The organism is Nocardioides sp. ChNu-99 (genome assembly GCF_029493445.1).
Classification (GTDB): Bacteria; Actinomycetota; Actinomycetes; order Propionibacteriales; family Nocardioidaceae; genus Nocardioides.
On record NZ_JAHWBL010000003.1, the window covers coordinates 56,341 to 114,011 of the forward strand.

General features: G+C 75.4%; 46 protein-coding genes (2 of these 46 only partly in view). 22 read left to right on the forward strand and 24 right to left on the reverse strand.

Features of this window, described 5'->3' with window-relative positions; all coding sequences use genetic code 11:
• The 4 genes from KK617_RS02100 to mgrA form a co-directional block, all read right to left on the reverse strand.
• Positions 1-103 carry the 5' portion of an SDR family oxidoreductase gene (locus KK617_RS02100; protein ID WP_277497746.1) on the reverse strand. 692 nt of this gene lie to the left of the window's left edge, so the window shows 103 of its 795 coding nt (coding positions 1-103); its start codon is at positions 101-103; its stop codon lies off the left edge, out of view.
• Positions 104-377: 274 nt separating this feature from the next.
• Positions 378-3,038 (reverse strand): DUF4153 domain-containing protein, encoded by a 2,661-nt coding sequence (locus tag KK617_RS02105; RefSeq protein WP_277497748.1) that lies wholly within the window; start codon positions 3,036-3,038, stop codon positions 378-380.
• Positions 3,035-3,724 (reverse strand): response regulator transcription factor, encoded by a 690-nt coding sequence (locus tag KK617_RS02110; protein ID WP_277497749.1) that lies wholly within the window; start codon positions 3,722-3,724, stop codon positions 3,035-3,037. Before KK617_RS02110 ends, KK617_RS02105 begins: the two co-directional genes overlap by 4 nt.
• Positions 3,725-3,814: 90 nt before the next feature.
• Entirely contained in the window at positions 3,815-4,867 is a 1,053-nt protein-coding gene (gene mgrA, locus KK617_RS02115) for an L-glyceraldehyde 3-phosphate reductase (protein WP_277497750.1), read from the reverse strand.
• Positions 4,868-5,063: 196 nt separating this feature from the next.
• Here mgrA and KK617_RS02120 point away from each other — a divergent pair, with 196 nt between their 5' ends.
• The 5 genes from KK617_RS02120 to KK617_RS02140 all read left to right on the forward strand — a co-directional run bounded on the left by KK617_RS02120 (position 5,064) and on the right by KK617_RS02140 (position 9,163).
• Positions 5,064-5,705 (forward strand): response regulator transcription factor, encoded by a 642-nt coding sequence (locus KK617_RS02120; RefSeq protein WP_277497751.1) that lies wholly within the window; start codon positions 5,064-5,066, stop codon positions 5,703-5,705.
• A 134-nt stretch (positions 5,706-5,839) separates the two neighbouring features.
• Positions 5,840-6,196, forward strand: a complete 357-nt coding sequence (locus tag KK617_RS02125; RefSeq protein WP_277497752.1) for a hypothetical protein — start codon at positions 5,840-5,842, stop codon at positions 6,194-6,196.
• Positions 6,197-6,298: 102 nt separating this feature from the next.
• A complete protein-coding gene (locus tag KK617_RS02130) occupies positions 6,299-7,858 on the forward strand; it encodes a malate:quinone oxidoreductase (protein WP_277497805.1) in 1,560 nt (519 codons plus the stop codon).
• A 121-nt stretch (positions 7,859-7,979) separates the two neighbouring features.
• Positions 7,980-8,807: a 1,4-dihydroxy-2-naphthoyl-CoA synthase gene (menB, locus tag KK617_RS02135; RefSeq protein ID WP_277497753.1), complete on the forward strand. Its 828-nt coding sequence runs from the start codon at positions 7,980-7,982 to the stop codon at positions 8,805-8,807.
• A 152-nt stretch (positions 8,808-8,959) separates the two neighbouring features.
• The gene (locus tag KK617_RS02140; RefSeq protein WP_277497754.1) at positions 8,960-9,163 is read left to right on the forward strand and encodes a hypothetical protein; all 204 of its coding nucleotides are present in this window, start codon (positions 8,960-8,962) and stop codon (positions 9,161-9,163) included.
• Positions 9,164-9,232: 69 nt separating this feature from the next.
• On the opposite strand, the gene KK617_RS02145 is transcribed toward KK617_RS02140, so the two are convergent.
• From KK617_RS02145 to ppc, 4 genes are all read right to left on the reverse strand, one after another.
• Entirely contained in the window at positions 9,233-9,946 is a 714-nt protein-coding gene (locus tag KK617_RS02145) for an enoyl-CoA hydratase (protein ID WP_277497755.1), read from the reverse strand.
• 70 nt (positions 9,947-10,016) lie between these two features.
• Positions 10,017-10,976, reverse strand: coding sequence for an L-histidine N(alpha)-methyltransferase (gene egtD, locus KK617_RS02150; RefSeq protein ID WP_277497756.1), 960 nt, complete (start codon positions 10,974-10,976; stop codon positions 10,017-10,019).
• Complete coding sequence (egtB, locus tag KK617_RS02155; RefSeq protein WP_277497757.1) at positions 10,973-12,337, reverse strand: ergothioneine biosynthesis protein EgtB; 1,365 nt, start codon at positions 12,335-12,337, stop codon at positions 10,973-10,975. Before egtB ends, egtD begins: the two co-directional genes overlap by 4 nt.
• 102 nt (positions 12,338-12,439) lie before the next feature.
• Complete coding sequence (gene ppc / locus KK617_RS02160) at positions 12,440-15,235, reverse strand: phosphoenolpyruvate carboxylase (protein WP_277497758.1); 2,796 nt, start codon at positions 15,233-15,235, stop codon at positions 12,440-12,442.
• A gap of 147 nt (positions 15,236-15,382) precedes the next feature.
• Between ppc and KK617_RS02165 the strand changes: the two genes are divergently transcribed.
• Positions 15,383-17,125, forward strand: coding sequence for a pilus assembly protein TadG-related protein (locus KK617_RS02165; RefSeq protein WP_277497759.1), 1,743 nt, complete (start codon positions 15,383-15,385; stop codon positions 17,123-17,125).
• Between the two features lie 80 nt (positions 17,126-17,205).
• Here the strand turns inward: KK617_RS02165 and KK617_RS02170 are convergent, their stop codons facing one another.
• Positions 17,206-19,041, reverse strand: coding sequence for a phosphoenolpyruvate carboxykinase (GTP) (locus tag KK617_RS02170; RefSeq protein ID WP_277497760.1), 1,836 nt, complete (start codon positions 19,039-19,041; stop codon positions 17,206-17,208).
• Between the two features lie 157 nt (positions 19,042-19,198).
• Here KK617_RS02170 and KK617_RS02175 point away from each other — a divergent pair, with 157 nt between their 5' ends.
• Positions 19,199-19,807 carry a YitT family protein gene (locus KK617_RS02175; protein ID WP_277497761.1) on the forward strand — a complete coding sequence of 203 codons (609 nt, stop codon included), beginning with the start codon at positions 19,199-19,201 and terminating at the stop codon, positions 19,805-19,807.
• Between the two features lie 27 nt (positions 19,808-19,834).
• On the opposite strand, the gene KK617_RS02180 is transcribed toward KK617_RS02175, so the two are convergent.
• Positions 19,835-20,377, reverse strand: a complete 543-nt coding sequence (locus KK617_RS02180; RefSeq protein ID WP_277497762.1) for a thermonuclease family protein — start codon at positions 20,375-20,377, stop codon at positions 19,835-19,837.
• Positions 20,378-20,482: 105 nt separating this feature from the next.
• The gene (locus tag KK617_RS02185; protein ID WP_277497763.1) at positions 20,483-21,127 is read right to left on the reverse strand and encodes a C40 family peptidase; all 645 of its coding nucleotides are present in this window, start codon (positions 21,125-21,127) and stop codon (positions 20,483-20,485) included.
• Positions 21,128-21,523: 396 nt separating this feature from the next.
• Between KK617_RS02185 and KK617_RS02190 the strand changes: the two genes are divergently transcribed.
• The gene (locus tag KK617_RS02190) at positions 21,524-22,132 is read left to right on the forward strand and encodes a TetR/AcrR family transcriptional regulator (protein WP_277497764.1); all 609 of its coding nucleotides are present in this window, start codon (positions 21,524-21,526) and stop codon (positions 22,130-22,132) included.
• 6 nt (positions 22,133-22,138) lie between these two features.
• Here KK617_RS02190 and KK617_RS02195 read toward each other — a convergent pair whose 3' ends face one another.
• Together KK617_RS02195 and KK617_RS02200 are read right to left on the reverse strand one after the other, a co-directional pair.
• Positions 22,139-22,894 carry an SDR family NAD(P)-dependent oxidoreductase gene (locus KK617_RS02195; protein ID WP_277497765.1) on the reverse strand — a complete coding sequence of 252 codons (756 nt, stop codon included), beginning with the start codon at positions 22,892-22,894 and terminating at the stop codon, positions 22,139-22,141.
• Between the two features lie 71 nt (positions 22,895-22,965).
• On the reverse strand, positions 22,966-24,135 hold the full coding sequence (locus KK617_RS02200; protein ID WP_277497766.1) for an acyl-CoA dehydrogenase family protein: 1,170 nt from the start codon (positions 24,133-24,135) through the stop codon (positions 22,966-22,968).
• Between the two features lie 121 nt (positions 24,136-24,256).
• Here KK617_RS02200 and KK617_RS02205 point away from each other — a divergent pair, with 121 nt between their 5' ends.
• Positions 24,257-24,838, forward strand: a complete 582-nt coding sequence (locus KK617_RS02205) for a TetR/AcrR family transcriptional regulator (protein WP_277497767.1) — start codon at positions 24,257-24,259, stop codon at positions 24,836-24,838.
• Positions 24,839-24,884: 46 nt separating this feature from the next.
• On the opposite strand, the gene KK617_RS02210 is transcribed toward KK617_RS02205, so the two are convergent.
• A complete protein-coding gene (locus KK617_RS02210) occupies positions 24,885-25,175 on the reverse strand; it encodes a chorismate mutase (protein WP_301800871.1) in 291 nt (96 codons plus the stop codon).
• 44 nt (positions 25,176-25,219) lie between these two features.
• Positions 25,220-26,914, reverse strand: coding sequence for a glycoside hydrolase family 30 beta sandwich domain-containing protein (locus KK617_RS02215; protein ID WP_277497769.1), 1,695 nt, complete (start codon positions 26,912-26,914; stop codon positions 25,220-25,222).
• 306 nt (positions 26,915-27,220) lie between these two features.
• On the opposite strand from KK617_RS02215, the gene KK617_RS02220 reads away from it, so the two are divergent.
• Together KK617_RS02220 and KK617_RS02225 are read left to right on the forward strand one after the other, a co-directional pair.
• Complete coding sequence (locus KK617_RS02220; RefSeq protein ID WP_277497770.1) at positions 27,221-28,702, forward strand: MDR family MFS transporter; 1,482 nt, start codon at positions 27,221-27,223, stop codon at positions 28,700-28,702.
• 93 nt (positions 28,703-28,795) lie between these two features.
• Positions 28,796-29,233, forward strand: coding sequence for a hypothetical protein (locus KK617_RS02225; RefSeq protein WP_277497771.1), 438 nt, complete (start codon positions 28,796-28,798; stop codon positions 29,231-29,233).
• Between the two features lie 182 nt (positions 29,234-29,415).
• On the opposite strand, the gene KK617_RS02230 is transcribed toward KK617_RS02225, so the two are convergent.
• Positions 29,416-29,976: a TetR/AcrR family transcriptional regulator gene (locus KK617_RS02230; protein WP_277497772.1), complete on the reverse strand. Its 561-nt coding sequence runs from the start codon at positions 29,974-29,976 to the stop codon at positions 29,416-29,418.
• An 85-nt stretch (positions 29,977-30,061) separates the two neighbouring features.
• Between KK617_RS02230 and KK617_RS02235 the strand changes: the two genes are divergently transcribed.
• The 4 genes from KK617_RS02235 (at position 30,062) to recD (ending at position 39,870) form a co-directional block, all read left to right on the forward strand.
• Positions 30,062-30,781 carry an SDR family oxidoreductase gene (locus tag KK617_RS02235; RefSeq protein WP_277497773.1) on the forward strand — a complete coding sequence of 240 codons (720 nt, stop codon included), beginning with the start codon at positions 30,062-30,064 and terminating at the stop codon, positions 30,779-30,781.
• 100 nt (positions 30,782-30,881) lie between these two features.
• Positions 30,882-34,331, forward strand: coding sequence for an exodeoxyribonuclease V subunit gamma (recC, locus tag KK617_RS02240; RefSeq protein WP_277497774.1), 3,450 nt, complete (start codon positions 30,882-30,884; stop codon positions 34,329-34,331).
• Positions 34,328-37,891 (forward strand): UvrD-helicase domain-containing protein, encoded by a 3,564-nt coding sequence (locus KK617_RS02245; RefSeq protein WP_277497775.1) that lies wholly within the window; start codon positions 34,328-34,330, stop codon positions 37,889-37,891. The genes recC and KK617_RS02245 overlap by 4 nt, the downstream gene beginning before the upstream one ends.
• Entirely contained in the window at positions 37,888-39,870 is a 1,983-nt protein-coding gene (recD, locus tag KK617_RS02250; RefSeq protein ID WP_277497776.1) for an exodeoxyribonuclease V subunit alpha, read from the forward strand. Before KK617_RS02245 ends, recD begins: the two co-directional genes overlap by 4 nt.
• 27 nt (positions 39,871-39,897) lie before the next feature.
• Here recD and KK617_RS02255 read toward each other — a convergent pair whose 3' ends face one another.
• Positions 39,898-41,445, reverse strand: a complete 1,548-nt coding sequence (locus tag KK617_RS02255; RefSeq protein ID WP_277497777.1) for a polysaccharide deacetylase family protein — start codon at positions 41,443-41,445, stop codon at positions 39,898-39,900.
• Positions 41,446-41,605: 160 nt separating this feature from the next.
• On the opposite strand from KK617_RS02255, the gene KK617_RS02260 reads away from it, so the two are divergent.
• From KK617_RS02260 to KK617_RS02275, 4 genes are all read left to right on the forward strand, one after another.
• On the forward strand, positions 41,606-42,232 hold the full coding sequence (locus KK617_RS02260; RefSeq protein WP_277497778.1) for an ACT domain-containing protein: 627 nt from the start codon (positions 41,606-41,608) through the stop codon (positions 42,230-42,232).
• 53 nt (positions 42,233-42,285) lie between these two features.
• A complete protein-coding gene (locus KK617_RS02265) occupies positions 42,286-42,975 on the forward strand; it encodes an NAD-dependent deacylase (protein ID WP_277497779.1) in 690 nt (229 codons plus the stop codon).
• Entirely contained in the window at positions 42,972-43,808 is an 837-nt protein-coding gene (locus tag KK617_RS02270) for a hypothetical protein (RefSeq protein ID WP_277497781.1), read from the forward strand. The genes KK617_RS02265 and KK617_RS02270 overlap by 4 nt, the downstream gene beginning before the upstream one ends.
• A gap of 102 nt (positions 43,809-43,910) precedes the next feature.
• A complete protein-coding gene (locus tag KK617_RS02275; protein WP_277497782.1) occupies positions 43,911-44,849 on the forward strand; it encodes a hypothetical protein in 939 nt (312 codons plus the stop codon).
• Positions 44,850-44,911: 62 nt separating this feature from the next.
• Here KK617_RS02275 and KK617_RS02280 read toward each other — a convergent pair whose 3' ends face one another.
• The 4 genes from KK617_RS02280 to KK617_RS02295 are packed head-to-tail and all read right to left on the reverse strand — an operon-like array spanning position 44,912 to position 50,207.
• Positions 44,912-45,538, reverse strand: a complete 627-nt coding sequence (locus tag KK617_RS02280; protein ID WP_277497783.1) for a CPBP family glutamic-type intramembrane protease — start codon at positions 45,536-45,538, stop codon at positions 44,912-44,914.
• Between the two features lie 10 nt (positions 45,539-45,548).
• On the reverse strand, positions 45,549-46,496 hold the full coding sequence (locus KK617_RS02285; protein WP_277497784.1) for an NAD(P)H-binding protein: 948 nt from the start codon (positions 46,494-46,496) through the stop codon (positions 45,549-45,551).
• A gap of 25 nt (positions 46,497-46,521) precedes the next feature.
• Positions 46,522-48,432: an ABC transporter ATP-binding protein gene (locus tag KK617_RS02290; protein ID WP_277497785.1), complete on the reverse strand. Its 1,911-nt coding sequence runs from the start codon at positions 48,430-48,432 to the stop codon at positions 46,522-46,524.
• On the reverse strand, positions 48,429-50,207 hold the full coding sequence (locus KK617_RS02295; protein ID WP_277497786.1) for an ABC transporter ATP-binding protein: 1,779 nt from the start codon (positions 50,205-50,207) through the stop codon (positions 48,429-48,431). Before KK617_RS02295 ends, KK617_RS02290 begins: the two co-directional genes overlap by 4 nt.
• A gap of 129 nt (positions 50,208-50,336) precedes the next feature.
• On the opposite strand from KK617_RS02295, the gene KK617_RS02300 reads away from it, so the two are divergent.
• On the forward strand, positions 50,337-51,290 hold the full coding sequence (locus KK617_RS02300) for a hypothetical protein (protein WP_277497787.1): 954 nt from the start codon (positions 50,337-50,339) through the stop codon (positions 51,288-51,290).
• Here KK617_RS02300 and KK617_RS02305 read toward each other — a convergent pair.
• The 3 genes from KK617_RS02305 to KK617_RS02315 all read right to left on the reverse strand — a co-directional run bounded on the left by KK617_RS02305 (position 51,271) and on the right by KK617_RS02315 (position 55,442).
• On the reverse strand, positions 51,271-52,191 hold the full coding sequence (locus KK617_RS02305; protein WP_277497788.1) for a M15 family metallopeptidase: 921 nt from the start codon (positions 52,189-52,191) through the stop codon (positions 51,271-51,273). The genes KK617_RS02300 and KK617_RS02305 overlap by 20 nt on opposite strands.
• Before the next feature lie 373 nt (positions 52,192-52,564).
• Complete coding sequence (locus KK617_RS02310; protein WP_277497790.1) at positions 52,565-54,094, reverse strand: HNH endonuclease signature motif containing protein; 1,530 nt, start codon at positions 54,092-54,094, stop codon at positions 52,565-52,567.
• Between the two features lie 340 nt (positions 54,095-54,434).
• The gene (locus tag KK617_RS02315) at positions 54,435-55,442 is read right to left on the reverse strand and encodes a LacI family DNA-binding transcriptional regulator (RefSeq protein WP_277497791.1); all 1,008 of its coding nucleotides are present in this window, start codon (positions 55,440-55,442) and stop codon (positions 54,435-54,437) included.
• Positions 55,443-55,575: 133 nt separating this feature from the next.
• Between KK617_RS02315 and KK617_RS02320 the strand changes: the two genes are divergently transcribed.
• Both KK617_RS02320 and KK617_RS02325 read left to right on the forward strand, forming a co-directional pair.
• On the forward strand, positions 55,576-57,168 hold the full coding sequence (locus tag KK617_RS02320; RefSeq protein WP_277497792.1) for a sugar ABC transporter ATP-binding protein: 1,593 nt from the start codon (positions 55,576-55,578) through the stop codon (positions 57,166-57,168).
• Positions 57,165-57,671 carry the start of an ABC transporter permease gene (locus KK617_RS02325; protein WP_277497793.1) on the forward strand. 561 nt of this gene lie beyond the right edge of the window, so 507 of the gene's 1,068 nt are visible here — the first part of the coding sequence; it begins with the start codon at positions 57,165-57,167; its stop codon lies beyond the right edge, outside the window. Before KK617_RS02320 ends, KK617_RS02325 begins: the two co-directional genes overlap by 4 nt.

Sequence of the window (57,671 nt, forward strand, 5' to 3'; positions counted from 1 at the left end):
CGACGCGCGCCCCGGCGCGGGCGAGCCCGGTGGCGATGGCGAGACCGATGCCCTGGCTCGATCCGGTGACGAGGGCCGTCCGGCCCGAGAGGTCCAGCTGCACGGTGCGCTCCTGCGGTCGGGGGTGGGGTCGCGCCCCATCCTGCCGCGCGGTGGTTTCGAGGGCCGCCGGGGCGGCCACCTCAACCACCGGGTGGGCCGCCGGGGCGGCCACTTCGACCACCGGAGGAGCCCGGTGGGCGGTGTGCGTGCGGTGGTCGAGGTGGGTTGCTCCGGCCTCGGTGGTCGAGCTGGGTTGCCCCGGCCCCGGTGGTTGAGGTGGGTTGCTCTGGCAACCCCTCGAAACCACGCCGGGGTCCCGGCGACCCCGGTGCCCGTCAGAAGCCGTCGTCGCAGGTGATGTACCGCGGGAGCCCCGCTGCCCCCGCCTCCTCCAACGCGTCGGCCGCCCGGTCGCGCCCCAGGTTCCACTCGATCCAGGTGTCCTCGGGGACGGTGCGCCCCGACAGCGCGCAGGCGCGCTCGGCGTCGGACAGGTCGGCCTCGGCCAGCGCCGGCACGGCGTCGTCGGACAGCCCCCGGAGGTGGTACCAGTCGACGCGGCCGGTCGCGTCGTACCGCTCGAGGTTGCGCTCGGCGATCCACGCGTCGGGGTTGATCGCGGCGAGGCCCAGCAGGGCGACGACGCCGCTCAGCAGCGCGAACCGCGCCAGCCACGCGCCGCGCAGCGTCACCCCGGCGACCACCACCGCGAGCACGACGAGCCCGAGCCAGCCCTCGAAGACGGTCACGAGCAGCCGGAGCTCGGTGTAGCCGTACGCGTCCTGGTAGAGGTCGACCCGGTGCAGCGCCGAGGCGACCACGACGAGGGTGAGCGCGCAGAGCAGGCCGAGGGTGCCGCGCAGCCAGGCGCGGTCGGCGGCGGTGGCGCGGGGCGCCTTGCGGGCGGCGGCCCACACCACGAGGAGCGTCAGCGCGGTCGTGACGGTGAGCTGGCCGAAGCCCTGGTGGACGTACTCGGCGTAGGTCAGGCCGGTCGTGCGCCGCAGGTAGTCGTGCCCGCCGAACGCGACCGTGGCCTGGGCGGCGAGGAACGCGGCCAGCACGGCGACGACCACGAGCACGGGGGCGAGCCACTCGAACCGGCGGGCGACGGGCCGCGGCGGGGTGTGCTCGCCGTCGACGCGCGGCGGGTTGAGGGCGAGGTACGCCGCCGCCAGCACCGTCCCGCCCACCGCGACGGTCACGAACGCCCGCAGCACGAACGTGTCGAGCGTGAGGTCGGGCAGCACCGCGTCGACCCACTCCGCGAGCAGCGGATCGGCGGAGGCGAGCAGGGCCCCGAAGACGACGAGACCCGCCGCGGAGAGAGCGAGGGTGCGCAGCAGCGCCCCGCCCCGCCCGGTCAACGACGCGAGAGTGCGCCCGAGCCACGGCATCCCGCGCAGCCCGGCGAGGGGCCACGCCATCCCGGCGAGCAGGAACCCCGGCAGCGTGCGGCCCCGGGTCACCCCGACGACGCAGAGCGCCGCCCCGGCGAGGAGGCAGAGCACGACGATCCACTCCGCGTCGCGCACCGCCACCGTGGCGGCGAGCAGCACGCACAGCCCCGCGCAGGTCAGCGTGAACGGGTCGCGGCGATCGCGGGCCGCACCCACCACCACGCAACCGGCGGCCAGGAGCACGAGGAACGTGCCGAGCCCCCACGTCGTGAACGGCAGCACCAGCCCGCCGAGCAGCCCGGCCCCCAGCGCGCCCAGCAGCACCGCCGGGCGGGCCGGGACGCCGCGGTCGGGCCAGAACCCGCCGAGGAGGTCGTCGAGCAGGCCGGGGGCGGGGACGGCAGTAGCTGCCGCGGCCGTGGGCTCGGGCACGGTCGATGTGGGCACGGGAGATGCGGGCACGAGGACCTCCGATCGGTGGGCGGACGGGACGGGCGGTACGGCGGACGCCGCCACCGCCGCGGGACGGTCGGGCGGGGTGAGGGGGAGGTCGACGCGCACCCGCGCGCCGCCCTCGCCGGGGGGCGGGTCGACGAAGGCGATCTCGCCGCCGTGCAGGTCGCTGACCCAGCGGGCGATGGCGAGACCGAGCCCGGTGCCGCCGCCGCCCGCGGCCGGGCGGAGCGTGCCGAAGGGCTCGAAGACCCGCTCGCGGTCGGCCGGTCCGAGCCCCGGCCCGGCGTCGCGGACCTCGAGCCGCCACCGCTCCGCCCGACCGTCCGTAGCCCCGGCGACCGCCTCGACCCGCACGGTCCCGCCCGCGGGGCTGTGGCGCGACGCGTTGTCGAGCAGGTTCGCGACGAGCTGGTGCAGCCGCGCCGGGTCGGCCCGCACGACCAGCCCGGGTGGGGTGACGTGCACGTCGTACGCGACCTCGCGGCCCAGCACCCGCGCCTCGGTGACGGCGGCGCCGAGCAGGTCGGCGACGTCGACGGGCTCGGGGGACAGCTGCGCCTTGCCGGCGTCGACGCGGGCGAGGTCGAGGAGGTCCTCGACGAGGTCGCTCATCCGCTCGGCCTGGGCGAGGGCGGCGGCGAGCGCGTCGGGGGAGCGGGGCGCGACGCCGTCGACGACGTTCTCGAGCACGGCCCGCAGGCCCGCGAGGGGGGTGCGCAGCTCGTGGCTGACGTTGGCGACCAGCTCGCGCCGGCGGCGGTCGACCCCGGCGAGGTCGTGGGCCATCGTGTTGAACGCCCGGGCCAGCTCGCCGACCTCGTCGCGGGAGGTCGCGTCGACCCGCACGGAGTGGTCGCCGCGAGCCATCCGCTGCGCGGCGGCCGTCATCTGCCGCAGCGGCGACGTCATGCCGACCGCCAGCAGCTGGGTGAGGGCGAGCGCGAGGAGCACCGTCACGGGGATGCTGAGCCAGACCGGCACGTCGGCCGCCCGCCCGAGCGAGGCGACGACCGCGGCGACGGTCACGCTCGCCGCGACGAGCAGGCCGAGCTTGACCTTCACCGACCGCACGCGGGCGAGCGGCTCGGTGCGGCCGGCGGGAGCCGGGCCGTCGGGGGCCTCGGGCCCCGCGGGGCTCACGCCGCCCCGCCCGTCTGCAGCGCGTAGCCGACCCCGTGCACCGTGCGCACCAGGTCGGCGCCGATCTTCGCGCGCAGGCCCTTCACGTGGCTGTCGACCGTGCGCGTCCCCGACGCCCCGGCCCAGCCCCACACCTCGGCGAGCAGGCGCTCGCGGGTGACGACGGCGCCGGGGTCGGCGGCGAGGCAGAGCAGCAGGTCGAACTCGGTGGGGGTGAGGCGCACCTCCTCGCCTCCCCGCCAGGTACGGCGCGCCCGCGGGTCGACGCGCAGGTCGCCGAGCTCGAGGGCCCGGCGCCCGGCCAGCTCGCCGGCGCGGTCGACGCGCCGCAGGAGCGCCCCGACGCGGGCCACGAGCTCCCGCATCCGGAACGGCTTGGTCAGGTAGTCGTCGGCCCCGACACCGAGCCCGACGAGCACGTCGGCCTCGTCGGCGCGGGCCGTCAGCATGAGCACCGGGACGGGCCGGTCGGCCTGGATGCGCCGGCAGACCTCGTGCCCGTCGTACCCGGGGAGCATCACGTCGAGCACCACCGCGTCGGGCGCGTGCTCGGCGTGAGCGGCCACGCCGCCGGGCCCGTCGAAGGCCCGCACGACGTCGTACCCCTCGGCCTCGAGCCGGTCGGTGACCGCCTGGTTGATGACCGGGTCGTCCTCGACGACGAGGACCCGTCGGTTGGTGCTCATGGCCTGAAGGCTAGGAGCGCCGGGGCGCAGGAGTGGGGGACGACCTGTGGAGGTTCTGTGCAGATCGGTCCCGGTGGGTCGCCCGCCCCGTCAGGCGATGCCGTCGGAGTCGCGGGCCGCGGCCCACAGGTCGATGCCCGAGTCGACCGCATGCCGGTCGATGGCCGCGAGCTCGTCGTCGGACAGCTCGAGGCGCTCGGTGGCGGCCACGTTGGCCCGCACCTGCTCCGCGCTGCTGGCCCCGACGAGCACCGACGTGACCTCGGGGCGGCGCAGCGCCCACGTCAGCGCGAGCTGGGCGAGCGTCTGGCCGCGGTCGCGGGCGATGGCGTCGAGGGCGCGGACGTGCTCGAGGGCCTCGTCGGTCAGCAGGTCGGTCGACAGCGACTTGCCCTGGCTGGCGCGGGAGCCCTCCGGCACGCCGCCGAGGTACTTGTCGGTCAGCATCCCCTGCGCCAGCGGCGAGAAGGCGATGCACCCGACTCCGAGCTCGCCGAGGGTGTCGAGCAGGCCGCGGGTCTCGATCCAGCGGTTGAGCATGGAGTACGACGGCTGGTGGATGAGCAGCGGCGTCCCCAGCTCGTCGAGGATGCGCGCGGCCTCGCGCGTGCGCTCCGCGGAGTACGACGACACCCCGACGTAGAGCGCCTTGCCGCTGCGCACGATCTGGCCGAGGGCGCCCATCGTCTCCTCGAGCGGCGTCGTCGGGTCCGGGCGGTGGTGGTAGAAGACGTCGACGTGGTCGAGCCCCATCCGCCTCAGCGACTGGTCGAGGCTGGAGACGAGGTGCTTCCGCGAGCCGCCGACCTGGCCGTACGGGCCGGGCCACATGTCCCAGCCCGCCTTCGAGGAGATGACGAGCTCGTCGCGCAGGTCGCGGAAGTCGGTGCGCAGGTGCCGCCCGAAGTTCTCCTCCGCCGCGCCGTAGGGCGGCCCGTAGTTGTTGGCCAGGTCGAAGTGCGTCACGCCGAGGTCGAAGGCGGTGCGCAGGATCTCGCCCTGCCGGTCGAACGGCACGTCGTCCCCGAAGTTGTGCCACAGCCCGAGGCTGACGGCCGGCAGGTCGAGGCCGCTGCGGCCGGTACGGCGGTAGGGCAGGACGTCGTAGCGGTCCGGGGCCGGCGTGTAGGTCATGGACCCCATCCTGGCGGGGCGGCGCAACGCGGCACCGCCCGGTCGCGCCGCCGTACCGGCGCAAAACGCGGCCTTCCTTGCGCGCGGCTTGAGCAAGCCGCCTCCCGCCCGAAAGTAAAATCTGCGACGCCGCGCCGCAGCACCGAGGCCGGCGTCCAGGTCGAGTCCGACCGGGGCCCCGACCTCCCCCGACCTGGAGCGCCCGATGAGCACCGACCCGAGCGCGGCCGTCCTGCTCGTCGGGGACGACCGGATGGTGACGTGGGGCATCCGGATGCTGGTGGCCGCCAGGCCCGCCACGCCCCTGCTCGGCACGGTGCCGCTGTCCGCGCGACCCGTCCGGGCCCCGCGCGGACCGGACGGCGTGCCGCTCGTCGTCGTGCTCGTCGAGCCGGACGTGTCCGAGGTCGCCGCGCTGGCCGCCCACTTCCGCGCGCTCGCGCCCGGCGCCCGGCTCCTCGCGGTGCTGCGCCCCGTCGACATCGAGACCTGCGACCCGACGGACCTCGACGGCGTGCACGGCTGCGTGTCCAGCGGGTGCGAGCAGGCGGCGCTCGCCTCGGCCCTGGACGCGGTCGCGGCGGGCTTCCCGGTCCACGACCCCCGGCTGTTCGCGGACCGGGCGGTGGCCGGCGGCCAGGAGGTGGGCTCCCGGGTCCTCCTGCTGTCCGACCAGCAGCGCGCGGTGCTCGCCCTCATCCGCGACGGGCGCAGCAACCGGGACATCGCGCGCCGGCTGCAGCTCTCGGAGAGCACGGTGAAGAACCACGTCACGCAGCTGCTCCTGCGCCTCGAGGTCGGGAACCGGATCCAGGCCGCCGTGCTGGCGGCGCAGGCGCCCGCCTGAGCCTGATCGACCTCCTCACCCGTACGGGTGGGACACCCGCAGTCGGGGGTGACGGATGGTGACCACGCGCGTACCGTCGAAGGAAATCGCCCTCGAGAGCCCGGGGACGGCACGACCGTTCGAGGGAACTCCCGATGATGGCGAAGAACGACGACTTCGAGATACGCCTGGAGCCCGACGGCTCCGTCCTCCACGTCCGCGGTGTCGTGGACCAGCTGAGCGGCCCCGACCTGCGCGAGTTCCTGGAAGCGCGAGTCAGCGGCAGCGGCCCCCTGACCGTGGACCTCGCCGACGTGGACATCCTGCTGGCCGCCGGGCTGCGCGAGCTCGACGCCGGCGTGCGGTCCGTGCGCGAGCGGGGTGCGCTGGTGGACGTCCGCGCCCCCGAGGGCACCATGGCCCACCGGGTGCTGGACGTCGCCCGACGCCTCAGCACGCAGACGGCGCCGGGGTACACCACCGGCCGCGCCACCGGGCTCGTCGAGGCCTGAACGCAGGTGCTCCTCCGCCCCCGCGCGTCTACCAGCGCGGGGGCGGAGGGCGCAGCGGTGCACGCCGCGCGAACCGTGTGACCTTCGTCTCCAAACCGCCCGCTGAGGCCCTCTCGATGTGCGTCGCGCACCTGCAATCGGTCTAATCGCAGGGTGAGCGAACCAGTCGACGTAGTGCTGATCGGTGGCGGCATCATGAGCGCGACCCTCGGGTCGTTGCTGCAGCAGCTGGAGCCGGAGTGGGACATCAAGGTCCTGGAGCGGCTCGACTCGCTCGCCCAGGAGAGCTCGGACGCGTGGAACAACGCGGGCACCGGCCACTCGGCCCTGTGCGAGCTCAACTACACCCCCGAGAAGGCCGACGGCTCGATCGACATCACCTCCGCGGTGAAGGTCAACGAGCAGTTCCAGCTCTCGCGCCAGTTCTGGACGTTCCTCGTGCAGAGCGGGCGGCTCCCCGAGCCCCGCGCGTTCATCACCCCCACGCCGCACATGAGCTTCGTGTGGGGCGCCGGCAACGTCGCCTACCTGCGCAAGCGGTACGACGCGCTGCGCGACCACCCGCTGTTCGCCGGCATGGAGTTCTCCGACGACCCCGAGGTCATCCGCACCTGGGCCCCGGCGCTCGTCGAGGGCCGCCAGGGCGACGAGCCCGTCGCCGCGACGTACGCCGCCGCGGGCACGGACGTCGACTTCGGCTCGCTGACCCGCCTGCTCACCACCTCGCTCGTGGAGGGCGGCGCGGAGCTGCGCACCGGTGCCGACGTGCGCTCGCTCAAGCGGGCCGAGGACGGCACCTGGGTCGTGCGCGGCAAGCAGCGCGGCGAGAAGTTCGAGCTGCGCGCGCGCTTCGTCTTCGTCGGCGCCGGCGGCGGCGCGCTGACGCTCCTGCAGAAGTCGCGCATCGCCGAGATCCGCGGCTTCGGCGGGTTCCCCGTGAGCGGCGAGTTCCTCCGCACCCGCAACCCCGAGGTGGTCGGCGAGCACCACGCCAAGGTCTACGGCAAGGCCGCCGTCGGCGCGCCGCCCATGTCGGTGCCGCACCTCGACACCCGCGTCGTCAACGGCGAGCCGAGTCTGATGTTCGGTCCGTACGCCGGGTTCAGCCCGCGCTTCCTGAAGAACGGCTCGCTGTTCGACCTGCTGAAGTCGGTGCGACTGCACAACCTGGTGCCGATGCTCCAGGTGGCGGTGCGCAACCTCGACCTCGTGCGCTACCTGCTCGGCCAGCTCGTCGCGCGCCGCAGCACGAAGTTCGCCGAGCTGCAGGCGTTCTACCCCGCCGCCCAGCCGGGCGACTGGGAGAAGATCGTCGCCGGCCAGCGCGTGCAGGTCATCAAGAAGGACCCGGAGAAGGGCGGTGTGCTGCAGTTCGGCACCGAGGTCGTGGCGGCCGCCGACGGCTCCATCGCGGGTCTGCTGGGCGCCTCGCCGGGCGCGTCGACGGCGGTCGCGATCATGCTCGACCTGCTCGAGCAGTGCTTCCCCGACCGCTGGGCCGCCTGGGAGCCGACGCTCGGCGCGATGGTGCCCAGCAACGGCGCCCCGCTGGCCTCCGACCCCCAGCGCGCCCGCGAGCTGATGGTCGCCACGTCCCAGGCCCTCGGCCTCGACGACGACGGCGGCGACCCCGGCGACGGCGGCCTGCGCGCCTCCGCCTGAGTCGCCCCGCACAGTCGCGACCGCCCCCGACGCCTCGGCGTCGGGGGCGGTCTGCGTCCGGGGACGGGTCCGCCGTACCCGAGGGAGCCGGTGTTCGGCGCCCGGGGCCACAATGGCGCCCATGAGCGAGACCACCTGGACGACGTCGGGCGACTACGAGGACATCATCTACTCCACGACGGAGGACGGGATCGCCAAGATCTCGATCAACCGCCCCGAGGTGCACAACGCGTTCCGCCCGCAGACGCTGATCGAGGTCTCCCACGCCCTCGACGTGGCCCGCGAGGACGAGGGCATCGGGGCGATCATCCTGACCGGCGAGGGCGGCAAGGCGTTCTGCTCCGGCGGCGACCAGCGGGTGCGCGGCGACTCGGGCTACAAGACCGACCCGGGCGCCACGGGGCGCTTCCACGTCACCGACCTGCACGTGCAGATGCGCCGCTGCCCCAAGCCGATCGTGGCCTCGGTGGCCGGCTGGGCCATCGGCGGCGGCCACGTGCTCCACCTCGTCTGCGACCTCACCATCGCGGCCGACAACGCCCGCTTCGGGCAGGTCGGGCCGAAGGTCGGCTCGTTCGACGGCGGGTACGGCGCGAGCATCCTCTCCGACCTCGTCGGCCCGAAGAAGGCCAAGGAGATCTGGTTCCTCTGCCGTCAGTACGACGCGCCGGAGGCCCTGTCGATGGGTCTGGTCAACACCGTCGTGCCGCTGGCCGACCTCGAGGCCGAGACCCTCAAGTGGTGCCGCGAGATGCTGGCCCTCTCGCCCTGGGCGGTGCGCCTGTCCAAGCTGTCGTTCCACGCCCACGAGGACGGCTACGCCGGCATCCAGCAGCTCGCCCACGACGCGAACCTGCTGTTCTACGGCCAAGCCGAGGCGCAGGAGGGTCGCGAGGCGTTCAAGGCGAAGCGCACGCCAGACTTCACGCAGTTCCCCCGCCGCGCCTGAGCGCCCGGCGTTCGTGGTGGCAGCGCCGCGGAATCCCTGGCGCTGCTACCACGAACCGGCGGACGTGGCGGCTCGGCGGGCCCTAGGGTGCGGGACGTGGAGCGACGCGTGGCCTCCAGGGTGCTGACCCTGCTGCTCGCCGGCCGTCGTGCGTGATCGTGGCCCGCGACGTCGCCGGGAGCACCCGCGAGGACTGGATCGCCGCCGCCCGCTTCCTGTCGACCTACGGCGCCGGGGCCGTCGTGGCGTCAGCGGCGCTGTTCGCCGTGCTGCGGCTCGTCACCGGGGCCGTCGTCGTACGGCGGGCCGCCCCCGCGGCGCCCCCGCCCGAGCCGGACGCCTCCCCGGGCGACTGAGCGCCCGGCATTCGTGGTGCCAGCGCCACGGAAACCCTGGCGCTGCTACCACGAACGGGGTCCGGGACCTCAGACCCCGCGGAACACCGGCGTGCGCTTCTCGCTGCGGGCGGCGGCGGCCTCGCGGACGTCCTCGCTCGCCCAGCAGGCGGCGAAGGTGCGCGCGACGTCCTCGTCGCTGCCGCCGTTGAGCACCAGCTTGTTGTGGGCCAGCGTCAGCGGCGCCAACGTCGCGATCTCGGCGGCCCAGGCCAGGGCGTCGTCGAGGGTGCCGGTGCGGTCGACGAGGCCGTACCGCACCGCCTCGTCCACGTCGACCGTCTCGGCGGCGAGCATGAGCCGCCGCGCGAGCCCCCCGCCGGCGACCTCCTGCAGGGTGCGCATCGTCCAGGCGTCGACGGCCATGCCGTTGCGCGCGGTCGGTACGCCGAAGCGCGCGCCCGCGTCGGCCACGCGCAGGTCCGCCGCCAGCGCCAGCTGGGTGCCGGCGCCGATGGCCGGACCGTTCACCGCCGCCACGACCGGCACCGGCAGGCGGGTCAGGCCGTGGAGCATCCCGTAGAGCGCCTCGAGGAACTCGTCGCCGTACACGCCCCCGAGGTCGGCGCCCGAGCAGAACGACGAGCCCTCGCCGGTCAGCACCAGCACGCGGGCGCCGGCGTCGACCTCCTCCTGGGCCGCCGCCGCTATCGCGCGGCACAGCTCGAGGGAGAGCGCGTTGCGGCGCTCGGGGCGCTGCAGGGTCAGGAGCGAGACGGATCCGTCACGGGTGGTGGCGAGCACCCCCGCAGCCTAGGACGCACCCGCCATACGCCGACCGGGCGCCCGGACCACGGAAGGCCCGGCCCCCCGGTCAGGCCCGCCGCGCCAGGGTCAGCGCGAAGTCCCCGGGCGCGTCGGTCCACGCCCTCACGACGACGAACCCCGCACCCGCCAGCTCGGCCGCGACCTGCTCGCGGCTGAACTTCGTCGAGATCTCCACCTGGATCTCCTCCCCGGAGCCCAGGTCGAGCTCGAGCCCGGCCCCCGGGATCCGCACGTGCTGCGGCCGGTCGCTGCGCACGCGCAGGTCCATCCGGCCCAGCCGCGGGTCCCACAGCGGCGCGTAGGAGAACGCGTCGAGGTCGAAGTCGGCGTCCAGCTCGCGGTTGAGCACCCGCAGCGTGTTGAGCACGAACCGCTCGGTGACGCCGCTGGCGTCGTCGTACGCCGCCACGAGCCGCTCGACCGGCTTGAGCAGGTCGGTGCCCAGCAGCAGCCACTCGCCCGGCTCGAGCGAGTCGGCGAGCGCGCCGAGGAAGGCGCCGCGCTCCTCGACGTACAGGTTGCCGATCGTGCTGCCGAGGAACGCCACGACCCGGCGGCCCACCTCCGGTCCGCGGGGCAGCCGAGCCAGGTGGGTCGTGAAGTCCCCGACCACGGGGGTGACCTCCAGGCCGGGGTGACGGTCGGCGATGCGGACCGCCGCGTCCTGCAGCGTGGCCTCGGCGACGTCGAGCGGCACGAAGCCCCGCAGCGGCCCGTGGCTGCGGCCGGAGTCCGTCAGCGCGTCGAGCAGCAGCCGGGTCTTGTCGCTCGTGCCCGACCCCAGCTCGACGAGCGTCGCCGCGTCGCAGGCCGCGGCAATGGCGGGTGCGTGCTCGGCGAGGATCGAGCGCTCGGCCTCGGTCGGGTAGTACTCCGGCAGCCGCGTGATGGCGTCGAACAGCTCGGAGCCGACGTCGTCGTAGAGCCAGCGCGGCGGCAGCCGCAGCGGGCGCGACCCGAGCCCCCGGCGGACGTCGGCGGCGAGGGCCTCCGTGGCGGTGCTCATCGGCCCACCCCCACCGGGGCGCCGCCGTCGGCGAGCCGCACGCCCGACAGCGCCCAGCGGGAGGCGTGCGGGAAGAAGTTGCGGTACGTCGTGCGGGCGTGGCCCGGCGGGGTCAGCGCGCAGCCGCCCCGCAGCACCATCTGGTTCGACATGAACTTGCCGTTGTACTCCCCGATCGCCCCCTCGGGCGGGTGGAAGCCCGGGTAGGCGTGGTAGGCCGACGAGGTCCACTCCCAGCAGTCGCCGTGCACCTGCCGCAGCCGCGGCCCGCCCGCAGCGGCGGGCGCGGCCGGGCGCGGGTGCCACGTCGCGGTGTCGGCGAGGTTGCCCGCGACGACCTCGGCCTGGCCGTCGGTGACGACCGCGTGCTCCCACTCCGCCTCGCTCGGCAGCCGCGCCCCCGCCCAGGACGCGAACGCGTCGGCCTCGTAGAAGCTGACGTGCGCCACCGGCAGCGTCGGGTCGACCGGCCGCGTGCCGTGCAGGGTGTGCTCGAACCAGGCCCCGTCGCGCTCGGTCCAGTAGAACGGCGCACGCCAGCCCTCCGCCTTGACGCGCCCCCAGCCGTCGGAGAGCCACAGCTCGTGCCGCGCGTACCCGTCGTCGGCCATGAACGCCATCCACTCGCCGTTGGTGACGAGGCGGTCCGCGAGGCGGTAGGGCTCCAGCCACTGCCGGTGGCGCGGCAGCTCGTTGTCGAAGCAGAAGCCGTCGCCGGTGTGTCCCACCTCGACGAGTCCGCCCTCGACGTCGACCCAGCCCATCGGGCCGGGGTCGGCCGCGGCGAGCGGGCCGGGGGCGCCGGCGTACACCGGCTCCATCGGGTTGCGCGAGAGCACGTGCTTGATGTCCATCAGGAGCAGCTCCTGGTGCTGCTGCTCGTGGTGGAACCCGAGCTCGACGGTCGGCAGCAGCCGCCGCAGCGTGCCCTCGTCGGCGTCCGCGAGCACGGCCCGCACCCGCTCGTCGACATTGCGGCGGAACGCGCCGACCTCGTGGGCCCCCGGCCGGGTGACGAGCCCGCGGTCGGGGCGGGAGTACCGCGGGCCCAGGGACTCGTAGTAGCTGTTGAAGAGGAACCAGTACCGGTCCTCGTACGGCGCGAAGCCCGGCTCCGCGTCGGCCAGCAGGAACGTCTCGAAGAACCACGTCACGTGCGCCCGGTGCCACTTCGTCGGGGAGACGTCGGGCATCGATTGCACCGTCTGGTCCTCGGGCGAGAGGGGCTCCGCGAGCCGCTCCGTGTGGGCCCGCACCGCGTCGTACCGCGCCAGCAGAGCGTCGACGGCGCCGTACGAGCCGAGGGCGTCGTCGACCACGCCGTCCAGTGCGGTGTCGGGGGAGGGGTCGGTCGCAGTCATCGCCGCGTCCTTTCGCCGGGGGCCGGGGATCGGGGACCGGCCGAGGTAAAGACTGCCTCGCCGCACCGACGTTCGGTAGCCCGCCGGGTTGCCGTGAGGTGGTCAGCCGGTGTTGCGGAGGCCGGCCGCGATGCCGTTGATCGTCAGCAGCAGCGCCCGCCGCACGTCCGGGTCCGGCTCTTCCCCCTCGGGTACGGCGCGTGCCCGCCGCAGCAGCGACACCTGCAGCGCGTGCAGGGGGGCGAGGTAGGAGTCGCGCAGCTCGAGCGTGCGCCGCAGGACGGGCGCGTCCTGCAGCAGCGACGACTGGCCCGTGACGGCGAGGACCTGCTCGACGGTGCGCCCGTGCTCCGCTCGCACCACGTCGAGCAGGCCGGCCCGGTCGTCGGGCACGAGCGCCGCGACGTACTCCGCCGCGATGGCGAGGTCGGTCTTGGCCAGGGTCATCTGCACGTTCGAGAGGAAGGTGCGGAAGAAGGGCCAGGAGCCGTACATCTCGCGCAGCGTCTCCTCGTGCCCGGCCTCGACCGCGGCCGCGAGGCCCGACCCCACGCCGTACCAGCCGGGGAGGATGAACCGCGACTGCGTCCAGCCGAAGACCCACGGGATGGCCCGCAGGTCGTCGAGGCCACCGGCGCCGCCGGGGCGCTTGGCCGGCCGGGACCCGATGTTCATCCGGCCGAGCTCGTCGACGGGCGTCGCGGCGACGAAGAACGGCACGAGGGCCGGGTCGCGCACGAGCGCGCGGTAGGCGTCCTGCCCCGCCGCGGCGACGACGTCCATGGTGCCGTCCCACCGCTCGCGGACCTCGGCCGGCGACCGCGAGGTGCGGTGCAGCAGCGTCGCCTCGACGACCGCGGCCAGGGCCCCCTCCAGGTTGCGGCGCCCCAGGCCCGGCAGGCCGTACTTGTCGGAGATGACCTCGCCCTGCTCGGTGATCTTGATCGAGCCGGTGAGCGAGCCGTCGGGCTGGCTGGTGATCGCCTCGGCGGTCGGGCCGCCGCCCCGGCCGACCGAACCCCCGCGGCCGTGGAACAGGCGCAGTCCGACGCCGTGGCGGGCGGCCACGTCCCGCAGGGCGCGCTGCGCGCGGTGGATCTGCCACTGCGAGGCGGCGATGCCGGCGTCCTTCGAGGAGTCGGAGTAGCCGAGCATGATCTCCTGGACGTCGCCGCGGGCCGCGACGACCCGTCGGTACGACGGCTCCGAGAGCAGCGCGTCCAGCAGCGGTCCGGCCGCCTCGAGCTCGGCGACGGTCTCGAACAGCGGCGCGAAGCCGATCCGCGCCGTCGCCTCCTCGCCGCCGAGGTCGACCAACCCCACCTCGCGGGCCAGCACGACGACGGCGTACAGGTCGTCCACGTCGTGCGTCATGGAGACGATGTAGGTCTCGATGACGCCGTCGCCGTAGGTGTCGAGCGCCGCGCGGATGGTGCGCACCAGGTCCAGCGACGCGGTGGCGGCCTCGCCGAGGCCGGTGGTGCCCGCGCCGGTGAGCGGACGCCGAGCCGCCATCTCGCGGCGCAGCACCGCGATGCGGGCGGGGCGGTCGAGGTCGGCGTACGGGCGGTCGAGCTCGCCGGTGCGGTCCAGCAGCTCGCCGAGCGCCGCGTGGTGGCGGGCCGAGTGCTCCCGGACGTCGAGCGTGGCGAGGCCGGCGCCCAGGGCCACGGCCGTGCGCAGCAGGCGCAGGATCGCGCCGTCCCCGGTGAGGCGGTCGCCCGCGGCCAGCATCGAGTCCCGCACGAGCGCGAGGTCGGCCACGAGGTCGTCGAAGGACAGGTAGTCGCGACCGGGCTCGTGCGGCCTGCCCTCGCGCAGCCGGTCGCGGGTGCGCAGCAGGCGGACGCGGACGAAGCTGAGCTTGAGGCGGTAGGGCTCCTCGGCGTTGAGCCGACGGACGCTCTCCCAGGTGACGGGCAGGGCGCGGGCGTCCTCCTCGACACTGGCCAGCAGCGCGGGCGACGGCTGGACGACCCGGGTGGACGCCGTCATCTCGGTGAGCAGCTCGTCCGTGGCGGTGACGAGCTCGGCCAGTCCGGCGGCGTGCTGCAGGTGCAGGACGTCCAGGGTGACCGCCGGGGTGACGTTCGGGTTGCCGTCGCGGTCGCCGCCGGCCCACGTGCCGAAGCGCAGCGGCCGGGCGGTCGCGGGGAGGGCGACGTCGAGGGTGGCCAGCTGGCGGTCGAGCTCCTCGAGCAGCTCGGGCACGACCTCGCCGGCCAGGGAGCGCAGGTAGTACACGGCCGTGCGGGCCTCGTCGCCCGGCTCGGGACGGGCCACCCGCAGCTCGTCGGTCTGCCAGAGCAGGTCGACGAGCTCCGCGAGGCGCCGCTCGTCGCGGGCGCGCAGGGACGCGGACCGGCGGGGGTCCTCGAGCGCCTCGACGACCTCGGCGACCTTGCGCAGGAGCCGCAGCACCGTGCGGCGGCTGGACTCGGTGGGGTGGGCGGTGAAGACGGGGCGGTACTCGACCCGGCCGAGCAGCTCACCGAGCTCCTCGCGCGACAACGAGCCCTCCTCGAGCGCGGCGGCGATGCGGCCGACGGTCGCCGCCAGCGGGCCCTCCTCGTCGACCTCCTCCTGCCAGCGGTGCAGCTGCTCGGTGGTGTTGACGAGCTGGAAGTACGCCGTGAACGCCCGCGCCAGCAGCACGGCGGTGGCCGGCTCGACCGCGTCGAGCACCGAGCGGAGGTCGGCGTCGCTCGGCTGGCGGGCGAGGTGACGCACGCGCTCGACGAGATCGAGCACCTCGGCGCCCTCGTGCCGGGCGACGGCCTCGCCGAGCAGCGTCGTCAGCTGGCGCACGGAGGCCCGCAGCGCCGCATGGGTCGAGTCCGAGCGGACGCCGCCGCCGAAGGTCGATGCGTCGGGCGTCCTGCTCGTCTCGCTCGTCATGGGCGCCAGTGTGGTGGGCCCGTGTGACGTGCTCGTGACGAAGTCCACCCTCCGGTTGCCTCAGGTCGCCGCCCGGCGGGCCGATCTGGCCCTACGCTCGCGAACCCCCCTGCCGCGAGCCGGCTCGCTCTCGGATGGAGGTGCCCCGTGAGGCACGTTCGGCATCGTTCCCGCGCGCAGGACCAGCGCGGCGCCGTCGCCGTGATGGTCGGCCTGCTCGTCGCGCTCGTGCTCGCCATCACCTCGCTCGTCGTCGACATCGGCATGCAGCGCGTCATGCGCCGGGACCTGCAGGCCGTCGCGGACGTCGCGGCGCTCGACGCGTCGCGCCACCTCGACGGCCGCACCGGCGCGCAGGTGCGCACCGCGGTGGCCGACGAGGTGCAGCAGGCCCTGACCCGCAACGGCGACTCCCTGGGCGAGCCCCCGACGCTCTCCTTCGAGCTGGGCGAGATGACGGTCACGGGCACGTTCCGGCCGGTGCTCGACTCCGCCGTGCCGACCGCCGTGCGCGTCACCGCCGCCTCGTCGGTGGGGTACGTCGTCGCGGACGGCGACGGCCTCGCCTCCCGCTCGGCGGTGGCCGCCTCGACCTCCTCGGCGTGCTACCAGGTCGGCTCGTACGCCGCGCTCGTCCGCACGGGCCGCTCGCCGCTGCTCAACCCGGTGCTGCGCCGGATCGGCCAGAGCAACGCGACGCTGGCGGCGCTCGACTACACCGGCCTGGCCGCGGTCGCCGTCAACCTCGACCGGCTCGCCGCCGAGCTGGGCGTCGGCACCCTCAACCAGCTCGCCAGGACGACCGTGAGCGCCAAGAGCTACTACCTGGCCGTGCTGAACGCGCTGCCCGCGGGCACCAGCGGCACGACCGTCACCGCGCTCAACGCCCTGCGCACCTGGGTGAACGCCAACGTGACCCTCGACGTGGGCCGCATCCTCGGCGTCGCCACCGGCTCCGGCGCGGTGCTCGGGGCGCGCTACAACGCGCTCGACCTCGTCGCCGGCTCGATGCTGCTCATCAACGGGCAGAACACCCTCAACCTCTACACGGGTGCGCTGCTGCCGGGCCTGGCGAACACCAACATCGCGCTGAAGCTCATCCAGGGGCCGCGGCAGTTCTGCGGCCGCCCGGGGGAGCCGAACTCCACGGCGCGACCGGGCGACACCGAGCAGCTCGGCGTGCACGTCGACACCTCGCTCAACCCGTCCAACGTGGTCGTCGGGCTCGCCTCGGTCCCCGGCATCGTCTCGGCGCCGGTGAACCTCACCGTCCACCAGCCCAACCACCTGGGGCTCGACCTCTCGCTCGCGCCGACGCAGACGACGTTGAAGCGCATCGTGTGCGGCGACCCCGCCAGCGCCACCTTCGAGGTGCGCAACGGTCTCGCGACCGTGAAGTTCCAGACGCCGATCCGCACCTCCCTGCGGGTCAAGGTCAAGCTGCTCGGCATGGTCTCGCTGGCCGAGGTGCAGGTCGACGTGAACGCCACGGTCAACGTCACCGCCACCATCAGCCCGTCGGGCAACGCCGACTACACGATCACGGTGCCGCCCCGGCAGTTCGACACCGCCTACCCGACGACCACCGGCGGCATCACCGCCGCCCCGCCGACCGTCAACGCCGGCGCCAGCGTCGTGGCCCACCTGGGGCTGCTCAACGGCACCCTCGGCGCCTGGGTGGGGCTCAGCACGGCGGAGGCCAGCGCGTTCCTCGACGCGTCGGTCAAGGGAGCGGTCAACGCGCTCCTCGACCCGGGCAACCCCACGAGCCTCAGCAACGGCCTCATCAACCCGCTGCTCGCCCTCGCCGGCACGGAGGTCGCCGGAGCGCGGCTCTCGCTCGACAGCGCGCCCGCCATGCGGTGCGGGGTGCCCGCTCTGCGGGGCTGACCGGCCCCGGACGTGGAACGTGGTGGGAGCGCCACGGATCTCCTGGCGCTCCCACCACGAACGGGGGGGTACGGCGGGGCTCAGCCCTCGCCGAGGGCGGCGGCCACGCGGCGGTGGGCCTCCCAGATCTCCTCGGGCAGCCCGGTGAACTGGCGCAGGTGCTCCTCGCGGAACCCGATCTCCTGGCGCCACCGCTCCGTGTCGATCGACAGGATGCGCTCGAGGTCGGCGTCGGGCACGTCGAGGCCCGACAGGTCGAGCTCCTCGCGCGTCGGGATCGTGCCGACCGGCGTCTGCTGTCCGGAGACCTCGCCGTTCTTCAGCTGCACGAGCCACAGCAGGGCGCGCAGGTTCTCGCGGTAGCCGGGCCACAGGAAGTGGCCGTCCTCGGCGTCGCGCTGGAACCAGTTGACGTGCGCGAAGATCGGCTGGTCGCTGGCCCGGCCGACGATGTCGAGCCAGTGCTTCGCGTAGTCCGCCTCGGCGTACGACATGAACGGTCGCATCGACATGGGGTCGTAGCGCAGCTGGCCGTCGAGCCCGTCGGCGGCGAACGTCGCCTCCGCGCCGAGGGTGAGGCCGTCGTACACGCCCTCGGCCACGTCGGTGATCGCCCGCACCAGCGGCTCGCGGTCGCGGGTGCGCCCGCCGAAGATGATCGCGTCGAGCGGCACGCCCTCGGGCGCCTCGAAGTCGGGCGCGACGTTGGGCACGTTCGCCAGCGTCGTGGTGAAGCGGCTGTTGGGGTGGGCCCAGGGCGCGCCCTGCTCGCTCTCGGAGCGGTCCGCGATCGCGTCGCCCTTCCAGTCGAACCAGCCCGTGACGTCGGCCGGCGGCTCGGGCGTCTTGCCCTCCCACCACACCTCCTGGGTGGAGGGGTTGTAGGCCACGTTCGTGAAGATCGTGCCGGTGCCGTCCGCGATGGACTCGAGCGCCGTCGGGTTCGTCAGCTCGTTGGTGTCCTTCGCGACGCCGAAGACGCCGTTCTCCGGGTTCATCGCGTAGAGCCGGCCGTCCGCGCCGGGCCAGATCCAGGCGATGTCGTCGCCGTAGAACTCGACGTGGTAGCGGTCGCCCAGGGCTTCGGGGGCCAGCGTCATCGCCAGGTTCGTCTTGCCCGACGCGCTCGGGAAGCCGCCCGCCACGTGGTAGCGGCGGCCCGTCTCGCGGTCGGTGATGCCCAGCAGCATGAACTGCTCCGAGAGGAACTCGCCCGAGGCCCAGCCGTCGAACGCCGCCTGGCGCAGGCCGTGGGCGATCTTGCCGAGCAGGGCGTTGCCGCCGTAGGACGACCCGAAGTGCAGGATCGTGCGCTCGTCGGCGACCGTCACGAAGTAGCGCTGGTCGTCGGGGGTGCCCTGGCCGTGGCTCTCCAGGTCGCCGGCGACGTGGACGGCGCGGACGAACGAGTCCGGGTCGGCCAGCTCGTTGATGTAGGAGACCTCGACGCGCGCCATGCGGATCATGTGGAGCACGACGGTGCGGGTGTCGGTGAGCTCGACGCCGGCGGCGAAGCGCTCGAGCGGCGAGCCCTGCGGCGCCATGAGGTAGGGGACGACGTACATCGTGCGGCCCTCGAGCTGGCCCCGCATCTTCGAGGTGAGCAGCTCCTTCATCTCCGCCGCGGGCCGCCAGTTGTTGTAGACGCCCTGGTGGGCCTCGTCGTTGGTCGCGACGATCGTGCGCTCCTCGGAGCGCGCCGTGTCCTTGTGGTAGCTGCGGGAGTAGTAGCGCCCCTCGCCGGCGGGCTGGAGCTCGCCGGCCTCGAGGGCCTCGGCGACGAGGCGGGCGTCGTCGGAGGAGCTGACCACCTCGATGCGCGCGGCCCCGGTCACCTCCGCCCAGTGCTCGACGTACTCCCGCACGTGCGGGTTGGTCAGGCCGGCTTCGTCGAGCGCCGCTGCCACGTTCACCATGATGCCCGGATCCTCTCCGTCGGCGCACTGCGTAAGTGCGCTGCGTCAGTGTGCCGCTGATGCTCGCACACGCCCGGGAGTGCGGGACCCCGGCCCCTGCGCGTGATACTCGGTCCCGGTTTGCCAGCGGGCGCCCGCGCCCAGCACAGTCCAGCCCGTGAACGCCGTCGAGCCCGTGCCCCACTCGACCGCCGAGAACGTCCTCGGCGTCCTGACCGGCACCTTCGTCGTGTCCCTCGGCCTGCTCCTCCTGCGCGAGGTCGACGCCGTCACCGGCGGTACGGCGGGGCTCGCCCTCCTGCTCAGCTACGCCGTCGCCGTGCCGTTCGGGGTGCTCTTCGTCGGCGTGAACCTGCCGTTCTTCGCGCTCGCGGTGGCCAAGAAGGGCTGGGCGTTCACGCTGCGCAGCCTCGCGTGCGTCGTGCTCGTCAGCTCCTTCTCCGAGCTGCACCAGCGGATGGCGTCGTTCGCCGACCTGGCGGCGCCGTACGCCGCGGTGGCGGGCAACCTGCTCATCGGCATCGGGCTGCTCATCGTCTTCCGCCACGGCGCGAGCCTCGGCGGGTTCAACGTGGTGGCCCTGCTGCTGCAGGAGCGGCTGGGCTGGCGCGCCGGCTACGTGCAGATGGTGCTCGACGTCGCCGTCGTGCTGGGCGGCCTCACCGTGGTGCCCGTGGAGAACGTGCTGCTCTCCGCGGTGGGCGCGGCCGTGCTGAACCTGGTGCTGGCGCTCAACCACCGGCCCGGGCGCTACCTCGGCACCTGAGCAGGCCCCGGCCCCGGGCGTCCGGGCTCAGCAGGCGCCCCAGATCCCCCGGTCGCCGTCGCGGGCCGCCGTCTGCGCCGCCGCGTACGCACCGTGCCGCTGCGGCTCGGTGTCGAACACGTAGACCTCCGCCCAGCCGGCGGCCAGCACGGCCTCGCCGAGGTCGGTGCCGTCGGCGGTCTCGACGTAGCGCAGCAGCCGGTCGTAGCGGTCGGTGTCGTCCTGCGTCGGGTCGGCCACGAGGCGCAGGGCGTCGCCGGGGCGCACGAGGTCGGCCACGAGCGCCGAGGCCTCCGGCCCGCCGCACTCGACGTCGCCGTGCACCTCCGGGGTGTCGATGCCGACGAGGCGCACCCGCTCCTCGGCGCCGGTGACGGTGCGCACGCGCAGCGTGTCGCCGTCGGTGACGGCGACCAGGGTCGCCGACGTCGCGGGCGTCGTACCGGCACCGGGGTCGGGCTCGCCCGGACCCCCCGGCCCGCCCGCGCCGTCCTGGGCCGAGCGGCCCGCCAGCCAGACGGCCAGCACGGCGACCGCCGCGAGCACCACCGCCACACCCCGACCTCGCACGGACCCTCCTCGGTCACCGAGTTCTGCCGACGGCCCCTGCAGACGCCGGTCGGCGGCACCCTAGGGGGTGCCGCCGACCGGACGGAGCGGAGCGGGGGGTGGCGCTCAGACGCGACCGAAGGTCACGTTCGAGGTCCAGATGCGCTCGAGCTTGACGCGCTCGCCGCTGCCCGGGGCGTGCCACACGTTGTTGTTCCCGGCGTAGATCGCGACGTGGTAGACGCGGCCGCCGCTGCGGAAGAACACCAGGTCGCCGGTCTTCACCGAGGCGCGGCTGATCTGGTGCACCGACGACGCCATCTGGCTCGAGGTGCGCGGCAGGTCCTTGCCGACCTTGTCGTAGACGTAGCCCACGAAGCCGGAGCAGTCGAACCCGCTGCTCGGGGTGGTGCCGCCGTAGCGGTACTTCACGCCCCGCAGGGCCTGCGCGGCCTTGAGCACGCGGTAGTTGCGCTGGTCGATCTGGCGCTCGTAGGAGGCCTTGGCCGACGAGCTCATGCCGGCCGGGTACGCCGCGGCGGGCTCGGCCGTCACGCCGACGCTGAGCGCGGCGCTGGAGACGACCGCCGCGACGGCCAGGCCGGTCGCGGTGGCGGAGCGACGGACGACGCCGGGGCCGGCCGTGGTGGCGCGGGGGGCGGTGAGCCGGGCCCGGCCGTCGGCGCGGTGGCGGGGGGCCGCCGCGGTGTCGGGGGAGGTGGTGACGCCGGCGGCGTGGACGCGCGCAGGCATGACGGGGGAAAGAGACATCTCGGGTTCCTCGGCGACGCCTGCGAAAGATGACCTGTCGGGTTCGGACTGCCGTTGTCCGGGCCGGGCCGCATCGCTGCGACTACCGACCTTCACCCCGAGCCGCACCCCCGAGGGGCGGCGTACTGCTGGGTCTCCCGTGCCCGCCACGCGCTGGACGCGATCAGTTTCTCCCCAGGTCGTGGCGGGCCTCGGCGCGTCCTGGGCGGCCCCGCCGACGCGGCGAGGACTTACAGCCGTCCACTGTGAGGGCTGCTCCCTTGAACCGGCAAGTGACGTCCGGTGTTGCGTGCGTCACTCCGCAAGACCATCAGGTGGGCGCCCGGCCGGCCGACGCGGGCGCCGGGACCGTGCGCCGGAGCGGCGCGGCGGGCCCTCCCGTCTAGGGTGCTCGTCATGGCAGCGGGGGACGGGACCTGGCGCGAGTACGACGCCGTGGAGCTGCCGCGGGTGCTCCAGGGCGCCCTCGAGGCCTTCGCCGAGCAGGGCTACCACGGCGCGTCGATCCGGGAGCTGGCCGCGCGCGCCGGACTGTCGGTACCCGGTCTCTACCACCACCACGCGTCGAAGCAGGACATCCTCCGTGCCCTGCTCGACGCGGTGCTCACCGACCTGCTGCGCCGCTGCACCGACGCGCTCGCCAGCACCGGGGACCACCCGGCGGAGCGCTTCGACGCCCTCGTCGAGTGTCTCCTGCGCTTCCACATGTTCCGCACCGAGCACGCCTTCGTCGCGACGAGCGAGCTGCGCAGCCTCACGCCGGCCAACCGCGAGCACGTGGTCGGCCTGCGCGACGCGCTGCAGCACCTCCTCGACGACGTGGTCGAGGAGGGCGCCGCGGACGGCACGTTCACCACGCCGTACCCGAAGGCGGCGAGCCGCGGTGTCGCGACGCTCTGCCTGGGGGTGGCGTCCTGGTACCGCCCCGACGGCCCGTTGAGCCCTGACGAGCTGGTGCGGCGCCACCTGACGCTCGCCCGCGGCATCGTCAACGGCCGCGACTAGCGGTCCTCAGCGCGGCGCCATCCGCAGCGCGCCGTCCATGCGGACGACCTCGCCGTTGAGGTAGTCGTGGTCGATGATCGCGAGGGCGAGCTGGGCGAACTCGTCGGGGCGGGCGAGACGCTGCGGGAACGGGACGCCGGCCGCGAGCCCGGCCCGGAACTCGTCGGACACGGTGGCGAGCATCGGGGTCTCGACGATGCCGGGCGCGATGACGTTGACGCGGATGCCGTGCTGGGCGAGGTCACGCGCCGCCGGGAGCGTGAGGCCGACGACCCCGCCCTTCGAGGCGGAGTACGCCGCCTGCCCGACCTGGCCGTCGAACGCGGCGATCGACGCGGTGTTGACGATCACGCCCCGGGCGCCGTGCTCGAGCTCGGGGGTGGCGGCGATCTGCTCGGCGGCGAGCGTCATCACGGTGAAGGTGCCGACGAGGTTGATCTGCACGACCTTCGCGAACAGGCCGAGGTCGTGGGGGCCCTTGCGGGACAGGATCCGGGCCGACGGGCCGATGCCGGCGCAGTTGACGACGGTGCGCAGCGGCGCGCCCTCCGCGGCGGTGGCCACGGCGGCCGCGACCTGCTCGGCGTCGGTGACGTCGGTCGGCAGGTAGGTGACGCCGTCGACCGACGGCGCGGCCTGGACCGCCGAGCCCAGGTCGAGGCCGAAGACGTGCGCGCCCTTCGCGGCGAGGGCGGCGGCGGTGGCCGCGCCGAGCCCGGAGGCGGCGCCGGTGACGATGGCGGCGGTGTCGGCGAGCTGCATGGGTGGGTCTCCTCGGAGGTGGGTCGTGCGGTGGGGGTACGGCGGACGGGTGCGGGGGAGCGGTACCCGCGTCAGCGGGCGACGACCAGCCCGGCGTCGGGCTTCGCGTCGAGCGAGCGGGCGATCACCATGCGCTGGATCTGGTTGGTGCCCTCGAAGATCTGCATGACCTTCGCCTCGCGCATGTAGCGCTCGAGGGGGAAGTCGCGGGTGTAGCCGACGCCGCCGAGCACCTGCACGCCGTCGGTGGTCACCTTCATGGCGTTGTCGGTGGCGACGAGCTTGGCGACCGAGGCCTCGCGGCTGAAGGGCAGGCCCTGGTCGCGCAGGCGGGCGGCGTGCAGCGTGACGGCGCGGGCGGCGTGCACGGCTGCCTCCATGTCGGCGAGCACGAAGCCCAGCCCCTGGTGGTCGATGATGCGACGGCCGAACGCCTCGCGCTGCTGCGCGTAGGCCAGTGCGGCGTCGAGGGCGCCCTGCGCCAGCCCCGTGGCCACGGCCGCGATGCCGAGGCGGCCGGAGTCGAGGCCCGCCAGCGCGATCCGCAGCCCGTCGCCCTCCGCGCCGAGGCGCCGCTCGACGGGCACCCGCACGCCCTGGAGCAGCATCGTGGCGGTGGTCGAGCCCATCAGGCCCATCTTGCGCTCGGGGTTGTCGGCGACGAGGCCGGGCGTGTCCGCGGGCACGAGGAAGCACGAGATGCCGTTGCGCTCGTCGGACGTGCGCGCCATGACCTTGTAGAAGTCGGCCTGGCCGCCGTGCGTCGTCCACGCCTTGGCCCCGTCGAGCACGTACGCGTCGCCGTCGCGGCGCGCCGTCGTCCGCATGGCCGCGGGGTCGGAACCGGCGTGGGCCTCGGAGAGGCAGTAGGCGCCGAGCATCTCGCCGCCGAGCATGTCGGGCAGCCACTGGTGCTTCTGCTCCTCGCTGCCCCAGGTGGCGAGGCCGAAGCAGGACAGCGCGTGCACGGAGACGCCGACGCCGACGCTGGCCCAGGCCCGCCCGATCTCCTCGAGCACCTGGAGGTAGACCTCGTAGCTGACGCCGCCACCCCCGACCTCCTCCGGGTAGGGCAGGCCGAGGATGCCGGCCTGGCCGAGCAGGCGGAACACGTCGCGGGGGAAGGCGGCGTCCTCCTCGGCCTGCGCGGCACGCGGGGCGAGCTCCTTGGCGACGAGCTCGCGCACGAGGGCGAGCAGGTCGGCGGACTCCTGGTCGGGGAGCAGACGACGGGCGGGCATGGCTTCCTCCTGGCGGTCCCGGGCCCCGACGGGGCGGCTGGACGGTGCGGCGGTGACGATACTGTGAAGAGTCCTGCGGTATCGTGCAGCGTACGGTACGACGGACGGAGGAGGCGAGGGGATGGCGGGCACGACGCGGCCGCAGCGCACGGCGCGGCAGCAGCAGCTGCTCGACCGGTTGGTCGACCTCTGCGAGGCCGAGGGCTTCGCGGCCTTCACCCTCGACGAGCTGACGGTGCGGCTGGGCTGCTCCAAGACGACGCTCTACTCCCTCGCCGGCTCCAAGCAGGAGCTGGCGGTCGAGGTCGTGCGGGAGTCGTTCCGGCGGGCGGTCGACATCGTCGAGACCCGGCTCGCGGGCGTCGAGGGCGCCGCGGCCCGCATCGAGACCTACCTGCGCGCCGTGGCCGACCGGCTGCAGTCGCTGTCGGAGGTCTTCCTCGCCGACATCGCGCGCCTGCCCGCCACCGACGCGGTCTACCGGCGCAACACGCAGGCCGCGGCCGAGCGGATCCGCGGGCTGATCGCCGAGGGCGTGGCGTCGGGGGAGCTGCGCCAGGTGCACGCGGCGTTCGTCGGGGAGATGGTCGCCGCGACCATGTTCGAGATCCAGCGGGGGCGGATGTTCGAGCGCCTCGAGCTCGCCGACGCCGAGGCCTACGCGGAGCTCGCGACCTTCGTCGTGCAGGCGCTCACCGACTGAGCCGGGGTACGGCGGGGCGGCGCGGGCCGGCGCGGGCCGGCGGGGCTCAGGCCTCCTCGGCGATCCGCTGGTGGTGGTGGATCACCTCGGCGATGACGAAGTTGAGGAACTTCTCGGCGAACACGGGGTCGAGCCCCGCGGCCAGGGCGAGCTCGCGCAGTCGTGCGATCTGACGCTCCTCGCGGGCCGGGTCGGCCGGGGGCAGGTCCTCGCGCGCCTTCAGCACCCCGACCTGCTGGGTGCACTTGAAGCGCTCGGCCAGCAGGTGCACGAGGGCGGCGTCGATGTTGTCGATGCTCGAGCGCAGCGCGGCCAGCTCGGGCGGGACGGGCGGCACGGAGGCGGAGGTCACGGCCACCGAGTCTAGGAGGCGCGGCGGCGTCAGGGGCCGAGCAGTCCGCGCAGCAGGCCGAGCACCCCGCCGAGCACCTCGTCGAGCCGTGGGCGCACCGGGTCGACCGGGGTCGGCTCCCCGGTCGGCTCCCCGGTCGGCTCCCCGGTCGGCTCTCCGGTCGGCTCCCCGGTCGGCTCCCCGGTCGGCGCCGGCTCGTCGGGCGGCACGTCGAAGTCCTGGGCCGACCACGAGCCGTTGAGCACGACGAGCACCTGGCTGCCGTCGGGGTTCGCGTAGGCCACGGTCTCGACCCGGTCGCGCTGGGTGGAGGTGCGCAGCACCGCCCCGGGCTGCACGAACCGCGAGAGGTGGGACCAGTAGGCGAGGTCCTCGTTCGGCTGCCAGCCGTCGGGACGCACCTCGAGCATGCCGCGGCAGGCGGTGCAGCCCCCGAGCCGCGGCCCGCCGGAGGCGTCGAGCGCGAGGTTCCAGTAGAGGGACGACACAGCGCCGTGGCGCAGCGGGTCGAGCAGGGCGAGGTGCATCTCGTTGACGAGGTTGTGCCGGGTGTCGTCCCAGTGGAGGCTGCCGGTGCACTCGGTCATCCAGGCCGGTACGGCGCGCGTCTGCGTCGCCGCCGGCTCCCGGCGCAGGCCGCTCTCGTAGCAGTGGTAGCCGATGGCGTCGACGGTGCCGTCGGCCGCCGCCAGCAGCTCGGCGGGGTAGGTCGTCGGGCGGTCGGTGCCCTGGTCGACGTAGTTGTGGTCCCAGCCGAGCACCTCGACGTCGGCGAGGCCGGCGGCGTCGAGCGCGGGGCGCAGCTCGCGGGCGAGCCGGGCCTGCTCGGCCGACGACATCGTCATCGTGGGGTAGGAGCTGTTGCAGTGCTGCGGCTCGTTGCCCAGCGACACCTGGTCGACGTCGACGCCGTGGTCGGCGTACGCCTGCAGGAAGCGCACGTAGTACTGCGCGTAGACCCCGTAGGCGTCGTCGCGCAGGTGGTTGCGGTTGCCCCAGCAGTCCCCGGTGTAGCGGCCGCCGACCTTCATCCACCCCGGCGCGGACCACGGCGCCGCCACGACGACGAGGTCGGGGTTGAGCGCGAGGGCGTCCTGCAGGACCGGCACCACGTGCTCGAGGTCGCGGGCGATCGAGAAGCTGCGCAGCTCGGGGTCGGGGCCGGGGGTGTGGGCCAGGCTGCGGTGCTCGCCGGTCGCGACCATGTCGCTCGCGCCCATGGGCACCCGCACGACGTCGAACCCGGCGCCGTCGTCGGAGAAGAGCTCTGCGAGGAGGGCGTCGCGGTGGGGGGAGGTGTCGATGAGCTGCGCCGCGGAGTCGGTCAGCGCGCCGCCGAACCCCACGACGGGGAACGCGCCCGGCGCCTCGGCGCCGACGACGAGCTCCTCGCCGCCCACCACGGGGCGCGTGGGCAGGGCGGGCCCGGGGGCCAGCGTCTGCGGGAGGCCCGCCCCGTCGGCGACCGTGCGCCACGACGCGACCTGGGTGTCGCCCGGCGTCCAGGTGTAGGTGGTGACGGACGTGGCGGGGAGCGTGTCGCGGATCGCCACGCCGCCCAGGTCCACGCGGAGCTCGGTGGCGGTGCCCGCCCGGGTCGCGGTGGCCGCGCTCGGGGGAGCCGTGTCGGTGGCGAGCACGTCGGCGGGTCGGACGCCGGCGGAGCCGAGGGCGAGGACGCCGACGAGGGCGCCGAGCAGGAGGGGGCCGCGGGGAGGGGTCATGGCGTCGTCTTTCTGTCCCCCGTGTCGGACGAGAAGGCGTCATGGACCTCCCCGTCCGGCGGTGCGGAGGGGAGGCAGGACGACCCTAGTCGATCCTCAAGGCGGCGTCGAGGATCTCTCAAGGAAGCCTCAAGGGAACAACTCGCTCGCTGCGGGCGATGAGTTCTGGGAGCGTGAGGGGTCGACACCCCCGACGCAGCACCACCGGCGCCGCCGCGCGCCCGCCGCCACCCGCGGCGGTGACGGGCGGCGTACCCCTCCGGGCCTCGACCGAGGCGAGCGGGAACCCGAGGCAGGAGCACCACCATGACGCAGTCGCACGCCCTCGAGACCTCCGCGGTCGCGACCGAGGCCGAGGCCGGACTGGCCCGCCACGACCTCGTGGTCATCGGCGTCCTGCTCGTCGCGAGCTTCGTCGTCATCCTGAACGAGACGGTCATGAGCGTGGCGCTGCCCGTGCTCCAGACCGAGCTGGGCGTCGCGCCGAGTACCGGCCAGTGGCTGACGACGGCGTTCCTGCTGACGATGGGCGTGGTCATCCCGCTGACCGGCTTCCTCATCCAGCGCCTCGGCACCCGCCCGTTGTTCGGGCTCGCGATGTCGCTGTTCAGCGTGGGTACGGCGATCGCGGCGTCCGCGCCCGGCTTCGGCGTGCTGCTGCTCGCCCGGGTCGTGCAGGCCAGTGGCACCGCGATCATGCTGCCGCTGCTGATGACGACGGTCATGACGATCGTCCCGCCCGCGCGCCGCGGCGTGATGATGGGCAACATCTCGATCGTCATCGCGGTGGCGCCGGCGCTCGGCCCGACCGTCTCGGGCCTCGTGCTCGACCACCTCGGGTGGCGCTGGGTCTTCGGTCTCGTGCTGCCGATCGCGCTCACCGCGCTCGTCGTCGGCCTGCGGATGGTGCGCTCGGTGGCGCCCACGAGCAAGGCGTCGGTGGACCTCGTCTCCGTGCCGCTCGCGGTGCTCGGCTCCGGCGGCCTCGTCTACGGTCTCGTCGGCCTGGGCCACGCGGCCGAGGGCTCCGACCAGGCGGTTCCCGTCGCGCTGCCCTTCGTCGTCGGCGCCGTGGCGCTCGCCGCGTTCGTCGCCCGCCAGCTCGTGCTGGCCCGCGAGGACCGGGCGCTGCTCGACCTGCGGGTGTTCTCGTCGTACCAGTTCTGCGTCGCGATGCTGGCGATGCTCGTGGCCATGGCGGCGATGCTCGGCACGCTGATCCTGGTGCCCTACTTCGCGCAGACGGTGCTCGGCTACGGCCCGACGCGCACGGGTCTCATCACCCTGCCCGGCGGCCTCCTCATGGGCCTGGCGGGCCCGCTCGTGGGGCGCGTGTACGACGCCCGCGGCCCCCGCGTGCTGCTCGTGCCGGGCACGATCCTCGTCAGCGCAGCCCTGTGGATGCTGACCGCCGTGGACGAGCAGACCACGATGGGCTGGCTCGTCGGCGCGAACATGGTGCTCTGCCTCGGCCTGGCCGCGACGTTCACGCCCCTCATGACCTCGGGCCTCGGCGCCGTGCGCCCGGAGCTCTACGCGCACGGCTCGGCGGTGCTCGGCACGTTCCAGCAGGTCGCCGGGGCGGCCGGCACGGCGCTGTTCGTCACCGTGATGACGGTCGTGGCGACGCGGTCCGCCGAGGACGGCGCCTCCGCCGCGGCGGCCACCACCGACGGCGTGCACACCGCGTTCCTCGTCGGCGCGTTCGTGTCGCTGCTGCTCGTGGCGATCGCCCCGCTGGTCCGCAAGCCCGCCGCCGCGCCGCAGGGCGTGGTCGCCGGGCACTGAGCCGGGCACTGATCCGGGCACCGACTCAGGGGGCCAGGGATCGCCGGGGCCGCCCTGCGGGGCCGGCTCCCCGCCGTACCGCAGACTGGTGCGGTGGACGTGACCGCGTGCATCTACTCCCCCGACGGCGCGATCCGGCTGACGCCGGACGCGTTCCTCGACGCCGCCCTGCTGTGGTGGCCCGAGGCCGTCGCGGTGGACGTGCGGCGGCGGATCCCGCGCAGCCGGCGCGTCGGCGTGCGGGTGGAGGAGCCGGGGCAACGGCCCTTCGAGGTGCGGCTCTCCGCCGACGGCACGCAGCTGCTGACCGACGGCGACCACGTGCAGCAGATCTGGTTCGCGACGTGGGCCCGCTCGCACGTGCCGTACGACGCGCCCGGCCGCGTCGTGCTCGTCAGCGCCGACGCCTCGCGGGCCGCGCTGCTGACGCCCGGCATGACCCCGCGCGAGGTGTGGCAGGCGTGGCGCGGGCAGAGCGAGGAGTGGCAGCGCTTCGCGCAGGGCTGGCTCGCGGGGGCGCTCGCGGGCTGAAGGGGGCGCTCGCCCGCCGAGACTCGGGGTGCGACTGCGCGGAGGTCTGCTGCTCGACGTCTGCTCAGCGGACCTCCGCACAGGTGGCGGGTTCCCCGGTGCACCGGGGAACCCGCCACTTCCGGCGCCAAGCTTCCACCCGGAAGTGGCGGCTTGCGGGTACGACCTTTCCGGCGCCCCGCTCAACCCCCCGACGGCGGGGGGAAGGCGGCCATGGCCGTCTGCGCGATCGCTCTCAGGTCGTCGATGGTCCCGCCGTCGCGGGCGCAGCCGGACATGCCGCGGAGCACCGCCACGAGGAACGACGCCAGGGCCTCGGTGCGGGTGTCCGGCGGCAGGTCGCCGTCACGCACCCCGCGGTCGAGCCGCTCCTGCAGCCGCCGGTGCAGCTCCTCGCGCTGCGCGGTGAGCCGCGGCTCGGTGAGCATGAGGCAGCCGGGCGGGGTGCCCGCATCGGTGTGGGCGCGCGCGGTGTCGTCGAGCATGCGCGTGACGGCCTCGCGGGCCGTCGGCAACGCAGCCGCGGCGTCGAGGCCCTCGCAGGTACGGCGGAAGTAGGTGGCCGCAGCCTCCTCGAACAGGCGGTGCTTGTCCCCGAACGCCGCGTAGAGGCTCGGCGGCGACACGCCCATGGCCGCGGTCAGCGTCGCGACGGACGTCTCGTCGTACCCCGTCCGCCAGAACTGCTCGACGGCGACGGCGAGCGCTGCGTCGCGATCGAAGCTGCGGGGTCGGCCGGCCATGACGGTGATCATAACGTAGCGGTCGCTACGGAACGTGCTACGGTCGCACCTCGATCAATAGTGGTCACTACAGAAAGAGGTCGTCATGGAGCTGAAGAGTGCGGTCGTACTCGTCACGGGAGCGAACCGGGGCATCGGAGCCGCGTTCGTCGAGCTGCTGAAGGAGCGCGGGGCCGCCAAGATCTACGCCGCAGCCCGCGACGCGAGCACGGTCGAGACCGACGGCGTCGAGCCCATCGCGCTCGACGTCACCGACGCCGCCCAGGTCGAGGCCGCGGCCCGGGCCGCGGGCGACGTGCAGGTGCTCGTCAACAACGCGGGCATCTCCACCGGCACCGCGCTGGTGACGGGCGACGAGGCGGCCATCCGGCGCGAGATGGACACCAACTTCTACGGCCCGCTGCTGATGACGCGCGCGTTCGCGCCGGTCCTGGCTGCCAACGGCGGCGGCGCGATCGTCAACGTCGTCTCGGCGCTGTCGTGGTTCACGGCCCCGGGCGCCGGCGCCTACGCCGCGTCGAAGGCGGCGGCGTGGATGCTGACCGACAGCACCCGGCTCGAGCTGGCGGCGCAGGGCACCCACGTCGTCGGGGTGCACATGGGCCTCGTCGACACCGACATGGCCAAGGGCGTGCCGGCGCCCAAGATCAGCCCTGCCGAGCTGGCCGGTGCGGGGCTCGACGCCGTCGAGTCGGGTGCCCAGGAGGTCCTGGGCGACGACTGGGCGAGGTTCGTGAAGTCGGGGCTGACGCTCGACCCCGCGGACCGCTACGCGCGGATCTCTGCCGCCCTCGGCAACGGCTGAGCGGGCGATCCGCCTCACGGCCCCGGCTCGTCGGCCCACTGTCCCCAGGCGCGGGAGGCACGCCCGCGGACCGTCGGCGCCGCGTGGCAGGCTTCGCCGGGTGAGCCTGACCGTCCACCGCGCGCCGCGCACCGACCTGCTCGCCGACGCCCTCGGCGAGCTGCTCGCGCGGCCGGTGGACGACCCCTTCGCCGAGGAGGTCGTCGTCGTGCCGGCCCGCGGGGTCGAGCGGTGGCTGACGCAGCGGCTCTCCCACCGCCTCGGCACCGGCCCGCGGGGCGGGGACGGCGTCTGCGCGGGCGTCCGCTTCCTCACCCCCCACTCCCTCGTCTCGGTGCTGCTGGGTCGCGAGCACGACGACCCGTGGGAGCCGGGGCGGCTCGCCTGGCCCGTGCTCGAGGCCGTCGACGCCCACCTCGACGAGGCGTGGGCCCTGCCGCTGGCGCGCCACCTCGGCGCCGTGCTCTCCCCCGGGGAGCCGGCCGAGCTGGGCGAGCTGCGGCGTACCCGACGGTGGGCCGTGGCGCGCCGGCTGGCGGGAGCGTTCGCGTCGTACGCCGCGCAGCGCCCCGCGCTCGTCGCCGACTGGCGGGCGGGGCGCGACACCGACGGTGCCGGAGGGGTGCTGGCCGAGGACCTGCGGTGGCAGGCCGAGCTGTGGCGCCGGGTCGTCGAGCGCGTGGACGCGCCGGCCCCCGACGAGCGGCACGCGGCAACGCTCACCGCCCTGCGCTCCGGTGACGACGGGCTCGACCTGCCGGACCGGCTCTCCCTCTTCGGACACACGCGCCTGCCCGTCGCGGAGGTCGAGCTGCTCGAGGCACTGGCGACCCGCCGCGAGGTGCACCTGTGGCTGCCGGTGGCCTCGCCGGCGCTGTCCGCGCGGCTCGACCTCGCGGGCGGCCCCGGCGGTACGGCGGGGGGCCTCGCGGGCCGCACGGCGCCGCGCCGCGCCGACGCGGACATGACCGCCGAGGTCGGCCACCCCCTGCTTGCCGCGCTGGGGCGCGACGCCCGGGAGCTCCAGCAGCAGCTGGCGCGCCTCGACGCCCGCGTCGAGCAGCTCGGTGACGTGCCCGACCCGCCCCCCTCGGCGCCGCTGCTGACGCTGCTGCAGGCCGACGTGCGGGCCGACCGGCTGCCCACCCCGGCGCAGCGGGCGGAGCGCACCCGCGCGGTCGACACCTCCGTGCAGGTGCACGCCTGCCACGGCCCGGCCCGCCAGGTCGAGGTGCTGCGCGAGGTGCTCGTCGGTCTGCTCGCCGACGACCCGACGCTGGAGCCCCGCGACGTGCTGGTGATGTGCCCCGACGTGGAGGCCTACGCGCCGCTGGTCGAGGCCGGCTTCGGGCTGGCGTCGGGGGACCCCGACGATCCCCTGGCCTCGGCGTCGGACCAGCACCCGGCCCACCGGCTGCGGGTCCGGCTGGCCGATCGCGCCCTGTCCAGCGTCAACCCGCTGCTCGCCCTCGCGGAGCGCCTCGTCGCGCTGGCGGGCTCGCGGGTGACGGCCTCCGACGTGCTCGACCTGGCCGGTCGGCCGGTCGTGCGGCGCCGCTTCGCCCTCGACGAGGACGACCTGTCCCGGGTCGAGCGCTGGGTGCGCGACGCCGGCGTGCGCTGGGGCTTCGACGCGGAGCACCGGGCCGACTACGGGCTCGGCCACGTCGCCCAGAACACGTGGCGCGCCGGGCTCGACCGCGTGCTGCTGGGGGTGGCCGTGGCCGGTGACGTGCCCCGGTGGGTGGGCAGCGCGCTGCCGCTCGACGACGTGGGCAGCGGCGACGCCGACCTGGCCGGCCGGTTCGCCGAGCTCGTCGACCGTCTCGAGCACGGGCTCGACCGGCTGCACGGGCCCGCGTCGGCGGAGGAGTGGGTGGCCGCGATCGGCGAGGTCGTGACCTCGCTGGCCGCGGTGCCGCCCCGCGACGCCTGGCAGGCGGCCGAGCTCGAGCGCGAGCTGCGCCGGCTCGCGCCGGTGGGTGTCCCGGGCGTCGACCGGGCGCCGCTCGGGCTGCCGGAGGTGCGGGCCATGCTCACCCGCGCCTGGGCGGGGCGCCCCACGCGCGCGAACTTCCGCACCGGCACGCTGACGGTGTCGACCCTGGTGCCGATGCGCTCGGTGCCCCACCGCGTGGTGTGCCTGCTGGGCCTGGACGACGGGGTCTTCCCCCGCGCGGGCATCACCGACGGCGACGACGTGCTCGCGCGCTCGCCCCTGGTCGGGGAGCGGGACCCGCGCAGCGAGGACCGGCAGCTGCTCCTCGACGCGGTGATGGCCGCGACCGAGCACCTCGTCGTCACCTACACGGGCGCGGGCGAGCACACGGGCACCCCCCGCCCGCCCGCCGTGCCCCTCGGCGAGCTGCTGTCCGCCCTGGAGCGCACGGCGGTGGTCGAGCAGCCGGTGCTGGTGCGCCACCCGCTGCAGCCCTTCCACCCCTCGAACCTCGTCGTGGCCGAGGACGGCTCGGGCCGTCCGCCCTTCAGCTTCGACACCGCCGCCCTGGCCGGGGCGGAGGCGGCGCGCGGGCCGCGCCGCGCGCCGTACCCGCTGCTGGCGGCGCCGCTGCCGGCCGTGACGGACGAGGTGGTGTCGCTCGACGACCTCGTGCGCTTCCTCGTCTCGCCCGCCCGCGAGTTCCTGCGCAGCCGGCTCGACGTCGCCACCCGCTTCGACGAGGACGAGGTGGCCGACGCCGTGCCGCTCGACCTCGACGCGCTCGAGAAGTGGGGCGTCGGGTCGCGCGTGCTCGCCGACGCGCTCGCGGGCGTCGCGCCGGGCGACGCCATCGAGGCCGAGCGCCGCCGCGGCCAGCTGCCGCCCCGGGCCCTGGGCTCGGGGGTGCTCGCGCAGGCCGAGTCGGACGTGCGCCGCCTGTACGCCGGCACGCTCGAGCTGCGCGCCGGCGACCCGCGCACCGTCGACGTCGACGTGGACCTCGGCGACGGGCGCCGTCTCGTCGGCACCGTCGGGGGCCTGCACGGCTCGCGGCTGGTCTCCGTCGAGTTCTCCTCCCTGCGCGCGAAGCACCGCATCGCGGCGTGGGTGCGGCTCCTGGCGCTCGCGGCGGCGTACCCCGACGAGTCCTTCACCGCCCACACCGTCGGCCGCGCCGGGCGCGCGGGCCCGCGGCGCGCCCTGGCCGGCCCGCTCGACCACCGTGCGCTCGGCTGGCTGCGGGACCTGGTGGACGTGCGCGACCGGGGGATGCGCGAGCCGGTGCCCCTGCCGGTGGGCACGGCCTGCGCGTACGCCGAGGCGCTGCACCGCCAGCGCCACGGTGACGAGGCCAGCCTGGAGGAGGTGGTGACGCGGTCGTGGGTGACGCAGCGGGGCGCGCAGGTGCCGGGCGAGGCCGACGCGGCCGAGCACGTGCTGCTCCACGGCCCGCGCGCCGGCGTCGACGTGCTGCTGGGCCCGCCGCGTCCCGACGAGACGTGGGTGCCGACCACCGAGGGCGGGGGGTTCCGCACGCGGCTGGGGCAGTACGCGTGGCGGGTGTGGGCGCCGCTGGTCGAGGGCGCGGAGAAGGTGGGTCCGCTGTGAGCGGGGCGGAGGACTGGGGTCAGGCGGCGATGCCGCACGAGGTCGTCGACGAGTTCGACATCCTCGCCCCGCGGCTGCCGACCGGCACGACGCTGCTCGAGGCGAGCGCCGGAACGGGCAAGACGTGGACCATCGGCGCCCTGGTGGCGCGGTACGTCGCGGAGGGCCACGCCCGCCTCGACGAGCTGCTCGTCGTCACCTTCGGCCGCGCGGCCAGCCAGGAGCTGCGCCAGCGCGTGCGCACCCAGCTCGAGGCGGTCGCCGACGGTCTCGCCGCCGCGACCGGCGAGGGCGTGGCGGCGGCCGAGCACGCCGACGACGCCGAGGCCCCGGGCCCGGCGGACGAGGTGGTGGCGCTCCTGTGCACCGGCACCCCCGCCGAGCTGCGGGCGCGGCGGGAGCGTGTGAGCGCGGCGCTGGCCCACTTCGACGGCGCGACCATCGCGACGATCCACCAGTTCTGCCAGCAGGTGCTGCGCAGCCTGGGCGTCGCGGGCGACACCGACCCCTCGGCGCGCCTGGTCGAGGACGTGGACGACCTGCGCGACGAGGTCGTGGAGGACCTCTACGTGCGGGGCTTCGCCGACGACCCCGACCCGGCGTTCACCGTCGCGGAGGCCCGCGAGATCGGCGCCGCGGTGGTGGGGGACCCGCAGGCGCTCGTCGTGCCCGAGCACCCGGCCGACGAGGCGCCCGCGCTGCGGCGCACCCGCTTCGCCCGCGCCGTGCGCGCCGAGCTGGAGCGGCGCAAGCGCCGCGCCGGGCTGCTGGGGTACGACGACCTGCTCAGCCAGCTCGCCACCGCCCTCGAGGCCGACGACGCCGCGGCCCGGGCGCGCATGCGCCTGCGCTGGAAGGTCGTGCTCGTCGACGAGTTCCAGGACACCGACCCCGTGCAGTGGCAGGTCTTCGACCGGGCGTTCGCCGGTCACGCCACGATGGTGCTCATCGGCGACCCCAAGCAGGCCATCTACGGCTTCCGGGGCGGCGACGTGGTGACCTACCTCGACGCGGCGGCGACCGCGACGACCCACCAGACCCTGGCGACGAACTGGCGCTCCGACGCCGGCCTCGTCGCGGCCGTGCAGCGGCTGCTCGAGGGCGCGGCGCTCGGGGACGAGCGCATCACGGTGCGCCCGGTGCGGGCCCACCACCAGGCGCGCCGCCTCCAGGGCGCCCCGCACGGCGACCCGTTCCGGCTGCGCGTGGTCCGGCGTACGACGGTCGACCCCGGCGCACGGCCGCGGGGGGCGCTGCGGGTGGGCACCGTGCGGCCCCACCTCGAGGCCGACTGCGCCCACGACGTCGCCGCCCTGCTGGCCTCCGGCGCCGAGTGGGACGGTCGTCCCGTCCGGGCCGGCGACGTCGCGATCCTCGCCCACACGCGCTGGCAGCTGGAGTCGCTGCAGGAGGCGCTCACCGCGGTGGGCGTCCGCTCGGTGTTCGCCGGCGGCGGGAGCGTCTTCGCCTCGCCCGCCGCCGAGGAGTGGGCCACGCTGCTCGAGGCCATGGAGGCGCCCCACCGCTCCGCGCTGGTGCGGGCCGCGGCCCTGACCTGCTTCGTGGGCGAGACACCGACGACGCTCGACACCGACGGCGACCGCGCCACCGAGCGGGTCGCGGACCTGCTGCGCGGCTGGTCCGCCCTGCTCGGCCGCCGCGGGGTGGCGGCGGTCTTCGAGGCCGCGGTGCGGCACGGGCTGTTCGCCCGCGTGCTGGGCCGCGACGACGGGGAGCGCCACCTGACCGACCTGCGGCACCTGGCGGAGACCCTGCACCTGGCCTCCCGCGGCGAGGCGCGCGGCGGGCGCGAGGGCGCGCGCGGGGAGAGCCTGGGGCTCGCCGGCCTCGTGGCCTGGCTGCGCCGCGAGATGCGCGACGACGCGGGCGAGGGCATCAGCGAGCGCACGCGCCGGCTCGACAGCGACGCCGCCGCCGTGCAGCTCGTGACGGTGCACGGCAGCAAGGGACTGCAGTACCCGGTGGTCTACCTGCCCTACCTCGCCGACCGCTGGGTGCGCGAGCCGACGGTGCCGCGCTTCCACCTGCCGGCCGACGGTGACGGGGTACGCCGCCGCGCCGTCGACGTGGGCGGGCGCAGTGGACCGCACTGGGCGCGCAGCCTGTCCGAGCACGCGCAGGAGGAGGCCGGGGAGTCGCTGCGCCTGCTCTACGTGGCCCTCACCCGCGCCCAGTCGCAGGTCGTCGCGTGGTGGGCACCCACGACGAACGCCCCCGGCGCGCCGCTGCACCGCGTGCTCTTCGGCCGCACGGCGGGCTCGAGCGCCGTCGCCGATCCCGCCGCGCTGCCCGGCGACGACGAGGCCCTGTCGCGGCTGGGCGCGCTGCAGGCCGCGGGCGGGCCGGTCGTCGAGGAGTCCGTGGCCGCGCCGCCCCGCGTCGTGCTGCCCGCGGTGGCCGAGCCGCCGCTGGCCGTGCGTTCCTTCGACCGGGAGGTCGACGTGGAGTGGCGGCGCACGTCGTACTCGTCGCTGTCCGCCGCGGGCGCCGGCCACGGGGGGCACGGCGGGGCGGCCGCCGGGGCGGGACCCGACGCGGCCACCGCGACGAGCGAACCCGAGCTGACCCCCCGCGAGGACGAGCCGGACCTGCCCGTGCGCCCGGGGGATGCCGGTGGAGGGGGCGCGGGTGGACGGGACGCCGTTGTGCCGGGGGAGGACCCGGTCTCGCCGATGGCGACGCTGCCGGTCGGCGCCACGTTCGGCTCGCTGGTGCACGGCGTGCTCGAGCACGCGGACCTCACCGTCCCCGACCTGGGCGCCGAGCTGGCGGGCCACGTCGCCGAGCAGCGCACGTGGTGGCCGGTCGCCGGTCTCGACGAGGAGGTGCTCGTCGGCGCGCTCGAGGCCGTGGCGACCACGTCGCTGGGCCCGTTGGCCGCCGGGCGGACGCTGCGCGAGGTGCCGCCCGCCGACACGCTGCGCGAGCTCGACTTCGAGCTGCCCCTCGCGGGCGGCGACCTCGCGCGGGGCCGCACGCCCGGCCGCACGCCCGGCCCGCGCCTGGGTGACCTGGCGCCGCTGCTGCGCGCCCACCTGCCGCAGGCCGACCCGGTGCGGGCCTACGCGGAGGTGCTCGACGGCGACCCACAGCTGGCCGACCAGGCGCTGCGGGGCTACCTCGGCGGCTCCGTCGACGTGCTCCTGCGGGTGCGCGGCGCGGCCGCGGGCGGCGAGGACGCCTACCTGGTGGTGGACTACAAGACGAACTGGCTCGGCCCGGTGCCCGAGGCGGACGAACCGCCGGCGCTGCGTGCCTCGGCGTACGCCCCCGCGGCCCTCGACGCGGCCATGGGCGGCTCGGACTACCCGCTGCAGGCGCTGCTGTACGCCGTCGTCGCCCACCGCTTCCTGCGCTGGCGGCTGCGCGGCTACGACCCGGCGGTGCACCTGGGCGGCGTGCTCTACCTCTACCTGCGCGGCATGTGCGGCCCGGCGACGCCGGTCGTCGACGGCGCGCCCTGCGGCGTCTTCTCCTGGCGCCCGCCGGTGGCGCTGGTCGAGGCCGTGAGCGACCTGCTGGACGGGGGCGCGTCGTGAGCGAGCTGTTCGAGCCCGAGGGCCCCGACGACCACCGCCTCGCCCGCACCGCCGGGCCCGGCCTCCTGCGCGACCTCAACGCGGCCGGCGTGCTGAGCGCCGCGGACGTGCAGGTGGCCCGGCGCGTCGGTGACCTCGCCGCCGGCGCGTCCGGCCGCACGGCCGAGGACGAGCACGCCCTCCTCGCCCTGGCCCTGTGCGTGCGCGCCCTGCGCGGTGGTTCCGTGTGCCTCGACCTCGTCGGGGTCCGGGACGTGGTGGAGGCGGCGGACGCGGCGACGCCCCAGGGTCCGCGCCTGGCGCTGCCGGACCACGAGGCGTGGTGCGCGGCCGTCGACGCGAGCGCGCTGGTGGCCCAGGGCGTGCTGCACCGCTCGGGGCCGCTGGTGCACCTGGACCGCTACCGGCGCGAGGAGGAGCAGGTCGCCGCCGACCTCCTGGCCCGCGAGCAGGCCGCGCCCCCGCCGGTCGACGCCGCGGTCCTGGACGCCGGGCTCGAGCGCGTCTTCCCCGCCGCCACCCACGCCGAGCAGCGGGAGGCCGCGCGGCACGCGGTGACCCGTCGTACGACGGTGCTCACCGGCGGCCCCGGCACCGGCAAGACCACCGCGGTCGCCGGCCTGCTCGTGCTGCTGGCGGGCCAGGCGCCCGCCGGCGCGCCGCTGCGCGTGGCGCTCGCGGCGCCCACCGGCAAGGCGGCGGCCCGGCTCGGCGAGGCCATCGCGGCCTCGGCGGAGGCGTTCGCGCCGCCGGAGCGGGCCGCGCTCGACGAGGTGGTGCGGGGCGTCCAGGCCACGACGCTCCACCGGCTCCTGGGGTGGCGGCCCGGGTCCTCCACCCGCTTCCGCCACGACCGCGGCAACCGCCTGCCCCACGACGTGGTGGTCGTCGACGAGGCGTCGATGCTGTCGCTGACGATGACGGCGCGGCTGCTCGAGGCCGTGCGGCCGCAGGCGCGGCTCGTGCTCGTCGGCGACGCCGACCAGCTCGCGTCCGTCGAGGCCGGCGCGGTGCTGGCCGACCTCGTCGCCGGGTTCGCCGGGTCCGACGAGCTCGACGGGGACGGCGGCGCCGGACCGGTGGTGCGGCTGCGCACCTCCCACCGGTTCGGTGCGCGCATCGGCCGGCTCGCCGCGGCGCTGCGGCTCGGTGACGGCGCGGCCGCACCAGTTGTCCCGGCCGCCCCGGTCGCCCCGGCCGCCCCGGCCGACGACGTCGTGGCGGTCACCCGGGCGCTCGCCGCGGAGGGGCGGGGCGCGGACGGCACCGCCGTCGAGCTGTGGGAGACGCCCGCCGACGACCCCCGGCCGGAGGCGACGCTCGACGAGCGGCTGCGCCCGCTGCTCCACCCGCTCGCCCGGGACATCCGCGCCGCCGCCCTGGCGGGCGACTCCGCCGGGGCGCTGCGACTGCTGGGCCGCCACCGGGTGCTGTGCGCCCACCGCTCGGGCCCGCACGGGGTCGCCGCCCACAACCGCCGTGTCGAGGCGTGGCTGGCGGAGGACGACCCGGGCGTGGTGCCGGGCGGGACGTACGCCGGACGGCCCCTCATCGTGGTGCGCAACGACCGGCAGCTCGGCCTCTACAACGGCGACACCGGGGTCGTGGTGCGCGCCGCCGACGGGTCGCTGCGGGCGGTCTTCGCCACCACCGAGGGCGTGCGCGACCTCGCGGTCAGCCGTGTCGGCGAGGTCGAGACGATGCACGCCATGACGATCCACAAGGCCCAGGGCTCCCAGGCCGACGAGGTCACGGTGCTGCTGCCCGACGCGGCGTCGCGCCTGCTGACGCGCGAGCTGCTCTACACGGCCGTCACCCGCGCCGAGCGGGTGGTGCGGCTCGTCGGGGCGGAGGCCTCCCTGGCCGCGGCGGCCACCCGGCACGTGCAGCGCGCCAGCGGCCTGCGCGACCGGCTGCGGTCCGCCCGTCCCGACGCGGCCCGTCCCGACGCGGCCCGTCCCGACGCGGCCCGCCCCTGACGCCTCCGCCCCGCCGCCGGCTGTGCCTCAGCCGGTGGGGCGCTGCGTGTAGGTGACGCCCGGCTCGGGCGTGCCGAGCAGGGTGGAGACGGTGACGGGCACGAGGCCGCGCTCGCGCAGGCCCGCGACGATGCCGGGCAGCGCCGCGAGCGTCGCCGGCCGCTGCTCGTGGAGCAGCACGACGTCGCCGGGGCGGCTGCGATCGAGGACCCGGCGCGTGAGCTCGGCCGCGTCGGCCGCCGCGCCCAGCTCGACCGGTGCCGCGTCGTCGGGGTCGACCGACCACAGCACCTGCGCGAGGCCGGCCGCTCCGGCTCGGGCCAGCACGCCGGGGTCGGTCGCGCCGTACGGCGGGCGGAAGAGCACCGGTGCGGTGCCCGTCGCGTCCTCGATCGCGGTCGCCGTGCGGTCGATCTCGCGCTCGACGTGGCGGCCGCCGAGCCGCGTCAGGTTCTTGTGGTCCCAGGTGTGGACCCCGATCTCGTGGCCGGCGGCCGCGATCGCCGCGGTGGCGTCGGGGTAGGTCGCGACCTGCTGGCCCACCACGAAGAACGTGGCGGGGGCGTCGACCGCCTCGAGCGCGGCGAGCAGGTCGGCCGATCCGGGTCCCGGGCCGTCGTCGAACGTCAGGGCCACGCACCGCTCGACGGCACAGTCCACGGCGGGCTCGGCCGGCTCCCCGGTCCCGGTGGGCTCGGTGGGCTCGGTGGTCCCGGTGGCCTCGGCGGACGCCGTACCGCCGCTCGCCTCGCCGCCCGGCGCCGGCACGGCGCCGTCGGGCGCGGGCGGGAGCGTCGGCTCGACGAGGGCGTCGCGGGCGCGCTCGCCGAGCGGGGACAGCAGCTCGTCGGTCGCCTCGACGGGCAGCACGACGGTGATGCGCCCCGTGCGGCCCCCGGCCAGCTGGTGCCCGTCGAACCCGACGAAGAGCTCGCCGTTCTCCGTGAACGCCAGCACGGGCACGCCGGCGGCGAGCACGGTGGTCAGCGAGACGGGGTCGACGGCGTCCTGGCCGGCGAGGGCCTCCGTGACCGCGTCGGCGAAGCGCGCCGGGTCCGCCAGCAGCGCCGAGTTGGGCACGACGGCGGCGTCGCGCGCGTCGTACCAGGTCGTGGCCCAGGTGTCGGTGGTCGTGCCGTCGGCGTGCACGGAGGTGTCGAGCAGCACCCCGGCGACGTCGGGCGCCGAGCCCACGAGGCTCCAGGTGCCGTTGAGCTCGCTGGTCGACGGCGTGCCGGCGGCGGGGGCCGGGTGGGCGGTGCGGTACGCCGCCACGCCGGCCCGCACGCGCTCGGCGAGGACCGTGTCGACGGGGGCGAGCCCCAGGTCGGGCCAGGCGACGGCCACCTGTGCGGCCTCGTCGACGACGAGGCGGGTGCCGGCGTCGGGGGCGTCCTCGAGGACGGCGGGGTCCACGACCGCGGGGTACGTGTCGACCGTCACGACGGGGTCCTCCACCGGCGGCTGCGACGGCGCCAGCTCGTGCGGCTCGTCGGGCTCGGCGGCGGTGTCGTCGGAGCAACCGGCCAGCATCAGGCCGGTCGCGAGGAGCGCGGCGAGGGCGCGGCGGCGCATGGGTCTCCGCTCTGCGGTCGGGTGGTGAGCGCGGCCATCATGCCAGCCACCGGGGGCGGGCCCGCGGACACGGGGAGGGCCGGTCACCGGACACGGGGGTGGGCGGGGGTGGCAGCCACTATCGTGGCGTCCGCCCGACCCCGACCGACAGGCCCGAGTGATGCCCTTCCTCCTGCGTGTGGAGCTGCCCGACGTGCCGGGCTCGCTCGGCCGTGTCGCGAGCGCGATCGGCGAGGCGGGGGGCGACATCGAGGCCATCGAGATCGTCGAGCACCGCGGCGACGGCACCGCGGTCGACGACGTGCTCCTCGAGACCGCGCCCGGCGCGATGCCCGACTCGATCGTGTCGGCCTGCAACGCCCTCGACGGCGTGCGGGTGGTGTGGATCAGCCGGTACGCGGCGGGCGGCAACCTCTTCCTCGACCTCGAGGCGGTGGAGGACCTGACGGCCCACCCCCACGAGGCCCTCGACCGCCTGGTCGACCTGCTGCCCATCACGTTCCGCGCCGACTGGGCGGTGCGCTCGCGCCGGGCCCGGGACGGCAGCGCCGACCTCGTGCACGCCACGGGGGCGGCCCCCGGCACCGTGACCTGGTTCCCGCTGCACGACCGGCCGGCCCGCCTCGAGGCGCCGGGCGACGAGATCAACGTGCTGTGCGGCGTCCCGCTCGGCGAGCGCGAGCAGATCGTCGTGGGGCGCCGCGGCGGCCCCGACTTCCTCGACTCCGAGCTCGCGCGCATGGGCCACCTCGTCGCGCTCGCGGGCACGATCGCGCGCCAGGGCTGAGACGCGGACCCTCCGGTGACGGCGGTCACGGCGACCGGGTGGAGAATGCGGTCATGCGCATCGTGGTGCTGACGGGGGCGGGCATCTCCGCGGAGTCGGGTGTCCCGACCTTCCGGGACTCCGACGGTCTGTGGGAGGGGCACCGCGTCGAGGACGTCGCCACCCCGGAGGCCTACGAGATGCAGCCCGGGGTGGTCCAGGCCTTCTACGACGCCCGGCGCCAGGCGCTGGCCACGGTCGAGCCGAACCCGGCGCACCGCGCCCTCGCGCGGCTGGAGGAGCACCTGGGTGACGACTTCCTCCTCGTCACCCAGAACATCGACGACCTCCACGAGCGCGCCGGGAGCACCCGTCTCATCCACATGCACGGCGAGCTGAAGTCCGCGCTGTGCAGCAGCTGCGCCCAGCGCTCGGAGTGGCTGGCGGACCTCGCCGACCTGCCGCCGTGCCCCCGGTGCGGCCAGTGCGACCTGCGCCCCGACGTGGTGTGGTTCGGCGAGATCCCCTACCGGATGCGGGAGATCGAGGACGCGCTGGCCGAGGCCGACCTGTTCGTCTCCATCGGCACGTCCGGCGCGGTCTACCCCGCGGCCGGGTTCGTGCAGGTCGCCCGTGCGTACGGCGCGCACACCCTCGAGCTCAACCTCGTGCCCAGCGAGGGCCGCTCGATGTTCCACGAGGCCCGCCACGGCCGCGCCGGCGAGGTCGTGCCGGTCTGGGTCGAGGAGCAGCTCCGGCGATGAGCGCGCGACCCGGGCGCGCCCGCGGGCGGTGGGTCCGCCGTACCGGTGTGGGGACGGCGCTCGTCGTCCTGGTCGCGACGGCCGCGTGCAGCAGCGACGGCGCGGGTGACGGGGGCGGGCGAGGGGACGCGAGCGGTACGCCGGTCCCCGGCGCCGGCGTGCCGACCGACCGGGCGGCGGCCGAGCGCTTCGCCCGGCTGCCCGCCGACTCGGTCGGCGCGGCGGTGCTGGCCGACATGGTCGACGTCTCCACGATGCAGGCCCGCGTGCGCACCACCCACCGCGGCCTCGACGTCGTCGCCCGGGTCGCGGTCGACGCGGACGCGAACTGCGCCGGCTCCCTGAGCATCGGCGACGGCACCGTCGAGCTGCTGCGCACCGGCGGGGACGTGCACGCCTCCTTCGACCAGGCCCTCCTCGAGACCCTCGGCCACTCCCCGGCCGACGCCGCCGCCATCGTCGAGCGCGCCGGCGACCGGTGGGTGCTGCTCGACGTCGCCTCGGGCCTCACCGACGTCGGCCTCGCCTGCCAGGCGGCCGTCGACGCGCTCGGCGGCGCCCTCTTCTCGCCCGACGGCGACGCCGACCTCAGCGTCGACGGACTGGGGGAGCTCGACGGCGAGCCGGTGCTGGTGGTCTCGCGGACGGACCCGGTGCACGGGCCCACCACCGCCCGGGTGCGTGCCACCACCCCGCACCGCTACGTGCAGGTCGAGACCCTGCGCGACGGTCGGCCGCTGGTGGTCGACCAGGTCGAGTACGACGCGGAGGTCGAGGTGCCCGTGCCGGAGGAGCGCGGCGTCGTGGACTCCGTGGACGTCGGCCTGAGCTGAGCCCGTGGACGGGTACGGCGGCCCTCAGGAACGGCGGGTAGCGTTCGCCGTCGGCGCGTCGAGGTGACGTGGCCCACGTCGAGCGGTCGATCGGAGCAAACCGTGGCTGAGCCCCCGGAGGAAACCGTCGAGGTCGAAGAGACGTTCACTGAAACACGTCGAGTGAAGGTGTCTCGGCCCTCCGACGACGGCGTCACCCTCGTGCGCGGCGGGGTCAGCCCGACCCGGCGACGGGTCCCCGACCGCAAGGTGCTCCTCGGCGGCGCCGCGGCCCTGGTGGTCGTGGCCGGCGCCGCGGTGGCCCTCACCCAGGTCGGCGGCGACGACGACGGCGATGGCGGCGGCGAGGACAACGGCGTGGCCGAGAAGTCGATCGGCGAGATCGGCGCCGAGGTGGACGCCGCGATGAACGGCCTCACCTCGGTGCGCATCGTCATCGCCCCCACCGGCGGGGAGGACGCGTTCTCCCTCGACCTGCGGGTCGACGACGCCGGCGAGTGCGAGGGCACCTACGAGGCCCAGGGCGTCGAGGCCACCGTGCTGAGCGTCGACGACCGGTTCTTCTACCGGCCCAGCGCGAACTACTGGGAGACCTCGGGCCTGGACGCCGCCACCGCGGCGACGCTGCAGGAGCTGGTCGGGGACCGCTGGATCGACGGCTCCGAGACCGCCGGCGTCTCCAGCCTGGGCACGCTCTGCTCCGGCGGCGTCGAGGCGCTCACCAGCGACGCGTACGACGCGACGGCCTTCGAGCAGGACGGCTGGACCGTCGGCGAGGAGGACGAGGTCGACGGCCGGCCGGCCGTGCGCCTCGAGCGGGAGGACGACGACGCCGGGTCGGCCGTGACGCTGTGGGTCGCGACGACCGGGGAGCCCTACGTGCTGCGCGCCGACGTCGCCGAGGGCGAGACGAGCGCGTCGTACACGCTCTCGGAGCAGGACGAGCCGCTCGGCCTGGAGGTGCCCGCACCCGAGGAGATCGTGCCGCCCGAGGAGCTCGTCGCGGCCGTCGGCGACGGGGCCACCGCACCCCCGGGCTGAGCCCGGTCCCGCCCCGGTCCGACCCCCGGTCGGACCCCGGGCTCGCGGCGGGCTGCTGGGGGCTACAGCGGCGGGAAGAGCGGCGGCAGCGCGAACAGCATGCCGACCGACCAGGTGACGTGCGTGATGGCGCCCGCGAGGATGCCGTGCGTCGCCTGCCGCTGCAGCGCCGTCACGACGCCGAGCAGCAGGGCCGCGAAGGCCAGCATGACGTTGCCGGTCGCGGCGGTGGCGACGGCGTAGACGACCGTGGTCACCACGACCGGGTGCCGCTCGACCACGTCGAAGAGCACGCCCCGGAAGAACATCTCCTCGGCGACGCCGGCGGCCATGGTGATGAGCAGGATGCCGATGGTCACCTCGCCGCCGGTGAACGACATGACGCGGCGGATGGCCTCGTCGAGCGGCCCGATCTCGCGCACGACGAGCGCGCCGAGCACGAAGACGCCGACGAGCACGAGGCCGAGCAGGAAGGGTCCGACGACGGGTGGCCGGCCCGGCGGCGGGCCCACCCGGCCGAGCCGCACCGGCCCGGCGAGCAGCGCGCCGCCCGCCCACACGGCGGCGAGCAGCACGGTGACCACGTAGAACGCGGTCGAGCCGGGCTCGGTGCGCAGCATCATGGCGAGCACGACGGCCCCGGCCACGACGGTCGCGATGGCGGTCGTGCGCATGCGGTCGGCGGTCACGGCGCCGGGGTCACCTCTCGGTCGGGGTGGTGGCCTGCTCCGCGGCGCGCTCGGCGATCGCGCGGCGGACGGCCTCGGCGTACGACAGGGGCTCCCCGGGCACGAGCTCGCGGATGGAGTCGTCGGTGACGACGACCTCCACCCCCATCGAGTCCACGAGGTTGCGGCCGGTCGTCGTGTCGACGTCGGTGACGAGCGACAGCCAGCGCGAGGAGAGCCGGGGGCTCAGCACGGGGACGGGGAGGATCGGCGGCGCGTGGCCCTTGATGACCTTCGCCGCCTCGCGCAGCATCCCCAGGTAGTCGAGGCGGTCGGGCCCGCCGATCTCGAAGACGCGGTCGAGGGCTTCCTCGCGGTCCGCGACCCCGACGAGGTAGCGGGTGACGTCGTCGACGGCGATCGGCTGCGTCAGGGTCTTGACCCACCTGGGGGCGACCATGGCGGGCAGCTTGTCGACGAGCTGGCGGGTGATCTCCCACGAGATGCCGCCGTGGCCGACGACGATCGCGGCGCGCAGCACGGTGACGGGCACGCCGCTCTGGCCCAGCAGGTGCTCGACCTCGCGGCGGGAGCGCAGGTGCGGCGAGAGGTCCTCACCGTCGGCGCCGAGGCCGCCCAGGTAGATGATCTGCCGCACCCCGTGGGCCGCGGCGGCCTGGCCGAACGCGCGCGCGGCGGCTGCGTCCTTGGCCTCGAAGTCGTCGGCGTCGAGCGAGTGGACGAGGTAGTAGGCGACGTCCACCCCGGCCAGCGGCTCGGCCAGCGTGCCCGGGTCGTCCACGTCGCCGTGGACCGGGGTGCCCTGCCCGGCGTAGTCCTCGGGGTGGCGGGTCATCGCACGCACCTCGTGGCCGTCGGCGACGAGGGCGGGCACCAGGCGCCGGCCGACGAATCCGGCGGCTCCGGTCACCAGCACGCGCAGGCGCGGCGCGGGCGAGGTCTCGCTCTGCTCGGGCACGCCCCCCAGCATGCCGGGTGGGTGGTCAGTGGGCGGTGCGCGCGTGCCAGGCCGCCGAGAGCCGGGCGTAGTGCCCGTCACCGGCCGCGAGCTGCGCCGGGGTGCCCTCCTCGACGACCCGCCCGTCGGCCATGACGAGCACCCGGTCGCTGGCCTCCGCCTGCGTGAGGCGGTGGGCGATGGTCAGCGTCGTACGCCGGTCGGTCACCGTCGTCGCGGCCCGCTCCAGCTCGCGCACACCGGTCGAGCCGGCGTCGGCGGTGGCCTCGTCGAGCACGACGACGAGCGGGTCGGCGAGCTCGACGCGGGCCAGCGCGAGCAGCTGGGCCTGGGCCGGTGTCAGCGGCGTGCCGCCGGCGCCGACCACGACGTCGAGCGCAGCGGTCCCGTCGGCCGTGCTTCCGCCGCCCGCGTCGCCGCCCGCCAGTGCGCGCACCCACCCGGCGGCGCCGAGCCGCTCGAGCACGGCCCACAGCCGGGCGTCGTCGGCGTCGGGGGCGGCGAGCGTGAGGTTGTCGCGCAGCGTGCCGGCGAAGACGTGCACCTCCTGGGTGACGAGCGCGACCGGCAGGCGGCCGCCACCGCGGGCCGCGAGCAGGTCGGCGAGGGGGGTGCCGCCCACGAGCACGGACCCCCGGGTCGGGGCGATGCGGCCGGCGGCGACCTGGCCCAGCGTGGACTTCCCGGCCCCGCTGGTGCCGACGACGGCGACCCGCTCGCCGGGCGCGAGCACCAGGTCGACGTCGGCGAGCACCGGGCGGCCGGGCACGTAGGCGTGGCCGACGCCGCGGAGCTCGAGCGTCGCCGTACCGGGGGTGCCGGACGGGGTGCCGGACGGGGTGCCGGACGGCGTGCCGACCGAGGGGCCGGGCGCGGGTACGGCGGGAGGCGTGGGGGCCGCGGGCAGGCCGGCGACGCCCGCCACGCGGGTCAGCGAGGCGCCGGCGGACTGCACCTCGCCGAAGACGAAGAGGATGACGCCGATCGGGTTGAAGAGGCGGTGGAAGAACAGGGCGGCCGTGGTGACGGCGCCGATGCTCACGGGGGCGCCGAGGTCGCCGCGCACGAGGAAGAAGCCGGTGCCGAGCACGATGAGGAGCCCGATGAGCTCCGAGCGGTTGGTGCGCTGGCCGAAGCGGGTGAGCAGCTCCCACACGCGCAGGGTGAGGCTCGCGGAGCGCCACGACGCGTCCTCGACGCGGCGACGGTGGGCCTCGCCGAGGCCGTGGGCGCGCAGCGTCGCGCTGCCGTGCACGGCGGTGACGAGCGCCTGGGCCCGCTCGCCGTTCGCGAGGCGCTCGGCGCGGTAGAAGGGGCCGGAGCGGGGGAGGTACCAGCGCAGGCCGAGCGCGTAGAACGGCAGGGCGGCCAGCCCGGCGAGGCCGAGGCGCCAGTCGAGCGCGAAGAACCCGACGGCCGTGAACGCGATCGCCACGACCGAGCGCACGAGCATCGGCAGGATCGTCGTCACCGCCTCGGCCAGCACGCGCACGTCGTCGCCGACGCGGGAGAGCAGGTCGCCCTCGCCGGCGCCCTCGACGACCGCGTGGTCGAGCGCGAGGGCCCGGTCGAGAACGTCCTCGCGCAGCGACGCCAGGGCCGGCTCGCCGGCGCGGGCGAGGAAGGTCACCGACGCGGTCGTGGCGACCAGCTCGACGAGGGCCGCTACCGCGATCGCCGCCGCGCCCCACCCGACGACGGCCCGTGCGCCGTCCCCGGGGTCGGCGACGGCGTCGACGACCTGGCCGAACACCACCGGCGCGACGAGGCCCGCGAGACCCGAGAGCGCGAACATCACGGCGGCGACCACGAGGGGGCGGCGGTGCCCGTCCAGCGCCCGCCACGCCAGCGCCGCCGCCTCGCGCGGCGCAGCGACGGGCAGCAGCGCGCGGTCCGAGATCGGAGCCGGGGCCGGGGTAGGAGAAGGAGCGGTCATCGCAGCACCGCGTCGCGGTAGGTGGCGTCGGTGGCGAGCAGGTCGGCGTGGGTGCCGGCGGCGGCGACCCGGCCCTCGCGCAGGTGGAGCACGCGGTCGGCGAGGTCGAGCAGCGCCGGGCTCGAGGTGACGACGAGCGTCGAGCGGGCGGGGTCGGCGGGGTGCGCCGTACCGCTGCGGGAGCGGGGGTGGCGCAGGCCCGCGAGGCCCGCGGCGACCCGCTGCTCGGTGACGGCGTCGACCGCGGTGGTCGGCTCGTCGAGCACGAGCACCGGGGGGTCCGCGGCCAGCGCGCGGGCGAGCGCGACGCGCTGCTGCTGCCCGCCCGAGAGGCTCGAGCCGTGGGCGGCGACGGGGGTCGCGAGGCCGTCGGGGCCGAGCGCCGCGACCTCGTCGGCCGCGGAGGCGGCGAGCACGGCGTCGCGGCGCGCGCCGTCGAGTGCGCCGGCCGGGTCGACGTTGTCGGCCAGCGTGCCCTCGAAGAGGTCGACGCGGTGGCCCGCGACGAGCAGGTGGCGGTGGCGCTCGGCGAGGTCGAGGGCGTGGAGCGGTACGCCGCCCAGCGTGGCCGCGCCGCGCACCGGCACGGTCTCGGCGCGCAGCACCTCGAGCAGGGACCGCGACGCCGCCGGGTCGTCGACCACGAGCGCGACGAGCTCGCCGGGCGCGACCTCGAGGGTGAGCCCGGTCAGCGGGCCGGCGTGGACGTCGTCGAGACGTACGGCGGTCCCCGCGCCCGCGGGCCGCTCGCCGTGCAGCTCGAGCTCGGGGGTGGCGAGGAAGGTGACGAGCCGGTCCGCCGAGGCGCGGGAGGCGGCCAGCGCCGCGATCGTCGCGGCACACATCTGCAGCGGCTCCGCCAGGAACTGCGCGAGGCCGACGACGGCGACGAGCTCGCCGACGCTGAGGTGGCCGTCGACGGCGCGCAGCCCGGCGAGCAGGGCCACGACGGCGAGGAAGAGCATCGCGGCGCCCGCGGTGGCGCCGTACAGCAGGCCCTCGGAGCGGGCGGTGGCCACACCGGCGCGGGCGGCCTCGCCGCTGGCGGCGCGGTAGCGGGCCAGCGCGACCGCCTCGCCGCCGATGCCCTTGAGGGGCCGCAGGCCGGTGACGACGTCGGTGGCCAGGCCGGACGCGCGGGCGATGCGCTCCTGCGCGACGGCGGTACGGCGGGTCAGCCGCGGCGCCAGCGACTGGGACAGCAGCAGCACGAGCGGGGTGCCGACGAGCACGACGAGCCCCAGCAGCGGGTCGATGGCGAGCAGCAGGACGACCGCCACGAGGAGGCCGCACAGCGCGGCGCAGCTCTGCGCGACCTGGCGGACCACGGCGGTGGCGACGTCGGCGTCGGCCGTGGCCAACGAGAGGACCTCGCCGGGCAGGGCGCCGGTGCGGGCCCCGGCGGGCGCGAGCACGTGGTCGGCCACCTCGGTGCGGATGCGGTGGGTCTCCGTCTGCATCGCCCGCCACGCGACCTGGGAGCCGAAGCGGTAGGAGAAGCTCAGCACCGCGAACAGCACGCACAGCCCGACCGCCGCGATCGCCAGGTTCCTCAGGTCGCCGGTGGCGACGGCGCGGTCGATCGTGAGGCCGATCGCGACGGGCACGAGTGCCTCGCAGACCTGCCAGGTGGAGATGAGGGCGAACGCGGCGCCGAGCCGGCCGCGGTGGCGGCGCAGCGTGCGTCGCAGGAGGGCGGCGCCGGTGGCGGGCCGGGCGTCGACCACCGGGGGCGGCGGGCTCTCCGGGTCGGGGAGCAGGCGGAGGCGGCGCACGTGAGGGAACCCTAACCGACGCCGGCGGGCGGGTTCGCCGGTGCTCGCCCGGGGTACGGAACCGCCGGGCCGCGGCGCGCGTCCCAACCGCGAGGGCCGGGCGGACCGGCCGCAGGAGGAGGAGGCGGGATGACCCACGCGCGAGCCCGCGGGCGTACGGCGGTGCTCGCCGCCCTGCTGGTCGCCGCGGCCGGCCCGGTGCTCGCCGGGTGCGACGGCGGCCGGTTGCTGGGCGGCGGGTCGGGGCTGCCCGGTACGACGGGGCCGTCCGCCGGCGAGCCGGGTGGCCCGGGTGAGCCGGGGGAGGGCCGGGAGGGCCGGGTCGAGGGCCGGGTCGAGGCGCGGCTGGTCGTCGACGAGCCCGTCGACGACGTGGCTCCGGGGCACCACCCCCTCGAGCTGCGCGCGGGGGAGGAGCCGCGGCCGGAGGTCGCCGAGGTCGATGCCGACCTGCCGGACCTCGCGCCCGGAGTGCGGCGTTTCCAGTTCGTGGACGACGCGTGCGGGCGGGTCGGCGAACCGGTCCTGTGGGAGCGCGACGGCACCGTCGGTGTCGCCACTCCGCGCGGCAGCGAGCACCAGGCGCTCGACGACCCCGACGGCGTCCACTGCGCGGAGCCGGACTGGGAGGTCTACGTCCTCGACGTCGCGCCCGAGGTCGCCCGCGACGAGCTCCCGGACGTGGTCGTCGAGCGCGTCGAGAGCCGGCAGGTGCCGGTCGACCTCGCGCGGGTCGAGGCGGCGACGGGGCTGGAGGTCGGGACGGGCCGCGAGGTCGAGGGGGCCGTCGAGGTGCCCGTGACCGTGGAGTCGGAGTGGAGCCCGGTGACGGTGGCGGCGCCAGCCCCGGCGTACCGGCGGTTCGCGTGGCTCCTCGCCGCCTGCGAGACGGGTGGCCCGCTGCAGCCCGCACCCGACGTCGTGGCGGAGTTCGAGGCCGACGCCACGCACCTGCGGCCCGAGTGGCCGGACGTGGGGGCGACGTGCGACCCCGACGAGCCGTACCTCCTCGTCGTCGACGTGCGCGCCGACGACCTGCCCACGACCGTCGAGCTCGGCCCGGCTACCGCCCGTTCCGGCTGAAGTGCTGGGGGTCGGACAGCGTCCGCCACGCGCCGCCCCACTCCCAGCCGACCGCGGCGAAGGCGCGGACGACCGCGTCGTCGGGCAGCACCATGCCGGGGCGGACGGCGGTGCGGTCGGTGTACGACGTCGCCAGCTCCGGGATCACCACCCGGGCCGCGCCCGCGCCCTTGTCGTAGGGGTTCTGGAACGGGTTGACGTCCACCGCCGTGCCGTAGGCGTGCTGGGAGAACGCGGACTCGCCGGTCGTCGCGCGGCAGACGAACGACTCCGTCGTGTTCCCGTCGCCCGTCGGTGGCGCGTCGAGCGCTGCCATCGGGGTGACCCGCATCGCCTCGATCGGGAAGCGCGCCGCGTAGAGCGTGCGGAACACCTTCACCAGGTCGTCCGCGACGTCCGCGGCGACGAGCAGCTCGCCGGTGTGCCGGGCGTCGTCGAAGCCCCAGAAGGTGAGACGCACCCACGCCAGCTCCCGCGCCGCCACCGGGCAGCCCGGCCGCCACGTCGACCGCGCCAGGACGTCGGCGGGTGCCGGTGAGGTGACCTCCGCCGCGTAGCCGTCCCCCGGCAGCGGCGCCAGCTCGTCCGGCAGCGTGAAGCGCCGCGGGTCCAGCTCCGGCGGGGTGGGCTGCGGCGCGACCGACCCGTCCGAGCGCACGGGCAGCACGCGCGTGCCGAGCCACGCGGGTGGTTGCGTACCGGGTGCGGGTGCGGGTGCGGGTGCGGGTGCGGGGGCGGCGGTCGTGGTCGCCGGCTGGGTGGTTGCGGGCGCGGCCGCCGTCGGGGCCGCGGCGCGCGGCGTTTCCGCGGGCTCCGGGTCGTCGGGCGCGCCCGCACACGCCGCGAGCAGCAGCGCCGTCGTCACGACGGTGACCGTCGCAGAACGGAGACGTCGACCCACCCGACGACCGTACGACGTGCCCACCCGCCGCGGCGGCACGTGCGTGGGTACGGCGGCGGTCGAGGTGGCCGGGCGGGTACGGCGGTGGTCGACGTGGCGGCGTCCTGGTGGTCGAGGCGGCGGGCGCGTCCCGGTGGTTGAGGTGGGTGCGCTAGCACCCCTCGAAACCACGCCGGGACATGCCGGTGGTGGGGGTCGTCCGGTGGTTGAGGTGGCCGCCCCGGCGGCCCTCGAAACCACGCCGGGACATGCCGCTGGTGGGGGTCGTCCGGTGGTTGAGGTGGCCGCCCCGGCGGCCCTCGAAACCACGCCGGGACATGCCGGTGGCCCCGCCACGTGGTGCTGGGTGGCGGGGTCGGCGCTGGTGACGGGACTAGTTCAGCGGTGTGGTGCCGGTCGAGTCGACGGCGTACTGCAACCCGTGCGGACTGGTCCAGATGTAGGTGCCGAGCAGGTCTCGGCGGTAATGCCATCGCCGGTCGGGCGGACCGGTGCCGGGCGGGTCGATGCCCGTCGGTTCGTTCTCCGGTGGGCTGACCCCCGTCGGCGACGGGTGGGTCTTGGCGCGGTGTTCGCCGCGGCACAGTGGCGCCAGGTTGCTGGTGGAGGTCTGTCCGGCGCCGGGTGCTGCTTCCCACCGGTAGGGCTGGATGTGGTCGAGATCGAGGCCCCTGGCTGGTCGGCCGCAGTAGGGGAAGGCGCAGGTGGCCCGGTCGAGCCGGACCCGTTCGGCGATGCGGTCGGGGATCTCGTACGCGTCCACCGCCACGTGCTCGTTCAGGTCGATGACGGGCTTGACGGTGATCGTCGTGCCCGGGGTGTGGCACCAGTCGCGGACCTGGTCGGCGGTGATGAGGTCCCGGGTGTTCTCGAGGCGGGCCAGGTCGATCCCGACGCCACCGGTCGCGGTATCGACGCCGGGCCCCGCCGCCAAGTCGTCGGCGGAGCGGTTCCCAGCGATGGCGGCGTCGCTGAGGTGGACGTAGAGCACGACCTTCCGGGCCGGGGTGCGCGTCGAGGCTGCACGTCCGCCGGCGTCGCCGGCGTCGTCAATGACGCCGTACAGGTCAAGTGCGGTCTGGCGGCGGGCGAGCTCACCCACCGCCATCGAACGGCGGACGTCGAGGTCGGCGTCGCAGCCCGCGGCGGCGAGGTCGGCAGCCACTCGTTGAACGGCGTTGTCCAGGTCGAGGGCGTCGGCGATGTCGAGGGTGCCGTGCACGGGCACGACCCCGCTCCAGGGCGAGGCGGTGTCGACCGGGGTGGTCTCGATGGTGAAGTACCGGGCCTCGTCCGCATCGGCGCGGTCGAGCTCGGCGTTCTCGGGGTCGAAGCGCGCTACCGCTTCGGCGACGAGCCGTTCGACGGTCGGCATCGTGGCGCGGTGCGCGACGGGGGCGAGGTTGCGGTCCACGAAGTCGGCCGCCTCGGCAGTCAGTGTCCGGGTGAGAGCGGCGATCTTGCGGGCCCGCCACACCGGCAGCGCGCGCTTCTGCGTGGCCGGGTCGGCGCCGGCGAGGACCCGGGCCCACAGCCGCGGGAGGCGGTGGCGCAGCTCGACCGCGTCACCGACCAACGGCCGACCGGAGGTGACGGAGCGGCCGAGGGCCGCGGAGATCTCGTAGAGGCAGAACTCGGAGACCATGGGTGCGCCCGGGCCGCCGAGCTCGAGGAACCGGTCGCCACCCGGTACTGAGCTGGGGTCTTCGTGCCGGAGCCCGAGCGGCCCGATGGGGTCACCCACCACCCCGTCGGTGTGGGCCTCGGCCCAGTCAGCGACCGCCACGAACGCCGTTACCTCGGCGGCCATCTGGGTCGCCGAAGCGGCTCGAGCGGTCGCGAGCAGCGCCGTCGTGTCGACGGCCGGAGGGCCCTCGACGACGGCGGTGCTCGGGTGGTTCATACCGACAACGCTAGAGGTGGCCACCGACAGTCTCGGCCGGGAGCGCGGCGGGCTGGGGAGAAGAGAATCAGCGATCTCGCGTGTCCTCGGAGCGCCAGCCGGCGGCCGCTCCCGAGGTGGTTTCGAGGGCCGCCGGGGCGGCCACCTCAACCACCGGTGCGCGGCCGCCGAGTCGCCCACCAGCACGGATCGCGGCGATCGCCCCCGACGGACCGCCCCTGGGCCCCGATCCGGCCGCGTTCGCCGCGATCGGTGCCCCGCCGCGATCGGTGCCCCGCCGCGATCGGTGCCCCGGGGCGATCGGCAACAGCCGCACCCGCCCCGCGGCCCGCCGTACCCCTCAGGCGACGGTGGAGCGGCGCACGACGAGCTCGGGCTCGAGCACGATGTGCTCGACCTGTGACCCGGCGGGGTCGGCGATGACGTCGAGCAGGCGCGACGTGGCGGCCTCGCCCATGGCGACGGCGGGCTGGCGCACGGAGGTCAGGGGGATGGCGGCGGCGGCGGCGAAGTCGATGTCGTCGTAGCCGACGAGGGCGATGTCGTCCGGCACGCGCACGCCGCGCAGCGTGAGGGTCTGCAGCACGCCGAGGGCGATGAGGTCGTTGGCCGCGAAGATCGCGTCGGGCCGGCGGGCGGCGGGGAGGTCGAGCAGGTCGCGGGCGCCGGTGCGGCCGGCCTCGACGTCGAGGGTGGGTACGTCGAGGTGCACGATCTCGCCGGACCCGTGCTCCTCGACGGCGGTGCGCGCGGCGCCGAGGCGGTGCTTGATCTGACTGAGGTCCTCGGGGCCGCCGATGAAGGCGATGCGGCGGCGGCCGATCTCGAGGAGGTGCTGCGTCGCGAGGCGCCCGCCGAGGGAGTCGTCGACGGAGACCGAGGAGAACTCACGGGCACCGGTCTTGCGGTCGACGACGACGATCGCGGTGCCGCGGTCGCGCAGGCGCCGCAGTCGGTCGAGCACCTGGCCGGCGGGGGTGACGAGCACGCCGGAGAGCCGCTGCTCGGCGAACAGGTCGAGGTAGGCGACCTCGCGCTCGTGGTTCTGCCCGCTGTTGGCCAGCACGAGGGGGCGCCCGACCTCGGCGAGGCGCTGCTCGACGCCGTGGGCGACGGCGGTGAAGAAGGGGTTTGCGATGTCGAGCACGATCATGCCGATGCTGGCGTTGGTGCCGCGGCGCAGCTGGCGGGCCGCGTCGTTCGGGACGAAGCCCAGCTCGCTGATGGCGGAGAGGATGCGCTCGCGCGTGGCGGGCGAGACCTTCTCCGGGTGGTTGAGCGCGTTGGAGACGGTCCCGGGGGAGACGCCGGCGAGGCGGGCGACGTCGCGCACCTGGGCCTCGGGCATGTCGCGGACGTTAACACGATTCAACGGAATCGGTTGACAGTGTCGTGACTGCCGTCATAGCGTGCGTGACGCCGCTCATATTGAAACGATTTAAGACCGAGCGGCAGTTCCCCCGAACGAGGAAGCAGGTCCCATGCCTGACCCCCTGACGAAGGCGTCCGCGCCGGCCACGACACCGGCGACCCCGGTGCTCGAGATGGCCGACGTGCGGAAGTCCTTCGGTCCCGTCGCCGCGCTGCGGTCGGGCACCATCACCGTGCACCCCGGGTCGATCCACGCCCTGGTGGGGGAGAACGGCGCAGGCAAGTCGACGCTCATCAAGATCGTCGCCGGCGTCCACCGCCGCGACGGCGGCACGCTGCGCTTCGAGGGCCGCGACGTCGACTTCACGTCGACCGCGGAGTCGAAGGCGGCCGGCATCGCCGTCATCTACCAGGAGCCCACGCTGTTCCCCGACCTCTCGGTCACGGAGAACATCTTCATGGGCCGCCAGCCCCTGGGCCGCGGCCGCCGCATCGACCGGGCCGCGATGCTCGCCGAGACCCGCTCGATCTTCGCCCGCCTGGGCGTCGACATCGACCCGAAGCGCCCCGCGCTCGGCCTCTCGATCGCCGACCAGCAGATCATCGAGATCGCCAAGGCCATCTCGCTCGACGCGCGCCTCCTCATCATGGACGAGCCCACCGCCGCGCTGTCCGGCGTCGAGGTCGAGCGCCTCTTCGCCGTGGCCCGCAGCCTGCGCGACGAGGGCCGCGGCCTCGTCTTCATCTCCCACCGGTTCGAGGAGGTCTTCGCCCTCTGCGACCAGGTGACGGTCATGCGGGACGGTGAGTACGTCGCGACCACCGCCATCGCCTCCACCACGCCCGACGCGATCGTCGAGATGATGGTCGGCCGCGAGGTCGGCGAGCTCTTCCCGAAGCAGCCCGCCACCATCGGCGAGCCGGTGCTGCAGGTCGAGGGCCTCAGCTCCGCCGGCACCTTCCGCGACATCTCCTTCGAGGTCCGCGCGGGCGAGATCGTCGGCCTGGCCGGCCTCGTCGGCGCGGGGCGCAGCGAGATCGCGCGCGCCGTCTTCGGCGTCGACCGCTACGACGCCGGCTCGGTGCGGATGCACGGCAAGGCGGTCAAGCCCCGCCGCCCCCGCGCCGCGATCGCCGCCGGCATGGCCTTCGTCCCCGAGGACCGCCGCAAGCAGGGCCTCGTCGTGGACAACTCGGTGGCCCACAACGTGGCCGCGGTCATCCGCACGAAGCTCGACAAGCTGGGCCTGCTCACCACCGCCGCCGAGAACAAGGCCGTCGCCCCGTGGGCCGACCGCCTCGAGGTCAAGACCAACGCGCTCGACATGGCCGCGACCACGATGAGCGGCGGCAACCAGCAGAAGGTCGTCATCGCCAAGTGGCTGGCCACCGAGCCGGAGCTGCTCATCATCGACGAGCCCACGCGCGGCATCGACGTCGGCACGAAGTCCGAGGTGCACCGGCTCCTCTCCGACCTCGCCGGCCAGGGCCTCGCCATCCTCATGATCTCCTCCGAGCTGCCCGAGGTGCTCGGCATGGCCGACCGCGTCCTCGTCGTCCGCGAGGGCGAGATCACCGCCGAGCTCAGCCGTGAGCAGGCCACCCCGGAGGCGGTCATGAAGGCCGCCACCGCCGGCCACGAGTCCACCGGCGAGCTCGCCCCCGTCCTGCCCGACGCCCTCCTGAAGGAGGTGCGCGCATGAGCGCCACCTTGACCAAGCCGGAGCCCCACTCGGCCCCCGGCCCGGGTGCCGGTACGCCGGGACGCGGCGCCGCTGCCCGGGGCGCCCTCGGCGCCGCGCTGCGCTCCCGCGAGATCGCCGTCGCGATCTTCCTGCTGGCGGTCATCGCCGTCGCGACGGTGCGCAACGACAGCTTCCTGCTGACCGGCGACGGCTGGCGCGACCTCCTCCTGACGCCGTCCATCCTGCTGCTGCTCGCGGCGGGCCAGATGATGGTCATCGTCACCCGCAGCGTCGACCTGTCGGTCGGCTCGACGATGGCGCTCACGGCGTACCTGACCGGCCGGCTGTTCATCGACGTGCCGGGCATCCCGATCATCGTCGTGGTGCTGGCGGGCGTCGCGCTCGGCGCGTTCCTCGGCGTGATCAACGGCGTCCTCGTGGCCTACGCCCAGGTGCCGGCCCTCGTCATCACGCTCGGCACCATGTACATCTACCGCGGCATCATGCTCACCTGGGCCGGC

Coding starts and splice junctions, on each gene's coding strand:
- KK617_RS02110 (WP_277497749.1), bottom strand. CDS start 3,724: ATGAGCACCAACCGACGGGTCCTCGTCGTCGAGGACGACCCGGTCATC.
- mgrA (WP_277497750.1), bottom strand. CDS start 4,867: ATGGGGTCCATGACCTACACGCCGGCCCCGGACCGCTACGACGTCCTG.
- KK617_RS02120 (WP_277497751.1), top strand. CDS start 5,064: ATGAGCACCGACCCGAGCGCGGCCGTCCTGCTCGTCGGGGACGACCGG.
- KK617_RS02125 (WP_277497752.1), top strand. CDS start 5,840: ATGATGGCGAAGAACGACGACTTCGAGATACGCCTGGAGCCCGACGGC.
- menB (WP_277497753.1), top strand. CDS start 7,980: ATGAGCGAGACCACCTGGACGACGTCGGGCGACTACGAGGACATCATC.
- egtD (WP_277497756.1), bottom strand. CDS start 10,976: ATGAGCACCGCCACGGAGGCCCTCGCCGCCGACGTCCGCCGGGGGCTC.
- egtB (WP_277497757.1), bottom strand. CDS start 12,337: ATGACTGCGACCGACCCCTCCCCCGACACCGCACTGGACGGCGTGGTC.
- ppc (WP_277497758.1), bottom strand. CDS start 15,235: ATGACGAGCGAGACGAGCAGGACGCCCGACGCATCGACCTTCGGCGGC.
- KK617_RS02170 (WP_277497760.1), bottom strand. CDS start 19,041: ATGGTGAACGTGGCAGCGGCGCTCGACGAAGCCGGCCTGACCAACCCG.
- KK617_RS02185 (WP_277497763.1), bottom strand. CDS start 21,127: ATGTCTCTTTCCCCCGTCATGCCTGCGCGCGTCCACGCCGCCGGCGTC.
- KK617_RS02190 (WP_277497764.1), top strand. CDS start 21,524: ATGGCAGCGGGGGACGGGACCTGGCGCGAGTACGACGCCGTGGAGCTG.
- KK617_RS02195 (WP_277497765.1), bottom strand. CDS start 22,894: ATGCAGCTCGCCGACACCGCCGCCATCGTCACCGGCGCCGCCTCCGGG.
- KK617_RS02200 (WP_277497766.1), bottom strand. CDS start 24,135: ATGCCCGCCCGTCGTCTGCTCCCCGACCAGGAGTCCGCCGACCTGCTC.
- KK617_RS02205 (WP_277497767.1), top strand. CDS start 24,257: ATGGCGGGCACGACGCGGCCGCAGCGCACGGCGCGGCAGCAGCAGCTG.
- KK617_RS02215 (WP_277497769.1), bottom strand. CDS start 26,914: ATGACCCCTCCCCGCGGCCCCCTCCTGCTCGGCGCCCTCGTCGGCGTC.
- KK617_RS02220 (WP_277497770.1), top strand. CDS start 27,221: ATGACGCAGTCGCACGCCCTCGAGACCTCCGCGGTCGCGACCGAGGCC.
- KK617_RS02230 (WP_277497772.1), bottom strand. CDS start 29,976: ATGGCCGGCCGACCCCGCAGCTTCGATCGCGACGCAGCGCTCGCCGTC.
- KK617_RS02235 (WP_277497773.1), top strand. CDS start 30,062: ATGGAGCTGAAGAGTGCGGTCGTACTCGTCACGGGAGCGAACCGGGGC.
- KK617_RS02255 (WP_277497777.1), bottom strand. CDS start 41,445: ATGCGCCGCCGCGCCCTCGCCGCGCTCCTCGCGACCGGCCTGATGCTG.
- KK617_RS02260 (WP_277497778.1), top strand. CDS start 41,606: ATGCCCTTCCTCCTGCGTGTGGAGCTGCCCGACGTGCCGGGCTCGCTC.
- KK617_RS02265 (WP_277497779.1), top strand. CDS start 42,286: ATGCGCATCGTGGTGCTGACGGGGGCGGGCATCTCCGCGGAGTCGGGT.
- KK617_RS02270 (WP_277497781.1), top strand. CDS start 42,972: ATGAGCGCGCGACCCGGGCGCGCCCGCGGGCGGTGGGTCCGCCGTACC.
- KK617_RS02290 (WP_277497785.1), bottom strand. CDS start 48,432: ATGACCGCTCCTTCTCCTACCCCGGCCCCGGCTCCGATCTCGGACCGC.
- KK617_RS02300 (WP_277497787.1), top strand. CDS start 50,337: ATGACCCACGCGCGAGCCCGCGGGCGTACGGCGGTGCTCGCCGCCCTG.
- KK617_RS02310 (WP_277497790.1), bottom strand. CDS start 54,094: ATGAACCACCCGAGCACCGCCGTCGTCGAGGGCCCTCCGGCCGTCGAC.
- KK617_RS02315 (WP_277497791.1), bottom strand. CDS start 55,442: ATGCCCGAGGCCCAGGTGCGCGACGTCGCCCGCCTCGCCGGCGTCTCC.
- KK617_RS02320 (WP_277497792.1), top strand. CDS start 55,576: ATGCCTGACCCCCTGACGAAGGCGTCCGCGCCGGCCACGACACCGGCG.